The sequence below is a fragment of the Streptomyces albipurpureus genome (assembly GCF_023701525.1).
Taxonomy (GTDB): domain Bacteria; phylum Actinomycetota; class Actinomycetes; order Streptomycetales; family Streptomycetaceae; genus Streptomyces; species Streptomyces albipurpureus.
The window spans coordinates 1-57,671 of the sequence record NZ_JAMQAW010000026.1; the positions used below are offsets into that span (position 1 = coordinate 1).

The 57,671-nt window shown below is 69.2% G+C and carries 42 protein-coding genes and 1 tRNA gene (1 of these 43 running past the window's edge); 21 read left to right on the forward strand and 22 right to left on the reverse strand.

The window, feature by feature from the left end:
• Positions 1 to 78: 78 nt before the first annotated feature.
• The 7 genes from NBG84_RS21085 to NBG84_RS21115 all read right to left on the reverse strand — a co-directional run bounded on the left by NBG84_RS21085 (position 79) and on the right by NBG84_RS21115 (position 9,116).
• Positions 79 to 942: an HpcH/HpaI aldolase/citrate lyase family protein gene (locus NBG84_RS21085; protein WP_250921108.1), complete on the reverse strand. Its 864-nt coding sequence runs from the start codon at positions 940 to 942 to the stop codon at positions 79 to 81.
• Positions 939 to 2,174, reverse strand: a complete 1,236-nt coding sequence (locus NBG84_RS21090; protein ID WP_250921109.1) for a CaiB/BaiF CoA transferase family protein — start codon at positions 2,172 to 2,174, stop codon at positions 939 to 941. Before NBG84_RS21090 ends, NBG84_RS21085 begins: the two co-directional genes overlap by 4 nt.
• Positions 2,171 to 3,058: a ribokinase gene (rbsK, locus tag NBG84_RS21095; RefSeq protein WP_250921110.1), complete on the reverse strand. Its 888-nt coding sequence runs from the start codon at positions 3,056 to 3,058 to the stop codon at positions 2,171 to 2,173. Before rbsK ends, NBG84_RS21090 begins: the two co-directional genes overlap by 4 nt.
• A complete protein-coding gene (locus NBG84_RS21100) occupies positions 3,055 to 4,557 on the reverse strand; it encodes an ADP-ribosylglycohydrolase family protein (RefSeq protein ID WP_250921226.1) in 1,503 nt (500 codons plus the stop codon). The genes rbsK and NBG84_RS21100 overlap by 4 nt, the downstream gene beginning before the upstream one ends.
• A gap of 665 nt (positions 4,558 to 5,222) precedes the next feature.
• Complete coding sequence (locus NBG84_RS21105; RefSeq protein WP_250921111.1) at positions 5,223 to 6,404, reverse strand: ADP-ribosylglycohydrolase family protein; 1,182 nt, start codon at positions 6,402 to 6,404, stop codon at positions 5,223 to 5,225.
• The gene (locus NBG84_RS21110; protein ID WP_250921227.1) at positions 6,355 to 7,581 is read right to left on the reverse strand and encodes an ADP-ribosylglycohydrolase family protein; all 1,227 of its coding nucleotides are present in this window, start codon (positions 7,579 to 7,581) and stop codon (positions 6,355 to 6,357) included. Before NBG84_RS21110 ends, NBG84_RS21105 begins: the two co-directional genes overlap by 50 nt.
• A 464-nt stretch (positions 7,582 to 8,045) precedes the next feature.
• Complete coding sequence (locus tag NBG84_RS21115; RefSeq protein ID WP_250921112.1) at positions 8,046 to 9,116, reverse strand: ADP-ribosylglycohydrolase family protein; 1,071 nt, start codon at positions 9,114 to 9,116, stop codon at positions 8,046 to 8,048.
• Positions 9,117 to 9,335: 219 nt separating this feature from the next.
• On the opposite strand from NBG84_RS21115, the gene NBG84_RS21120 reads away from it, so the two are divergent.
• Positions 9,336 to 10,064, forward strand: a complete 729-nt coding sequence (locus tag NBG84_RS21120; protein ID WP_250921113.1) for a VIT1/CCC1 transporter family protein — start codon at positions 9,336 to 9,338, stop codon at positions 10,062 to 10,064.
• A 259-nt stretch (positions 10,065 to 10,323) separates the two neighbouring features.
• Here NBG84_RS21120 and NBG84_RS21125 read toward each other — a convergent pair whose 3' ends face one another.
• The gene (locus NBG84_RS21125) at positions 10,324 to 13,452 is read right to left on the reverse strand and encodes an AfsR/SARP family transcriptional regulator (protein WP_250921114.1); all 3,129 of its coding nucleotides are present in this window, start codon (positions 13,450 to 13,452) and stop codon (positions 10,324 to 10,326) included.
• Between the two features lie 172 nt (positions 13,453 to 13,624).
• On the opposite strand from NBG84_RS21125, the gene NBG84_RS21130 reads away from it, so the two are divergent.
• The 4 genes from NBG84_RS21130 to NBG84_RS21145 all read left to right on the forward strand — a co-directional run bounded on the left by NBG84_RS21130 (position 13,625) and on the right by NBG84_RS21145 (position 22,443).
• Entirely contained in the window at positions 13,625 to 14,539 is a 915-nt protein-coding gene (locus tag NBG84_RS21130) for an NAD(P)-dependent oxidoreductase (protein WP_250921115.1), read from the forward strand.
• The gene (locus NBG84_RS21135) at positions 14,532 to 15,425 is read left to right on the forward strand and encodes an NAD(P)-dependent oxidoreductase (RefSeq protein WP_250921116.1); all 894 of its coding nucleotides are present in this window, start codon (positions 14,532 to 14,534) and stop codon (positions 15,423 to 15,425) included. Before NBG84_RS21130 ends, NBG84_RS21135 begins: the two co-directional genes overlap by 8 nt.
• Before the next feature lie 996 nt (positions 15,426 to 16,421).
• Entirely contained in the window at positions 16,422 to 20,990 is a 4,569-nt protein-coding gene (gene gltB, locus NBG84_RS21140; RefSeq protein ID WP_250921117.1) for a glutamate synthase large subunit, read from the forward strand.
• Positions 20,983 to 22,443, forward strand: a complete 1,461-nt coding sequence (locus NBG84_RS21145) for a glutamate synthase subunit beta (protein ID WP_250921118.1) — start codon at positions 20,983 to 20,985, stop codon at positions 22,441 to 22,443. Before gltB ends, NBG84_RS21145 begins: the two co-directional genes overlap by 8 nt.
• A gap of 386 nt (positions 22,444 to 22,829) precedes the next feature.
• Here NBG84_RS21145 and NBG84_RS21150 read toward each other — a convergent pair whose 3' ends face one another.
• Complete coding sequence (locus NBG84_RS21150; RefSeq protein WP_250921119.1) at positions 22,830 to 24,398, reverse strand: MFS transporter; 1,569 nt, start codon at positions 24,396 to 24,398, stop codon at positions 22,830 to 22,832.
• Positions 24,399 to 24,543: 145 nt separating this feature from the next.
• Between NBG84_RS21150 and NBG84_RS21155 the strand changes: the two genes are divergently transcribed.
• Positions 24,544 to 25,293: a vWA domain-containing protein gene (locus tag NBG84_RS21155; RefSeq protein WP_250921120.1), complete on the forward strand. Its 750-nt coding sequence runs from the start codon at positions 24,544 to 24,546 to the stop codon at positions 25,291 to 25,293.
• A 96-nt stretch (positions 25,294 to 25,389) separates the two neighbouring features.
• Here the strand turns inward: NBG84_RS21155 and NBG84_RS21160 are convergent, their stop codons facing one another.
• Positions 25,390 to 25,677, reverse strand: coding sequence for a hypothetical protein (locus NBG84_RS21160; RefSeq protein ID WP_250921121.1), 288 nt, complete (start codon positions 25,675 to 25,677; stop codon positions 25,390 to 25,392).
• A 188-nt stretch (positions 25,678 to 25,865) separates the two neighbouring features.
• Here NBG84_RS21160 and NBG84_RS21165 point away from each other — a divergent pair, with 188 nt between their 5' ends.
• On the forward strand, positions 25,866 to 26,357 hold the full coding sequence (locus tag NBG84_RS21165; protein ID WP_250921122.1) for a pyridoxamine 5'-phosphate oxidase family protein: 492 nt from the start codon (positions 25,866 to 25,868) through the stop codon (positions 26,355 to 26,357).
• A gap of 127 nt (positions 26,358 to 26,484) precedes the next feature.
• Here NBG84_RS21165 and NBG84_RS21170 read toward each other — a convergent pair whose 3' ends face one another.
• Positions 26,485 to 27,345: an SCO6745 family protein gene (locus NBG84_RS21170; protein WP_250921123.1), complete on the reverse strand. Its 861-nt coding sequence runs from the start codon at positions 27,343 to 27,345 to the stop codon at positions 26,485 to 26,487.
• 114 nt (positions 27,346 to 27,459) lie between these two features.
• Between NBG84_RS21170 and NBG84_RS21175 the strand changes: the two genes are divergently transcribed.
• Complete coding sequence (locus NBG84_RS21175) at positions 27,460 to 27,822, forward strand: hypothetical protein (protein ID WP_250921124.1); 363 nt, start codon at positions 27,460 to 27,462, stop codon at positions 27,820 to 27,822.
• A 276-nt stretch (positions 27,823 to 28,098) separates the two neighbouring features.
• Here the strand turns inward: NBG84_RS21175 and NBG84_RS21180 are convergent, their stop codons facing one another.
• Positions 28,099 to 28,863: an ankyrin repeat domain-containing protein gene (locus tag NBG84_RS21180; RefSeq protein ID WP_250921125.1), complete on the reverse strand. Its 765-nt coding sequence runs from the start codon at positions 28,861 to 28,863 to the stop codon at positions 28,099 to 28,101.
• A gap of 22 nt (positions 28,864 to 28,885) precedes the next feature.
• Entirely contained in the window at positions 28,886 to 29,782 is an 897-nt protein-coding gene (locus tag NBG84_RS21185) for a hypothetical protein (protein WP_250921126.1), read from the reverse strand.
• Positions 29,783 to 30,009: 227 nt separating this feature from the next.
• Here NBG84_RS21185 and NBG84_RS21190 point away from each other — a divergent pair, with 227 nt between their 5' ends.
• Together NBG84_RS21190 and NBG84_RS21195 are read left to right on the forward strand one after the other, a co-directional pair.
• Positions 30,010 to 30,777 (forward strand): S1 family peptidase, encoded by a 768-nt coding sequence (locus NBG84_RS21190; protein WP_250921127.1) that lies wholly within the window; start codon positions 30,010 to 30,012, stop codon positions 30,775 to 30,777.
• Positions 30,778 to 31,022: 245 nt separating this feature from the next.
• Positions 31,023 to 34,088, forward strand: a complete 3,066-nt coding sequence (locus NBG84_RS21195; protein WP_250921128.1) for an endo-alpha-N-acetylgalactosaminidase family protein — start codon at positions 31,023 to 31,025, stop codon at positions 34,086 to 34,088.
• Positions 34,089 to 34,175: 87 nt separating this feature from the next.
• Here the strand turns inward: NBG84_RS21195 and NBG84_RS21200 are convergent, their stop codons facing one another.
• The 3 genes from NBG84_RS21200 to NBG84_RS21210 all read right to left on the reverse strand — a co-directional run bounded on the left by NBG84_RS21200 (position 34,176) and on the right by NBG84_RS21210 (position 40,037).
• The gene (locus tag NBG84_RS21200) at positions 34,176 to 34,715 is read right to left on the reverse strand and encodes an SMI1/KNR4 family protein (RefSeq protein ID WP_250921129.1); all 540 of its coding nucleotides are present in this window, start codon (positions 34,713 to 34,715) and stop codon (positions 34,176 to 34,178) included.
• A 30-nt stretch (positions 34,716 to 34,745) separates the two neighbouring features.
• Positions 34,746 to 39,503 carry a DUF6531 domain-containing protein gene (locus NBG84_RS21205; RefSeq protein WP_250921130.1) on the reverse strand — a complete coding sequence of 1,586 codons (4,758 nt, stop codon included), beginning with the start codon at positions 39,501 to 39,503 and terminating at the stop codon, positions 34,746 to 34,748.
• A gap of 354 nt (positions 39,504 to 39,857) precedes the next feature.
• Positions 39,858 to 40,037, reverse strand: a complete 180-nt coding sequence (locus NBG84_RS21210; RefSeq protein WP_250921131.1) for an ATP-binding protein — start codon at positions 40,035 to 40,037, stop codon at positions 39,858 to 39,860.
• Here NBG84_RS21210 and NBG84_RS41175 point away from each other — a divergent pair.
• Together NBG84_RS41175 and NBG84_RS21220 are read left to right on the forward strand one after the other, a co-directional pair.
• On the forward strand, positions 39,970 to 40,308 hold the full coding sequence (locus tag NBG84_RS41175) for a DUF397 domain-containing protein (protein ID WP_308312095.1): 339 nt from the start codon (positions 39,970 to 39,972) through the stop codon (positions 40,306 to 40,308). The genes NBG84_RS21210 and NBG84_RS41175 overlap by 68 nt on opposite strands.
• Before the next feature lie 10 nt (positions 40,309 to 40,318).
• Positions 40,319 to 40,498, forward strand: coding sequence for a DUF397 domain-containing protein (locus NBG84_RS21220; RefSeq protein WP_308312098.1), 180 nt, complete (start codon positions 40,319 to 40,321; stop codon positions 40,496 to 40,498).
• A 221-nt stretch (positions 40,499 to 40,719) separates the two neighbouring features.
• Here NBG84_RS21220 and NBG84_RS40720 read toward each other — a convergent pair whose 3' ends face one another.
• Positions 40,720 to 40,854 carry a hypothetical protein gene (locus tag NBG84_RS40720; RefSeq protein WP_285367274.1) on the reverse strand — a complete coding sequence of 45 codons (135 nt, stop codon included), beginning with the start codon at positions 40,852 to 40,854 and terminating at the stop codon, positions 40,720 to 40,722.
• Positions 40,855 to 41,094: 240 nt separating this feature from the next.
• On the reverse strand, positions 41,095 to 42,834 hold the full coding sequence (locus NBG84_RS21225) for a glycoside hydrolase family 35 protein (protein WP_250921133.1): 1,740 nt from the start codon (positions 42,832 to 42,834) through the stop codon (positions 41,095 to 41,097).
• A gap of 126 nt (positions 42,835 to 42,960) precedes the next feature.
• Here NBG84_RS21225 and NBG84_RS21230 point away from each other — a divergent pair, with 126 nt between their 5' ends.
• The 8 genes from NBG84_RS21230 to pyk all read left to right on the forward strand — a co-directional run bounded on the left by NBG84_RS21230 (position 42,961) and on the right by pyk (position 54,050).
• Entirely contained in the window at positions 42,961 to 43,845 is an 885-nt protein-coding gene (locus NBG84_RS21230; protein WP_250921134.1) for a helix-turn-helix domain-containing protein, read from the forward strand.
• A gap of 11 nt (positions 43,846 to 43,856) precedes the next feature.
• Complete coding sequence (locus NBG84_RS21235) at positions 43,857 to 44,183, forward strand: chorismate mutase (protein ID WP_250921135.1); 327 nt, start codon at positions 43,857 to 43,859, stop codon at positions 44,181 to 44,183.
• Positions 44,184 to 44,488: 305 nt separating this feature from the next.
• Positions 44,489 to 45,325, forward strand: a complete 837-nt coding sequence (erm, locus tag NBG84_RS21240; protein ID WP_250921136.1) for a 23S ribosomal RNA methyltransferase Erm — start codon at positions 44,489 to 44,491, stop codon at positions 45,323 to 45,325.
• 340 nt (positions 45,326 to 45,665) lie between these two features.
• Positions 45,666 to 48,203 carry an aminopeptidase N gene (gene pepN, locus NBG84_RS21245; protein ID WP_250921137.1) on the forward strand — a complete coding sequence of 846 codons (2,538 nt, stop codon included), beginning with the start codon at positions 45,666 to 45,668 and terminating at the stop codon, positions 48,201 to 48,203.
• A 452-nt stretch (positions 48,204 to 48,655) separates the two neighbouring features.
• Positions 48,656 to 50,164 (forward strand): pyridoxal phosphate-dependent decarboxylase family protein, encoded by a 1,509-nt coding sequence (locus tag NBG84_RS21250; protein WP_250921138.1) that lies wholly within the window; start codon positions 48,656 to 48,658, stop codon positions 50,162 to 50,164.
• Entirely contained in the window at positions 50,161 to 51,573 is a 1,413-nt protein-coding gene (locus tag NBG84_RS21255) for a lysine N(6)-hydroxylase/L-ornithine N(5)-oxygenase family protein (protein ID WP_250921139.1), read from the forward strand. The genes NBG84_RS21250 and NBG84_RS21255 overlap by 4 nt, the downstream gene beginning before the upstream one ends.
• Positions 51,574 to 51,729: 156 nt before the next feature.
• The gene (locus NBG84_RS21260) at positions 51,730 to 52,446 is read left to right on the forward strand and encodes an SIMPL domain-containing protein (RefSeq protein WP_250921228.1); all 717 of its coding nucleotides are present in this window, start codon (positions 51,730 to 51,732) and stop codon (positions 52,444 to 52,446) included.
• A gap of 170 nt (positions 52,447 to 52,616) precedes the next feature.
• Positions 52,617 to 54,050 carry a pyruvate kinase gene (gene pyk, locus NBG84_RS21265; protein ID WP_250921140.1) on the forward strand — a complete coding sequence of 478 codons (1,434 nt, stop codon included), beginning with the start codon at positions 52,617 to 52,619 and terminating at the stop codon, positions 54,048 to 54,050.
• Positions 54,051 to 54,231: 181 nt separating this feature from the next.
• On the opposite strand, the gene NBG84_RS21270 is transcribed toward pyk, so the two are convergent.
• Positions 54,232 to 54,304, reverse strand: a tRNA-Leu gene (locus tag NBG84_RS21270).
• 118 nt (positions 54,305 to 54,422) lie between these two features.
• Between NBG84_RS21270 and NBG84_RS21275 the strand changes: the two genes are divergently transcribed.
• Positions 54,423 to 55,076, forward strand: coding sequence for an ANTAR domain-containing response regulator (locus NBG84_RS21275; RefSeq protein WP_250921141.1), 654 nt, complete (start codon positions 54,423 to 54,425; stop codon positions 55,074 to 55,076).
• Positions 55,077 to 55,209: 133 nt separating this feature from the next.
• Here NBG84_RS21275 and NBG84_RS21280 read toward each other — a convergent pair whose 3' ends face one another.
• The 3 genes in view from NBG84_RS21280 to NBG84_RS21290 are tightly spaced (at most 5 nt apart) and all read right to left on the reverse strand, a layout consistent with a single transcriptional unit that may run on beyond the window.
• Positions 55,210 to 55,926 (reverse strand): ABC transporter ATP-binding protein, encoded by a 717-nt coding sequence (locus tag NBG84_RS21280; RefSeq protein WP_250921142.1) that lies wholly within the window; start codon positions 55,924 to 55,926, stop codon positions 55,210 to 55,212.
• Positions 55,923 to 56,915: an ABC transporter ATP-binding protein gene (locus NBG84_RS21285; protein ID WP_250921143.1), complete on the reverse strand. Its 993-nt coding sequence runs from the start codon at positions 56,913 to 56,915 to the stop codon at positions 55,923 to 55,925. Before NBG84_RS21285 ends, NBG84_RS21280 begins: the two co-directional genes overlap by 4 nt.
• Before the next feature lie 5 nt (positions 56,916 to 56,920).
• Positions 56,921 to 57,671, reverse strand: the 3' end of a protein-coding gene (locus NBG84_RS21290; RefSeq protein WP_250921229.1) for a branched-chain amino acid ABC transporter permease. The gene runs 983 nt beyond the window's last position; the window shows 751 of its 1,734 coding nt (coding positions 984–1,734); its start codon lies beyond the right edge, outside the window — the gene reads right to left on this strand; the stop codon is at positions 56,921 to 56,923.

Sequence of the window (57,671 nt, forward strand, 5' to 3'; positions counted from 1 at the left end):
GCCGGGGGACCGAGAGGTCCCCCGGCGGCCTCGTGTCATGTGCCGCGTCGGCTGTCCGGTGTCGGCCGTTCGACGCTGCTAGGGCGGACCCTCGCGGCGGGCGATGGACAGGGTGCGCTGTGCGGCGGCCACGATCGCGGCATCGACGAAACGGCCATCCGGCAGGGCGAGTGCGCCCCCGTCCGTCGCCGCGGCCTTGACGATCTCCTCCGCCGCGTCGATCTCCCCCCGGGTGGGTCGGAAGGCCCGTTCGATGACGGGGAGCTGACGGGGGTGGATCGCCGCCCGCCCGAGGAAGCCGAGCGCCCGGCCGTGGGCGCAGGAGGCGTACAGCGCGTCCAGGTCGCGAATGTCGGGGAAGACGGACTGCGGTGGGGGCGGTAGACCGGCGGCCCGGGCGGCGACGACGATACGGGTGCGCGGCCAGTCCAGGCCTGCCCCGTCGCGGATGCCCAGGTCGGCGCGGAGGTCGGCCTCACCGAGTGAGATGCCGTGCACCGAGGGGTCCGCGGTGGCGATGGTGTACGCGTGCTCGATCGCGAGTGCCGTTTCCAGCAGCGGATAGAGCGGTACGCCGGGGGCGAGCCGGGCGATCCGGCGGATGTCAGTGGCGTGTGCGACCTTGGGAACACGTAGGGCAGTGAGGCCGGGGAGTTCGGTCAGGGCCTCGATGGCCTCATGGGTCTGCCGCGATCGGGGGGAGTTGACACGCACATGGACGGGAAGCGACTGGGGGGTCGCGAGCAGTTCAGCCGTCGCGGTGAGGGCGTAGTCCTTGCGGTCCGCGGACACCGCGTCTTCAAGATCGATGATCACGGCGTCCGCGCCGGACGCCAGCGCCTTCGCGACGACTTGGGGGCGGTCGCCGGGGGCGTAGAGATAGGTCAGGGGAGTCAGCGAAGCCGGGGCGAGGGGCGGCGGTGGGCTCTGCGGAGGCGTCATACGGCCCCCTGGGTGCGCAGTGCGGCGATATCGCCGGGGGTGAGGCCCAGTTCGGTGAGTACCGCCTCGGTGTCCGCGCCATGGGGACGCCCCGACCAGCGGATACCGCCGGGGGTCTCGGAGAGTCGGAAGAGCACGTTCTGCATACGCAGGGGGCCGAGTTCGGGGTCCCGGACTTCGGTGATGGTCTCCAGCGCGCGGAACTGGGGGTCGTCCATGACATCGCGGACGTCGTAGATCGGCGCGATCGCGGCTTCAGCCTTCTCAAACGCGTCCAGGGCCTCGGCCCGGGTGCGGCGGGCGATCCAACCGCCGACGGCTTCATCGAGCTCCTGTGCGTGGTCGGCGCGCCCGGTGCCGGTGGTGAACCACGGCTCATCGATCAGCTCGGGGCGGCCGACCAGCCGCATCACCCGCTCCGCGATGGACTGCGCGGAGGTGGAGACGGCGACCCAGTGCCCGTCGGCCGTGCGGTAGGTGTTGCGCGGGGCGTTGTTGCGCGAGCGGTTTCCGGTACGGGGTTGGACATAGCCGAGCTGGTCGTACCAGAGCGGCTGTGGTCCAAGGACGGTCAGGATCGGTTCGATGATGGCCATGTCGACCACCTGCCCGCGCTGGGTGGCGTTACGGGCGGTGAGCGCGGTCATCACGGCATAGGCGGTGGCGAGGGCGGCGATCGAGTCCGCGAGACCGAAGGGGGGCAGAGTCGGCGGTCCGTCAGGTTCGCCGGTGATGGCGGCGAAGCCGCTCATCGCCTCGGCGAGGGTTCCGAAGCCGGGGCGGTGCGAGTAGGGGCCGAACTGTCCGAAGGCGGTGACCCGGGCCAGGACCAGTTCGGGATTGGCCGCGCTCAGCGCTGGCCAACCGAGGCCCCATCGCTCCAGGGTGCCCGGGCGGAAGTTCTCGATGATCACATCGGAGGTGGCTGCGAGGGCAAGGAGGGTGTCACGGCCGCCGGGGGCCGATAGGTCAAGGGTGATGGTGCGTTTGTTGCGTCCCAGCAGCTTCCACCAGAGGCCGTGGCCGTCCTTGGCCGGACCATGGCCACGGGAGGGGTCGGGGCGGCGCGGGTGCTCGACCTTGATGACCTCCGCGCCGAAGTCCCCCAGCATCGTCGCGGCGAGGGGACCGGCGAAGAGGGTCGCCAGATCGAGTACGCGGAGGCCCTCCAGTGGAGCGGGAGGGGCGGGGTGCTCCGGCCCGGAGGCGGTGGTGGCGGGCGGCTGGTTCATGAGGCGGTGTCGATTTCCGAGCGGTACGGCATGGAGGTCGACGCGCCGGGCCGCTGGACGCAGAGGGCGGCCGCGGTGGATGCCCAGCGCAGGGCCTCTTCGACGGGCCGCCCTTCGCCGAGGGCGACGGCGAGGGTGCCGACGAAGGTGTCACCTGCCCCGGTGGTGTCCACGGCGTCGATCGGCCGGGCGGGGACGGTGAAGGGGCCGGTGTCCCGGCTGGCGTAGAGGCTGCCGGCCGCACCCAGAGTGATCACTACCTCAGGTACATGGCTCAGTAGTTCGACGGCCGCCTTGTGGGGGTCGGTCACTCCGGTCAGGGTCGCGGCCTCGTGCTCGTTGGGGATCAGCAGATCGATGGCGGAGAGGAGTTCGGGAGGCAGTGGTCGGGCGGGTGCTGGAGTGAGGACGGTTCGCACACCGTGACGGCGGGCGGCCTCGGCCCCGTCGAGTACGGCGGTGAGGGGGAGTTCAAGTTGCAGCAGGAGCAGATCCGCGGTGGCGATCAGGGCCTCGTCACCCGGAGCGAGTGAGGTGACCGTGCCGTTGGCGCCGGGGATGACGACGATCGCGTTCCCGCCCTCGTCGTCGACGACGATATGGGCCGTGCCGGATGGGCCGTCCGCCGTGCGCAGTAGGTCGGTGTCGACACCGGAGGCGATCAAGGTCGCGCGCAGTTGATCGCCGAAGGCGTCCGAGCCGACCGCACCCATCATCGCGACATAGCCGCCGGCCCGGGCGGCGGCCACGGCTTGGTTGGCGCCCTTGCCGCCGGGGATGGTGCGAAACTCCCGCCCGGTGACGGTCTCACCACGCTTCGGGGCATGGGCGACATAGGCGACGAGATCCATATTGGTGCTGCCGAGCACCGCGATACCGGTCATGGGCGAAGCGCCTCCTGATGGGTGAGCTGGGCGAGGGTGTCAAAGCCAATGCCGTCGAAGGCGGCGACGGATGTGCTCAGTCGGTTCTTGAGCGGCGCCGTCCACCGGTCGGGGAGGGCGTCGGGGCGTCGGGCGAGCAGACCTGCGAGGGAGCCGGCGGTGGCCCCGTTGGAGTCGGTGTCCCAACCGCCCGAAACGGCGCGACAGATGGAGCCGGTGAAGTCGCCATCGGCATGGGTGAGGGCCGCGGCGAGCAGAGCGGCGTTGGGAACCGCGTGGACCCAGTGGTAATGGGCGTGAGCGGTGTGAAGCCGGTCTACGACCTTGTCGAAGTCCGCCTCCGCCGCGGCCAGGGAGATCGCGGCCCGGACCGCGCGGGCCAGCCGGGAGGTGGGCGGGACAACGCTGAGCCCCACGGCGAGGGCGCGGTGGACATCGCCGTCAGGCTCGGCGGCCGCAGCGATGGCGGCGGCGATGAACATGGCGCTGTGGACTCCGCTCGCCGTGTGGGTGAGCGATGCGTCCCGCTGTGCTTGGGCCGCGGCTGCCCCGGGGGCGCCGGGATTGGTCCAGCCGTGGACATCGGCGCGGATGGCCGCGCCGATCCACTCGCGGAAGGGGTTGTGGTACTGGGCGGTGGCCGGGGGCTCGATCCCGGAGAGGAGGTTGCGATAGGCGATGCGTTCGGCGGTGAAGGTGCGGCCGGCTGGGAGTTCATCGAGCCAGAGCCGGGCCACGTCGCCGGCCTGGAAGTCCCGCCCGTAGCGCTGGAGCAGCAGGAGGTTGAGGAGGGGGAAGTTGAGGTCGTCGTCTTCTGGCATTCCGTCGATGTTCTCGGCGAGCGAGGTCCCTGCGGAACGCCGGTTCCAGGGGTGGGCGCGGCTGAGCTCGGCAGGGAGGCCCTGGGCGGTGAACCAGCTGGTGAGGGGCCAGTTGCCGGTGGCCTTGGCGATGGCGCGGATGGCATGGAGGGGCAGCTTCTCCACGGGTTTTCCCAGCAGGCAACCGGCGGCGCGGCCCAGCCAGGCGGCATGGAGGGCGTCGATGTCGCTGAGGCTGCCGCGCCGGGAGTGGCCTTCAGCGAGGCCCCCCACCGATCGGCTTGCGTCGGGTGACCGCGGCTGGACGGATGGGCCTTCCCCCGCGCTGGCGGATCGCGGATCGGAGTCGGCGGGCCAATCGGGGCAGAGCGCCTTGATCGTGGGGAGGTCAGTTGGTTCCTGAGCGGCGAAGGGGGTGGGGACCGCCGCCAGTTCATCGAGCAGCAGGAGGGCCAGGGCGCGCAGTTCGGCCGAGGCCGGCGCGGGGGACGCCCCTGCCATGGAGGGGGGCGGAGGGCCACCCGCTGCCTCCCATCGGGCGGCGATCACCCGTACATCGCGGCCGTCCTCGGCGGCTTGGCGTAGCTCATGGCCGATCAGATCCTCGGCTTGTACCCAGGTGACGCGAAGCCCGTTGCCCGGCTGTGAGGGTGTTCCCCCGGCGGTCGACGGCGGCATCGCGCTGACCGGGCCGCCGTGGTCGGAGACCGTTCCCTGGCCGACGGGCCCATGGGGACGGGGATGGTCGAGCGCTGGCTCCGATGCCAGATCGGCGCTCCGCGCGTGGACCTCGTGAGCCGCGGTGGGAGAGGGGCCGCGCCGGGCCCGAGCAGCGATTCCCGCGGTGCCGTCCCCCTCTCCCTTTGCTCCCCCTCCTCGCTCTGTTCCCCCTTCCCTCCCTGCTCCGGCTTCCGCTCCCGCCGGGCGGCGGGTGGAGAAGGAAGGGCCGCCCGCGATGCGTTCCATGCGGTCGCCGGTGCCTGCGGTGCTGTCTTGTGGAGCCGAAGCCGAAGCCGAAGCCGAAGCCGGAGCCGGAGCCGGAGCCGGAGCCGGAGCCGGAGCCGGAGCCGGAGCGGTGGTGGTGGTGGCGGGCTGTTGGGCCTTCGGCTCACCGCGGTTGATCCCGGGCCCCTGAGTCACCTCCCCGGTCGATGGAGCTCGGGAGGGGGCTTGGGACGGGCCCGCTGATGGGGACGTCAGGGTCGGCGGAGGCAGTGGGGCGAGGTCGTCTGGGCGGCAGGGGTGGTGCGCCCGCTGGGGGTCGGGTGCCGGGTCTCGACCGGGAGGCGGCTCGGGAGCCTCGTACTGCCCGGGCAGCGCCGAAGCCTGTGAGGGTGATGGACTCATTGGGCATCTGCCGTGAGCAGGGCGAACGCCGATTCATGGGTACGCCGGCGCTGCTGGTCCAGCAGAAAGACCTCCCGGGTGACCAGGGCGAGTTCCCGTGCCGGGGCATGCAGATCGAGGCGGCTGGCCTCGGCGACCGGCTTGGCCCAGTCATGGGGAATGGCCGACTCGCCCTGGAGGGCGCCGGCGACAGCGCCGGCCATGGTGGCGATGGAGTCACAGTCACGCCCGTAGTTGACCGACCCCAGCACCGTATGGCGGTAGTCGCCACCGGCGACCAGCAGCATGCCGAGGGCGATCGGGAGTTCCTCGATGGAGTGCAGTCGGGAGGGGCGGCGGGCGGCCAGCGAGGGGGCGCGATAGTCGGGTCCGACCATGTCGAACGGCGCCACCGCGGCCCGTAGCGGGGCGAGCGCCGACTCGAAGTCCGAGTAGCCGGACGCGACTTCGGCCACCGCCTCAATCGCCGTACGCGTACCGTCCTTGGCCAGTGCCAGTACCGCGTCGATGACCGAAGTCGGTGTGGCGCCGGGGTGGCAGGCCGCGGCGACCGCTGCCGCGAAGACACCCGCCGCCTCCCGGCCGTACGAGGACTGGTGGGCGCCCGCGATGTCCAGGGCCTCGGCATAAGCGGCCTCAGGGTGGGTCGCGTTGACCAGCCCGACCGGAGCCATGTACATCGCGGCCCCGCAGTTCACGATGTTTCCGGTACCTGCTTCGCGCGGGTCATGGTGACCGTAGTGGAGCCTTGCCACCAGCCACTTCTCGGCGAGGAAGACCCGTTGCAGCAGCAGCGCTTCGGTTTCCAGTTCGGGAATCCACCGGGGAGTGGAGATCAGGTCGGGGACCAGGTGGTCGGCCACCGCATAGGCGTCGAGATGGTCCCGAACGGTGGCGTACACCCTGATCAGCGCATGGGTCATCAGGGTGTCGTCGGTGATGTGCCCATCTCCCTTGTGGTACGGCGCGATGGGGCGGGCGGTGCCCCAGCGGTCACCGTTCCACGGGCCGACGATGCCATGGACCCTGCCTCCGTGCCGCTCGGCGATCTGCTCGGGGGCGTAGCCCTCGACGGGACCGCCGAGCGCGTCACCCACGGCCGCGCCGATGAGGCTGCCGGTGATCCGGTCATCGAGGGTGGGGGTCGCGAGCGTGAACCTCTCGGTTTTCAGCGTCATGCCGGAATTGTCCACCCGGGGCGGTCAGTTCCGTGTGTGTGAGCAACCCGGCGAGTTCGACGAGATCGGTGCCCGCGAAGCGGGGAAGCGCACAGCCCGCGAGGGTGCGACAGGCGCCGCGCCAACTCTCGGGGATGGCATCTGAGCCGCCGAGTGCGCCGGTCAGCGCCCCGGCGAGCGCCGGGGCGGAGTCGGCGACCCTGGAGAGACAGGCCGCCGCAGGCACGGCCTCGGCGACCCTGCCACGGGCCGCGGTGGCGACGGCGAGTGCGACCGGCACGGTCTCCGCCGCCGCGATCCCATAGCTGTAGACATGGTCGACGATCTGGTGTTCCAGCAGGGGTACGAGATCGAAGGCCGCCTTGGCGTCGCGGGCGAGCTTCACCGCGTGCCGGGCATTGCGGCCGATCTCGGTGGCGTCCGGGAGTTGGGCGAGTGCCGCGTCCACGGCGTCATCGACGTGATCGCCCCCGAGCGCGGCGGCGATCGCCGCGGCCATCGCCCGTGCCCCGTGCACACCGTCCCCGTCCTGGGTGTAGCGGGCGTCGAACTCGGCGAGCGTCGCGGCCGAACAGGGGTCACCCGGGTGTACGACGGCCAGCACCGCGGCCCGGACGCAAGCGGCGTCGTCGAAGTAGTGCGGGTTGTCGTGGCCGGTGGCCGGGGGGCGCAGCCCGGTGGCGAGATTGCCGAGCCCGGCGCGTACCGAGATCCGGGCGCGTAGGGGGAGCACGGCCGATTCGACCTCGGGCGCGCGCTCGGCGGCGGCGGCGATCTCGCTGGCGAGGGAGTTCCACGCCAGGTCGATCGCCGCGCGCATCCGTTGGCCGGGTCCGAGGGAGGCGAACAGCGGGCCCGCCGCGGTGAGCACGGTCTCGGCGGTGAACGCGGCCCACTCCGCGTCATCGGATGGCCCCAGCCGCAGTGGCTCGGGTGGTTGGTTGAGCGCGATCGGCACGGGGAGTGTGGTGGTGGCGTTCTGCTCCGCGAAGGTGTCGAGTTCACGGGTGAGACGTCGGGTCCACTCGGGCATCCTGGCTGCCCGATGTCGTGCCGCGGGCCATCCTGCGGCATCCCCCGCCGCGAGCCCCAGGAGCATTCCCTCAATGGGACGGGCCGGCGCACCACCTCGGCGTGGAGCTGGGCGACTGCCCGGGCCCGGGGTGCGTTGGCCCAGGGCAGCCGTGTCGGGAGCGTCCGTGTGATCCGCACGACAGGCGGCCGCCCGGGCCGTGGAGTACGACGCGGACCGCTGGCCGTCCGCGCCCGGAGTGGCCTGCTCGGGCGGGTTGCCGGGGGTCGGTTGCCGAGTGGACCCCGGTACGGGCCATGTCCCGGCGGTGAGGGAGGCGGCAGGCGCGGTGAACCGTCTCGACGCACCGGAACCACCCGGGCCGGGTTCTCCCACCTCCGGTCCGCCGAGTTCGGTGCTCAGGTCCCTGTCCACCTCGTCGTAGGGGTCCCGGTTCGGGGCCTTGGGGAGATCACCGCCGGGGTCTTCGCAGGTCAGCGCGTCCGGATGTGGCCCCCCGCGGGTGGTTTCGTACGGCTCGTCGAGGACACCCCCGGGGAGGCTTCCACAGAGGTCCCCGTGGAGGTCCTCGTACCGACCGCGTTCCTTCCGTTCGATCCGTCCGCCCCTCATGAAGCCGGCTTGGGGTCGTCGTCCGGCATCAGCAGGTCCGCGATATCCAGAATGTGATGTCCCCTCATCGACGGCAGACAGCTGCCCCGCACCGGGCCGATCGCCGATGACCACTCCGTGGGGATCGACGAGGCGCCGAAGACCGCCCCGGCCAGTGCGCCCGCCACCGCCGCCGTCGTATCCGCGTCCCGCCCCATGTTGACCGCGGTCAGTACGGATCGACGGAAGTCGCCGCGGGCGGCGGCGAATGCGCCGAATGCCAGGCCCACCGCTTCGGGGGCCAGGTCAGTCCAGGGATAGCCGCCGATGACGACCGATGAGCGCAACGCCCGTTCCATGGTCAGGGTGTCCGCGTAGACCCTTTGGGCGGCCACCACCCCGCGGCGCAGCGACCGGGAGGTCCAGGAGTCCATGGGGATCACCGACAGCGCCGCGCCGATCACTCCGGCCGGACCCGCGCCCGCCATGGCGGCGGCCACCCCGGCCGCCACGGCTTGCCCGCCGTAGATGCCCTCGCCGTCATGGCTGACCGTGCCGTCGATGGCCACCAGCCGTGCCGCCTCCAGCGGGCGTCCAGCCGCGAACACCCCGAAGGGAGCAGCCCGCATGGCGAGCCCATCACTCCAGGCGTGGCGGTGCTGGGCGGAGATGGGTGCGGCGAGACCGCGTCGCAGATTCTCCAGCGTGCCCCGTTCACTGAACCCGGCTCCCCGGAAGGGCCCTTCGTCCAGATCGGCGATCCAGTGGTGCCACGCCTTCTCGACATGGGACACGGTCAGCGCGGAGCCATGTCGGGCCAGCAGCAGCCCTGAGAAGATCGCGTACTCCGTGTCATCCGTACCGGCCGGATCGTCGTTCACGAATCCCTCGATACGACCCCATCGGCGACGGATCTCCGAGGGGCGCAGATTCTCTGCCGGGGCGCCGAGCGCATCGCCCACCGCCAACCCCAGCAGAGCGCCACAGGCGCGGTCTCGGGGTCCTGGATCTGTCACCACGGCGGGTGGAGGCGAGGAGACCGGCCCGTTCCCCAGGGGATCTGGGGGATCGCAGACGACCAACTCCATGGGGCAGGCCCCTTTCGCGCGTGAGTCAGGTTGTCACCATCTGTGCCCCATGGAGTGCGCCACAAGTCTGTGAACCCGCTCTATCACCCTAAATATCCCCCACTCACCGTGAGGTAAGTACGGCCTGCCTTCCTAGCGCGCCCCTTACATCGCGCGTATTTTCGAAGTGTTCGAAGGGATGGCGGGCGAGGCGTCCCGTCATCGGAGAAGAGGAGAGTCGTGTCCATCATCGAAACCGCGGCACCACTGCATGAGGCGCACCGGGACAACCACACACACCGCGATGTCAACGGTGGCTGGCTGCGTCCGGCGGTCTTCGGCGCGATGGACGGGCTGGTTTCGAATCTGGCGTTGATGACCGGAGTCGCGGGGGGCGCTGCCGCTCCGGGGACCATCGTGATCACCGGCCTGGCGGGGCTGGCGGCTGGTGCGTTCTCCATGGCCGCCGGCGAGTACACCTCCGTAGCCTCCCAGCGGGAACTGGTGCAGGCCGAACTATCGGTGGAGCGACGGGAGTTGCGTAGGCATCCGGTCGATGAGATGGAGGAACTCGCCGGGCTCTATGTGTCGCGGGGGGTCGAGCCCGCGCTCGCCCGTGAGGTCGCGACGCAGCTGTCCAAGGACCCCGAGCAGGCCCTGGAGATCCATGCCCGGGAGGAGTTGGGCATCGACCCGGACGATCTGCCGTCACCCCTGGTGGCCGCGGTCTCCTCCTTCGGCGCGTTCGCTTTGGGAGCGCTGCTCCCGGTGCTGCCGTACCTACTGGGCGCGACCGAGCTATGGCCCGCGGTGCTGCTGGCGCTGGTGGGGCTCTTCGCCTGTGGGGCGCTGGTGGCCCGGGTCACGGCGCGCAGCTGGTGGTTCAGCGGGCTGCGGCAGTTGGTGCTCGGTGGGGTGGCAGCGGCTCTGACGTACGGGTTGGGTGCGCTCTTGGGGGCGGCGCTCTAGTCATACCGCTTGGAGGTCGTTCCCAGTGACCACGGCATCCGTCCGCCCCATCCCATCCATACCGTCCGTCCCATCCGTCCGTCCCATCCTTCCATCCGTCCATCCGTCCGTCTGGGCCGTGGGCGTCGGGTGCCTCAAGGCCGGCCCGGGGGTACTGCTCAACACTCTCAGCGCGGGGAACACCCCGAGCAGCAGGCGGGCTTGCCGTCCGTGGTCCCGCATCGGCGCGCTGGGTCTTGGGCTTGACCACGGTGACGTGTCAGTCTCTGGGTCCCTCACCCCTCCCACCCGTCGCCCCGCCATCGTCTCCCGCGCCCGCGCCCGCGCCCGCGCCGGCGTCGACGCCGAGGGCGAACTCAGCGGTGAACAGCTCGGTGCCCAGCGTCGTGAGGACCCTGGCGGTGATCCGCGCGACATCGCCGCGCTCGGCCTCCGGGAGCGGGGCGCCGCAGGATTCCCGGGCCCTGGTGGCCGCGCCCAGGAGGCGGGCGGCCCGTACGGGCTCACCCAGCAGCGCGGATGCCCCGGCCAGGCCCTCGTGGGCGAGGGCGATGGCCCTGGGGTCGCCGCTGTCGCGGGCGACGGCGAGGCCCTGGCGGTGCAGGGACAGGGCGGTGGGGGCGTCGCCGCGCTGCTCGGCGAGGAAGCCGAGTTCGGCGAGCAGGAGTGCGGGGCCGGGGCCGAAGTCGACTTCGCGGTGCCAGCCGAGGGCTCTGCGCAGGTGTTCCTCGGCGAGGTCGAAGTCACCCGCGCGCCGGGCTCCGAGCGCAAGACCGATCTCGGCGTGGATCTCGCCCGCCGCGTAGCCGTGCTCGGCGGCCAGGGCCATCGCTTTCCGGTGGAGCTCGGTGGCCAGCGGGAAGTCACCCGTCAGAAGGGCGACCCTGCCGAGCCCGGTGAGCCGGTCTGCGGCGTCCGTCCAGAAGCCCAGTTCCTCGGCCAGCTGGAGACCCTCCCGGTGCAGTCGCGCGGCATGGGGGTAGTCGCCGGTGATCGCGGCCAGCGCCGCCAGTGGATAGGTGGTTTGCAACTGCCCCCAGCGATCACCGATGTCCACGAAGAGCGCGTGACCCTCCCCGGCGCTCCGCCGCATTGCGGCGAGGTCGCCCCGCAGCAGCGTCTGGATGGCCCGGGTGCTCTGTGCCGCGGCGATTCCCCAGCGGTCGCCGACCGCGCGGAAATCGGCCAGAGCACGGTCCACCAGGGTCTCGCTGCGAGCCAGGTCCTCGCCCGCGGTCAGCCAGGCGTAGCCGAGGAACCACACGGCACGGGCGCCACCCGCTCCGCCATCGCTGGTCTCCGCGGGCGAGGGGACCGGGCCGTTGCGGTCCGCTCCGGTCAGCACGCGGAATCCCGCGTACCAGACCGTGGCCTCGAAACGGAGGTCGGCCTCCGCGTCCCCGGTGATACGCAGGGTTTCGTCCAGCGATCGCCGGGCCTGGCTCAGTCGGCCGCGCAGAAACCAGTACCAGGTCGAGGCGAGCGCCATCCGCAGGGCCCCGATGGCGTCCCCGCGTCGCACGGCACGCTCCAGGGCAGTGCGCAGATTGCCGCTTTCGCTGTCCAGACGGGACAGCCAGAGCTGCTGCTCAGATCCGTGGAGTCGGGCTGCGGCCTGCTCGGCGAGCTCGGTGTAGAAGGCATGGTGCCGCAACTGGAGGGTGCTGGACTCGTCCGCCTCCACCAGGCGTTCCAGCGCGTACGCCGCTATCGACTCCGGCAGCCGGTAGCGGGGGCCGTCGGCCACCGTGATCAGTGAGCGGTCCACCAGCCGGATCAGCGGATCGAGGACATCCCGATCACCGCCGCACACCGCCTCGGCCGCATCAAGGGTGCAGCCGTCGGCGAAGACCGCCAGTCGGCGCAGCACCACCCGCTCGTCCTCACTGAGTAGTTCCCAGCTCCAGTCGATCACCGCCCGAAGGGTTCGCTGGCGTGGTGGCACACCGCGATGGCCGCCGGCCAGCAGCCGGAACCTGTCGTCAAGACGCAGGGACAACTCCCGTACACCCAGCGCGCGGACCCGAGTGGCGGCCAGTTCCAGTGCGAGGGGTATGCGGTCGAGGCGGCGGCAGATCGTCGCCACGGCCTCCGCGTTCTCCTCGGTGACGACGAAGCCGGGCCCGGCGCGCAGGGCGAACAAGCGCTCGGCGTCGGTCTGCTGGAGCGGCGGTACGGTCCACACGGCCTCCCCGGCAAGGCCGAGGGGTTCCCTGCTGGTGGCCAGCACACTCAGCCCCGGTGCGGCGGCCAGAATCCCCCGCACCACGTCAGCAGCCGAGTCAATGAGGTGCTCGCAGTTGTCAAGGAGCAGCAGGAGCCGCCGTGAACGCAGTGCGTCCTCCAGTCCCACCGCCCCTTCCTCACGTACGCCCAAGGCGGCGCTGAGCTGCTCGGCCACCACCGTCGCCCCGGCGAGGCCAACCATCCGTACGCCATCGGGGTAGGCGCCGGCCGCCCGGCCCGCCGCCTCCTGCGCCAGCCGGGTCTTACCGACTCCACCGGGGCCGGTCAGCGTCACCAGCCGGTGGGCGGTGAGCAGTTCACCTATCGCGGACACCGCTTCCTTCCTACCGATCAGATCGGTGAGCGGAGCGGCCAGCTCGCCGTACCGCCGGGTGGGGGAGGCGGGGGCCGCGTCAAGGGCCGCGTCGTGTTCGAGGATGGCCTGGTGGAGTGAGCTCAGTTCCGGGCCGGGGTCCACCCCCAGCTCATCGGCGAGCTGCCTGCGCAACTCGGCGTAGACCGACAGTGCCTCGGACTGCCGTCCAGCCCGGTACAGCGCCCGGAGTTGGATGGCGCGCAACCGCTCCCGCAGCGGGTGGCGAAGCGCCAACTCACCCAGCTCACCGGTGAGCGCATGGTGTTCGCCCAGTTCAAGACGGGACTCGGCGAGCGCTTCCAGAGCGGCCAGCCGCTGCTCCTCAAGACGTCCGGCCGCGGTTCGCGCGGACTCCAGATCGCCCAGGTCCGCGAAGGCCTCGCCCTTCCACAGCGCCAGGGCCTCCCGCAGCAGCTCCGCCCTGGTACGCGGGTCCTCGGCGGCGTACGCGCTGGCGGTCAGGTCGGTGAACCGGCGGGAGTCCATGTCCTCGGGGCTGATGCGCAGCAGATATCCGGGAGCCTTCGACTCCACCAAGGTCTCGGCCCCTGGTTCGGCCCGAGCCAGGGCACGGCGCAGTCGCGAGACCTTCGTCTGCAAGGCACCGGCCGGGTTTCCGGGCAGCCGCTCGCCCCACAGATCGTCCACCAGGCGATCCACCGAGACCGGCTGACCCGCGTGGACCAGCAGCGAGGCGAGCAGCGCGCGCACCTTCGCCTCGGGGACGTCGACCGGGTGTCCGGCAGTCGTCCAGGCGGTGAGCGGGCCGAGCACGGAGAAGTACATGGCTGCACGGTAACCGGCGGACCGACAGCGGCCGTTCGGCGACCGACAGCGGTTCGACAGAGGTCCGCCAGCGCCGCTCGCCACAGTGAGGGCACACCGAACGAACCGGACGGTGCAGCCGGCCGGCGAAATCCCGGCCGGTGGGGCAACCAGCGGAATCAAGGAGTCAACGATGTCGAAGAATCAGCGGGGGTCGGAGAACGAGAACCTCCAGCGCTCCACGGTGGCGGTGATCGGCCTCGGACAGATGGGAACCCGGCTCGCCCAGGCATTCCTCAGCGCCGGCCATGTCACCACCGTATGGAACCGCAGCGGCGCGAAGGCGGACGCACTCGCCGCCCAGGGCGCCGTCCGTGCGGCGACCCCGGAAGCGGCGGTCATCGGGAGCCCACTGATCGTGGTCAGCCTGCCGGACTACCGGACCGTACAGGACCTGCTCCAACCGCTGGCGGGGAGCCTGGACGGCCGGACCCTGGTGAACCTGGCCTCCGGCACTCCGGAGGAAGCCGCCCGGATGGCCGACTGGGCGGCCGGGCACGGCGCCGACTACCTCGACGGCGCAGCCATGAGCGGCACCCGGCTGGTCGGGCGCCCCGAGGCGCTGTTCGTCTTCAGCGGCTCCCAGGAGGCCTTCTCCACCCACCGGTCGGTACTGACCAGCCTGGGGAACTCCGTGCACCTCGGCTCCGATCCGGCACTGGCATCGGTGTACGACACGGCCCTGCTCGGACTGGCCTGGGGCGCACTGGCCGGCTTCTACCACGCGGTCGCTCTGGTGGGCGCGTCCGGCGTCGACCCGGCCGACTTCGCTGCGGTGGCGACGGGGCACATGCCGTTCGTCACCTCGCTGATGGCCGACCACGCCCGGCAGATCGAGGGGGGACGCTTCCCCGACGACGACGGCACCGTGGAAGTGCACGCGGCAGCCATCGAGCACCTCGTACGGACCAGCAGGACCCAAGGCATCGGCACCGATGTTCCGGAGCTGATCGGAAACCTGCTGGACCGGGCAACGGCCAGCGGACACGGCTCAAGCGGCATCGCCAGCGTCATTGAGACGATCAAGAAGGGCCCCCGCAATGTCTGAGCGGCCAAAGCCCCGGGTCACGGTCATCGGACTGGGCCGGATGGGCATCCCGATCGCCTCGGCGTTCCTCGACGCCGGATACCCGACCACTGTATGGAACCGCACGGCGGCCAAAGCCGATGCGCTGATCGCCCAGGGCGCCAGCCGCGCGGCGACCGCCACCGAGGCGGTCGCGGCCAGCCAACTGGTGATCGTCCCGCTCCTCGATCACCACACGGTACGGGAGGCCCTGGCATCCGCCGCTCCCGCACTGCGCGGCCGCACCCTGGTCAACCTCGCCAACAGCACTCCCGACCACGCCCGTGAGCTGGCCGCCTGGGCCGAGGAACACGGTGCCGACTACCTCGACGGCGCCATGATGGCCCTCCCGGAGACCGTCGCCACCCCCGAGGGCTTCTTCCTCTACAGCGGTTCCCAACCCGCCTTCACCGCCTATCGGCGCGAACTGGAGGTGATGGCGCCGGCACACTACTTCGGCACCGACCCCGGCGCCGCGGAGGTTCATGACCTGGCCCTACTGGGCGCCGGATACGCGGCGCTCACCGGTTTCCTGCATGCCGCGGCGCTACTCGACTCGATGGGCACCACCCCTGAGGTCTTCGCCCCGCTGGCGGCCCGCTGGCTGCACGGCATGGCCGAGTTCCTGCCCGAACTGGCACGTGAGGCAGGATCGGCGACCTACCGGGACGGGGTCTCCACCGTCGATCTGAACCGGGCCGCGGTCGACAGCCTGATCCAACTCAGCAGAGCCAGCGGTATCGCCACCGACGTCCATGAGCCGCTGAAGGCCCTGCTCGACAGCCGGTCATCCGATGGCCACGGCCAGGACAGCTTCTCCAGCGTGTTCGAGCTGCTGAGATCGTCGCCGGGCAGCCATGAGGGGTAGCCGCGGAGCGCGGGGTGGGCCGGGCGGCGGTGTGTATGGCGTCGACGGACCCGACACGGTGCGGGAGGACGGGCACGACGGACGGGACGGTCGGGGCGCGGTATGGGACCCGGGCACCACGGACGGTTGATGAGCACGACACGGTGCGGGAGGACGGGCACGACGGATGAGGAGGGAGACGGGATGGGAACGTCAGAGCAGATGGATGAGGAGGGAGACGGGATGGGAACGTCAGAGCAGATGGATGAGGAGACGGGACGGGAACGACAGACAGGGGAAGAGCAGGACAGGCGCGGGCGGGTAGACGGCGCCCACCGCGGTGAGCCAGCGTGACCCCCGCCGACTACTCGGCACGGCCACTCGGTGCCGCCCGTCCGGCCCGATGGTGCGGTGGCCCGACCCGGACACCGCGTCCCGCCGCCCGGAACCGGGCCCCGGTTCCGCATCGGTGCCGTGTTGTCAGCGCCGCCTTCCCCTTCGGATCGTTGGGGGACGCGGGGGACTGCGGGGGCCAGATCGTTGGGGACCCGGGATCCGCGGGCAGATCGGCGGGCACCCGGGATGCGCGGGCGGTGAGCCGACGTACCCGGCCGATTTCCCTACGCCGCACGGTGTAACCCCGCGTACGCTCCGCGTTCGGGGTGGGCTTTTCGCAGGCCAGCAGGGGTGTGACAGACGTCCCCGAGCCGGATTCCCCGTCGGGTGACACAATATGCGTGGCGCTGCAAAAACAGTCAGGTAACCCAACGGTTTCGAGTCCGTCACCACAGGGCATGAGCCGTAGGCGCCGCCGGCAATGAAGCCTGCTCCGCACAGAGGGCCTGCGGATATCGATCTGTCCCACGGCGACCTATCCCACCCCCAGCGGTGTCCGCATGTTGGAATGAAGAATCCACTTTTCGAGAATCGCTCCATCATGTAACCTGCACGAAATTTCGCAGAGGGCCAACGTCGTCCCTCGGCACTGAACATGCCACGACGACGACGGGAGAGCCGATGCGTTCCGACGCCTGGTCGCCCATGGACGGTCGCCCCGCTGCTCAGGGGATGTACGACCCTCGCAATGAACACGACGCCTGTGGTGTCGGGTTTGTGGCCACCCTCACTGGTGTGGCCAGCCATGAGCTGGTGGAACAGGCGCTGACCGTACTCCGCAACCTTGAGCACCGGGGTGCCACCGGCTCCGAGCCCGACTCGGGTGACGGCGCCGGCATCCTGCTCCAGGTTCCGGACGCGTTTCTACGCGAGGTCAGCGGATGTGAGCTGCCCGAGGCCGGGGCGTACGCCGTCGGAATCGCCTTCCTGCCGGAGCAGGGCACCGACGACGCGGTCTCACGTATCGAGACGATTGCCGCTGACGAAGGACTCACCGTCCTCGGCTGGCGCGAGGTCCCGGTGGCTCCTCAGCTGCTCGGCGCCACCGCCCGAGCCACCATGCCCGTCTTCCGCCAGCTCTTCGTCGGTGACGGCGCGAGCCAGGGCATCGCCCTGGACCGCAAGGCGTTCGTCCTGCGCAAGCGCGCCGAGCGCGAGGCAGGCGTCTACTTCCCTTCGCTCTCCGCGCGCACCATCGTCTACAAGGGAATGCTGACCACCGGCCAGCTGGAGCCCTTCTTCCCGGATCTCTCCGACCGGCGCATCGCCACCGCCGTCGCACTCGTCCACTCGCGGTTCTCGACCAACACCTTCCCGAGTTGGCCGCTGGCCCACCCGTACCGCTTCGTCGCCCACAACGGTGAGATCAACACCGTCAAGGGCAACCGCAACTGGATGCGGGCCCGCGAGTCCCAGCTGCTCTCGGACCTCTTCGGCGGCGAGGACGCCCAGAGCCTGGAGCGGATCTTCCCGGTCTGCACCCCCGACGCCTCCGACTCGGCGTCCTTCGACGAGGTGCTGGAACTGCTCCACCTCGGTGGGCGCTCGCTACCGCACTCCGTCCTGATGATGGTTCCCGAGGCATGGGAGAACCATGACTCGATGGACCCGGCCAGGCGGGCCTTCTACCAGTACCACGCGACGATGATGGAGCCCTGGGACGGCCCCGCCTGCGTCACCTTCACCGACGGCGTCCAGGTCGGCGCGGTACTCGACCGCAACGGTCTGCGCCCCGGCCGCTACTGGGTCACCGATGACGGCCTGGTCGTCCTCTCGTCCGAGGTCGGCGTCCTCGACATCGACCCCGCCAAGGTCGTCCGCAAGGGCCGGCTCCAGCCGGGCAAGATGTTCCTCGTCGACACCGCGGAACACCGCATCATCGAGGACGACGAGATCAAGTCCACCCTCGCCGCCGAGCAGCCGTACGCGGAGTGGCTGGACGCGGGCATCATCGAGCTCAGCGATCTGCCCGAGCGTGAGCACATCGTCCACACCCACGCCTCGGTCACCCGCCGTCAGCAGACCTTCGGTTACACGGAGGAGGAGCTGCGCATCATCCTCGCGCCGATGGCGAGGACTGCCGGCGAGCCCCTCGGCTCCATGGGAACCGACTCTCCGATCGCCGCCCTCTCAGCGCGCCCGCGGCTGCTGTTCGACTACTTCACCCAGCTCTTCGCACAGGTCACCAACCCGCCGCTGGACGCCATCCGCGAGGAACTGGTCACCTCGCTGCGCTCGTCGCTGGGCCCCGCCGGCAACATCCTGGAGCCCACCGCGGCCTCCTGCCGTAGCGTCACCCTGCCCTTCCCGGTGATCGACAACGATGAGCTGGCCAAGCTCATCCACATCAACGCCGACGGCGACATGCCGGGGATGAAGGCCGCCACGCTCTCCGGCCTCTACCGCGTCAGCGGCGGGGGCGAGGCGCTCGCCGCCCGTATCGACGACATCTGCGCCGAGGTCGACGCCGCCATAGAGAGCGGCGCCCGGCTGGTCGTGCTCTCCGACCGCCACTCGGACGCCGAGCACGCCCCGATCCCCTCCCTGCTGCTCACCTCGGCGGTCCATCACCACCTCATCCGCACCAAGCAGCGCACCCAGGTGGGTCTGCTCGTCGAGGCGGGCGATGTGCGCGAGGTCCACCATGTGGCCCTGCTGATCGGGTTCGGCGCCGCCGCGGTCAACCCCTACCTCGCCATGGAGACGGTCGAGGACCTGGTCCGCGCGGGCACCTTCATCGAGGGCATCGAGTCCGAGCAGGCCATCCGCAACCTGATCTACGCCCTCGGCAAGGGCGTCCTCAAGGTCATGTCCAAGATGGGCATCTCCACCGTCGCCTCCTACCGTGGCGCACAGGTCTTCGAGGCCATCGGTCTGGACTCGGCCTTCGTGGAGAAGTACTTCAACGGCACCGCCAGCAAGATCGGCGGCGCGGGCCTCGCCATCATCGCCGACGAGGTCGCGGCCCGGCACACCAAGGCGTACCCCACATCGGGCATCGCCCCGGCGCACCGCGCGCTGGACATCGGCGGCGAGTACCAGTGGCGCCGCGAGGGTGAGCCGCACCTCTTCGACCCGGACACCGTCTTCCGCCTCCAGCACTCCACCCGCAACCGTCGTTACGACATCTTCAAGCAGTACACGGACCGGGTGAACGAGCAGTCCGAGCGGCTGATGACCCTCCGCGGGCTCTTCGGCTTCAAGAGCGGGCGCGAGTCCATCCCCCTCGATGAGGTCGAGCCGGTCAGCGAGATCGTCAAGCGGTTCTCCACCGGCGCCATGTCCTACGGGTCCATCTCGCAGGAGGCCCATGAGACCCTCGCGATCGCCATGAACCAGCTCGGTGGCAAGTCCAACACCGGTGAGGGCGGCGAGGACTCGGACCGGTTGTACGACCCGGTCCGCCGCTCCAGCATCAAGCAGGTCGCCTCCGGTCGTTTCGGTGTCACCAGCGAGTACCTGGTCAACGCCGATGACATCCAGATCAAGATGGCCCAGGGCGCCAAGCCGGGCGAGGGCGGCCAGCTGCCAGGGCACAAGGTCTACCCCTGGGTCGCCAAGACCCGGCACTCCACCCCCGGCGTGGGTCTGATCTCCCCGCCGCCGCACCACGACATCTACTCCATCGAGGATCTCGCCCAGCTGATCCACGACCTGAAGAACGCCAACCCGCGGGCGCGCATCCACGTCAAGCTGGTCTCCGAGGTCGGAGTCGGCACGGTCGCCGCGGGTGTCTCCAAGGCCCACGCCGACGTGGTCCTGATCTCCGGACACGACGGCGGTACGGGAGCCTCCCCGCTGACCTCGCTGAAGCACGCGGGCGGCCCCTGGGAGCTGGGACTCGCCGAGACCCAGCAGACCCTGCTGCTCAACGGGTTGCGGGACCGGATCGTCGTCCAGACCGACGGTCAGCTCAAGACCGGTCGCGATGTGGTCATCGCCACGCTGCTGGGCGCCGAGGAGTTCTGCTTCGCCACCGCTCCGCTGGTGGTCTCCGGCTGCATCATGATGCGTGTCTGTCATCTGGACACCTGCCCGGTCGGTATCGCCACCCAGAACCCGGTGCTGCGTGACCGCTTCTCCGGCAAGGCCGAGTACGTCGTCAACTACTTCCAGTTCATCGCCGAAGAAGTGCGCGAACTCCTCGCCGAGCTGGGCTTCCGCTCCGTCGAAGAGGCCGTCGGCCACGCCGAACTCCTGGAGACCGAGCGGGCCGTCAGCCACTTCAAGGCCCAGGGCCTCGATCTGGCGCCCCTCTTCCACGTCCCCCACCTCGCCGATGGCGCGGTCCGTCACGCGATCATCGAGCAGGACCACGGACTGGCGAAGGCGCTCGACAACGAGCTGATCAAGCTCGCGGCCGACGCGCTGAAGGCGGAGAGCCCCGAGGCCGCCCAGCCGGTGCGCGCCCAGGTCGCCATCCGCAACATCAACCGCACCGTGGGCACCATGCTCGGGTATGAGGTGACCAAGGCGTTCGGCGGTGCCGGACTGCCCGACGACACCATCGACATCACCTTCACGGGCTCCGCGGGTCAGTCCTTCGGCGCCTTCGTACCGCGCGGTGTCACCCTCCGGCTGGAGGGCGACGCCAACGACTACGTCGGCAAGGGCCTCTCCGGTGGCCGGGTCATCGTCCGGCCCGACCGCGGCGCCGACCACCTCGCCGAGTTCTCCACCATCGCGGGCAACACCATCGCGTACGGGGCCACGGGCGGTGAGCTGTTCCTACGGGGTCGGACCGGCGAACGCTTCTGTGTCCGCAACTCCGGTGCGACCGTGGTCTCCGAAGGCGTGGGTGACCATGGCTGCGAGTACATGACCGGTGGTTACGCGGTCGTCCTCGGCGAGACCGGACGTAACTTCGCGGCCGGTATGTCGGGCGGCGTCGCCTTTGTCATCGACCTTGACCGGGACAACGTCAACTCCGGCAATCTGACGGCGATCGAGCCGCTCACCGACACCGATCGGCAGTGGCTGCACGATGTCGTGCGCCGGCACCAGGAGGAGACCGGCTCCACCGTCGCCGAGAAGCTGCTGGCCGACTGGTCGGTGAGCGTCGAACGGTTCGGCAAGATCATTCCCACTACTTACAAGGCAGTGCTCGCCGCCAAGGACGCCGCTGAGCTCGCCGGTCTCTCCGAGCAGGAGACCACCGAGAAGATGATGGAGGCGGCGATCAATGGCTGACCCCAAGGGCTTCCTGACCACCGGGCGCCAAGGCGCCACATCCCGTCCCGTGGGCGAGCGCCTCAAGGACTGGGACGAGGTCTACGTTCCCGGCTCCCTGCTGCCGATCATCAGCAAGCAGGCCGGTCGCTGCATGGACTGCGGCATCCCGTTCTGCCACAACGGCTGTCCTCTCGGAAACCTCATCCCCGAGTGGAACGACTTCGCCTACCGTGAGGACTGGGCGGCGGCCAGCGAGCGGCTGCACGCCACCAACAACTTCCCGGAGTTCACCGGGCGGCTGTGCCCCGCGCCCTGTGAGTCGGCCTGTGTCCTCAGCATCAACCAGCCCGCGGTGACCATCAAGAACGTCGAAGTCTCCATCATCGACAAGGCCTGGGACTCCGGCGATGTCACTCCGCAGCCCCCGGAGCGCCTCTCGGGCAAGACGGTCGCCGTCATCGGCTCGGGCCCGGCCGGTCTGGCCGCCGCCCAGCAGCTGACCCGGGCCGGCCACACCGTCGTCGTCTATGAGCGCGCCGACCGGATCGGCGGACTGCTGCGGTACGGCATCCCCGAGTTCAAGATGGAGAAGGTGCACATCAACCGCCGTATCGAGCAGATGCGCGCGGAGGGCACCAAGTTCCGTACCGAGGTCGAGGTCGGCCGGGACATCGAGGCCGCCCAGCTGCGGCGCCGCTATGACTCGGTGGTCATCGCCGCCGGAGCGACCGTCTCCCGTGATCTGCCCGTTCCGGGCCGTGAGCTGAGCGGCATCCACTTCGCGATGGAGTATCTGCCGCTCGCCAACAAGGTGCAGGAGGGCGACTTCATCGCCCCGCCGATCACCGCCGAAGGCAAGCACGTCGTCGTCATCGGCGGCGGCGACACCGGCGCCGACTGTGTGGGCACCGCCCATCGCCAGGGCGCTGCCTCCGTCACCCAGCTGGAGATCATGCCCCGCCCGGGCGATGACCGCAGCCCCGGCCAGCCCTGGCCCACCTTCCCCATGCTCTACAAGGTCACCTCCGCCCACGAGGAGGGCGGTGAACGGGTCTACTCCGTCTCCACCACCCACTTCGAAGGCGATGCGGACGGCCATGTCCAGGCGCTGCACCTGGTCGAGGTCGAGTTCAAGGACGGCAAGCTGGAGCAGAAGCCCGGCACCGAGCGGAGCATTCCGGCCCAGCTGGTCACCCTGGCGATGGGCTTCACCGGCACTGACCAGGCGAACGGCCTGGTCCAGCAGTTCGGACTGGAACTCGACGGCCGCGGAAACATCGTTCGCGACGCCGACTACGCGACCAATGTCGATGGCGTCTACGTCGCCGGTGACGCGGGCCGCGGCCAGTCGCTGATCGTCTGGGCCATCGCGGAGGGCCGCTCGGCCGCCCGTGGTGTGGACCGCTTTCTGACCGGGACGAGCGAGCTGCCCGCACCGGTTCGACCGACGGATCGCTCACTGACCGTCTGATTCCCCGGAAACACTCGCGGAACAGGTGTAGAAACAGACCCAGCACACCAGGCCACGGTCTCGGGCACAACCGAGGCCGGCTGCCGAAACGGGGCCCAGCAGCCCCGGTGATCGTCCCGTACAACGGTGTACGGAACTAGCGCGGCGCCTGCCCCGTCCCCGACCGGACCTGGGCAGGCGTCGCATCGCTGTTCGGGGCGGTTGCGTCTCCATGGCTGCTGGACGCTGAGCACCTCGGGGCGGCTTCCGCACGACCCCGGGAATCCGCTGTCTCCCGTCCGAGTCCTGGCTGTTGGTCGGTCCGTTCGGTCGATCCAGTCGGTTGGCACGCCGGTGCGGTCCGCGTTGGGCGGGGTGGCTCGGGCGGGACTGGGGATACGCACTCCTCACCTGGTCTGGATCGGCTCCGTCAGCGGTTGACCGGGGTCGGGCTGCCAGTTCGCCCCGGTCCGCGACTCACTCGCCGCGGCCGTTCCCGACGGGTTCCCGATCCCTGGTGACGGCTCCTTCGCCGGCTGGGCTGATCGCACAGCGGCCGAACGCAACAGGCGGTGGACCACGATCGCCGACGCGATCAGTGTCACTCCCACCCCTGCCACCACCAACTGCCAGGCCGCGGTGAACTCGCCCGCCCGTTCGGGGCGTTGACCCGCGGTCACCCGAGCCGCGTGGCCGCGGTCACCGGTCTGCGCCTGTACCAGCGTCACCAGCAAGGAGCCGAACCCCGCCATGACCAGGGCGCCCGCCCCACCGCGTGCCGTGCCCAACAGCCCCGATGCCATGCCCACCCGCTCCGGTGCGACTGCTCCCAACGCCTGCACCTCCAACTGGCCCAGCGCGAGTCCACTGCCGGTCCCGATCAGTAGCAGCGGGCCAGCGAGCACGGCGGGCCCCGCGTCCGGTGCGAGGGCGAAGGCCAGCCAGAGATTGCCCACCGCGGTCAGCAGCAGCGCGCCCAGAATCAGATGGCGCGCGGCCAGCCCCAGTGAGACAAGTCGTCCACCGACCGAGGGGAAGACAAAGACCGGAGCGGTCGTCATCACCATGATCAACCCGGTGTCCCCCGCCGAAAGCCCGCCCGTGCCCTGGAGATAGGTCGGCAGGAAGACCAGCACCCCCACCGAGCCCGCGGTGATGAACACCGCGCTGACCAGCCAGGCGGAGAAGGAACGATCCCGGACCAGGGTGAGGTCGAGTACCGGGTGGTCGCTGCGCCGCTCGATGCGGACGAAGGCCACCATCAGGACCACCCCGGCGGTGAGGGGGGCGAGTACCGCCGCACTGAGCCACCCCGACTGGGAACCCTGGGTGACGGCGAACATCAACAGCGCCAGGCTCGCGATGAAGGCGGCCACCCCCGGCCGGTCGACGCGCGGCCGTACCGCCGCTCGGGACTCGGGTATCAACCGGGTGGCGAACACGATCAGCACCCCGGCGACTCCGAACACCACGAAGGACGACCGCCAGCCCAGTGACCCCACCAACCAGCCGGACAGGGTCGGGCCAAGAGCCAGCCCCACCCCGGCGGTGGTGCCCACGGCAGCGAACGCCCGGGCCCGCGCGGGGCCTTCGAAGACGGTGGCGGTGATGGCTCCGCCGCCCGCCATCACCGCCGCACCTCCCACACCCGCCACCGTGCGGGCGGCATCGAGCAGCAGAACGTTCGGCGCTGCGGCAGACCCGAGGATGCCCACCGCGTAGAGCAGCGCCCCGAGGGTGTACACCTTCCGCCGCCCGAAGAGGTCGCCGAGCGAGCCCGCGACCAGCATCATGGACGAGGCGGCGAGCATGTACCCGGTGACCACCCACTGGAGGGCCGCACCGGAGGCGTTGAGGTCCCGGCCGATCTCGGGGAGGGCGACGGAGGTGCCGGTCATCCCCATCGGCAACGAGAGATAGCCGAAGAGGACGACGAGCAGGGTGAGCAGGGGCCGTGACAGCCGTGGCGAGGTCATACGCCCATCGTTGAACCTCAATGTTGCTTGAGGTCAAGCCCTTCTGTCGGTCGCCGGCCTGATGTCGTACCTATGACGTAATCTCAGCAGGACTGTTGATCTATCGGGATGTCAGCCGCCCGCTGGCGGATGAAGGGGGAGCCTCATGGTGGCCATACTGCGGCGCGACACCGGGGGGCCGGCGATCAGTCTTCAGAAGGTCGAGCAGCGAGCGCCCGCCCTGGTCAGCCTCTACAAGTCGGCTGGTGTCTCACTTCGCAAGCACAGCCTCGACGGATATCGCGCGTCGGTCTACCTGGTGTTGGACTACTCCGGTTCCATGCGCGACTACTACAAGGACGGCAGCGTCCAGGCGCTCGCGGACCGGGTGCTGGGCCTGTCCGCCAATCTCGATGACGATGGAGTCGTCCCGGTCGTCTTCTTCTCCACCGATGTCGACGCGGTCACCGATATCGCCCTGGAGAACCACCACGGCCGCGTCGCACAGATAGTCGCCGGTCTGGGGCACATGGGCAAGACCAGCTACCACCTGGCGATGGACGCCGTCATCGACCACTACCTCGACAGCGGATCGACCGCGCCCGCGCTGGTGATCTTCCAGACCGACGGTGGACCGATCAACAAGCTCGCCGCCGAGCGCTATGTCTGCAAGGCGGCGAAGCTACCGCTGTTCTGGCAGTTCGTCGGCTTCGGCAATACGCGCAGTACGCAGTTCGACTTTCTGCGCAAGCTCGATGAGCTCGCCGTCCCGGCCAAGCGCCTGGTGGACAACGCCGGCTATTTCCACGCCGGGCTCGATCCGCGGCAGGTGCCGGACGACCAGCTCTATGACCGGCTCGTGGGTGAGTTCCCCAACTGGCTGGCCGCGGCCAGAGCGCAAGGCATCATCGGCTGAGGTCGGGGGCCTCTCGCCGCGTTGGAGCGTTTCGCGGTCCCCCGGTGGTAGTGCCCCGGTGGGTCCCCTCTCCGTGCGGATGGTTCTGGGCCGGCTCTACCGCTTCGCCACCCAGTAGTTGTAGACCTCGGACTGGTCTGGGGCCTGCGGCGGGCCGGTCATGCCGAGCCGTTCGGTGACCGGCATCATCACCGTGAAGAACTTCTCCATCGCTTCCTGCGATTCCCAGAGGTCATACACCTCGATGCCCGATGATCCGGCTACACACACATGGGTGAGGCAGCCTGCGAAGGTGTCACCGGGAAGCGCCTGGAGTTCGGTGTTCAGGGTGTCGTACTGCTCCGTGGTGACACCGGGAAGAGTGGCGTGCATCAGGATCGCCATCGGGTCCTCCTTGGTGTGCGGATGTGCAGATGTGTAGATGTACGGGGATCGGCGCCCTCCCCACCGCCGCTCCGACGGTCTTCTCCACCACCGGTTCGGCGGACTTCCCCACTACCCAGGACAACACGTTTCGCCGGCGGATGTGAATCCTGACAGAAGGTGTCGGGTTTCCATGGTGGGGTGGCCCCATGACTGCCGAGAACTCCGTTACAGGCTCCTCCTGGGCCGACTTCCAGCGGGCCGAGCCGGCCTTCGCCGCCACTGTGCAGGCCCGCTTCGCAAAGTACTTGCACCATGTGCTCGCCACCCTGCGCAAGGACGGCTCACCACGAGTGACCGGACTTGAGGTGATCTTCCGCGAGGATCAGCTCTGGCTGGGGATGATGCCCGACTCCCTCAAGGCGCGCGACCTGCTGCGCGACCCTCGATTCGCCCTGCACGCCAACCCCGGGACGGACGGCTCCATGGACGGCGGTGACGTCAGGCTCTCCGGGCGCGCGGTGGAGATCACCGACCAGGAGGAGCTGGCCCGGTTCGCGGCGGCGATCGAGCACCCGCTGCCCTTTCACCTGTTCCGGGTGGAGCTGTCGGATGTGGTGCGGAGCTCAGTGGACGGCGATGAGATGGTGCTCCAGTCCTGGCACCCGGCGGCGGGGCTGGTCACCCGTCGCCGCCGCTGAAGGGGACCCTGGACGGCGACCGTGCGCGCGAAGGCCCCTACCGCGGGGTTGTCCGCGCGGCCGCGTCTGCTCGGGTCGCTGAGGTGCCGGGCGGGAGGTCCCGCCCGGCCTGGTTCGGGGGGAAGCGCTATCGTCCCGGGCGGTCCGGCAGCCCCACCGGGTTCGGGAATCGCAGCACCTTCGCCACCGCGTCCGCCAGCGGAGTCAAGGTCTCCGCGAGCAGGGGGAGATTGGCGTCGGCCCAGGGGCGGGCAGCCACTCGGTCCGTGGTGTCCTCGATCGCCGCGTGAAGACGCCGCCCGTCCTCCGTGGCTCGCCCGTCCGACGCCAGTAGCCTCCGCTGCTGGAGGCGTTGACCCGCGGCTTCCCATTCCTTGTCGGTCCAGCCCCGGTAGGGCTGGAGTTCACTGCGCGGCAGATCGATGCCCGTACGCAGTAGCAGGACCTCGCAGCCGTCGAGGTCCGCCGCGGTCTGTGCGGCCACATACCCGTCGCCGCGGTGCTCGCGCAGGATCGTCGCCGCCTGCCACAGCCGATCCAGCGGGTCCTTGGGCCAGGGGAGTGCGGCGTTCGCGGCGGCGAGCGTACGGCCCGCGCAGTCGGGTGCGGTGGCGACCTCGGCCAGCAGTTCGGCTGCCCGCTCGACTCGTTCCTCCTGTTCGGCCAGCAGCCGGGCCAACGCCGCTCGGGCCCCTTCCCGCCGTACGTCGAGTGCCTCGGCCGGAGTGATCTGCGTCCAGACCGAGGGCAGCGCCTCGGCCACCATCGCCGGGGCGTACGAGCAGAACGCGCCCGTCGCCGCTCCCGCGCCTACCGTTCCCAGCGGTGCGGACCGGCCGGCGAAGTAGCCGCGCCAGAAGCCGTGCAGGCCCGCCTCCTCGAAAACGGAGGTGCCTTCGGGGGTGAAGTAGGTGACGGAGTGGATCGGTTCGAAGAGAAGCCAGAGATCACGGGATGTGACGGCCTTGGTGCTCACGGTAGTGGTCATGAAGGCATTGTGCCGGGACTCTTCGCCCCTAAGTACCGCTTGCCCGAATATGGTTGGGCTGGTGCGATCATCTGAACCATGAGTTGACACAGGGAACAGCAGGACCAGAGAAAAGTGTGCGGGCTCCTCGGGGGAGTGCCCCTCGCCATCGCCCTGCTGCCGGGCATCACCATGGAGGGTGGCTTCTCCATTGCGGCGCGGATGATCCCCATCGCCCTGTTCCTCATCGTCAACCGAGTCATCAGTGTTTGGCCGGAGAACACCAGAACCGCACATCCGCTCATGGTGCTGATGCCCGCCGTGATAGGCATCGTCGAGGACTCTCTCATCTGGCTGCCGGCGTCCTGGGTCGCCGGCCTGATGGATCTCGCCCTGGAGATCGACGGCATTCTCCCGATGGTGTTGGGTGCCCTCATCGTCAGATTGACGGCACTGGCGCTTCTCGCCCTGCCGTCCCGTGTGGCGCGGGCCGACTAGCCGGGCCTCCTGGTCACCCGGCCTCCGGCGGTAGTCACCGGCGTTGTCCACCGCGATCGCGACCCCGCACCCATGGCGCGGCCTTCGCCCCTTCGTCGTCACCGCCCTCACCGTCCCCGGGCGCGGAAGGCGCGGCCTGTATGCCCCCTTGGTGGGGATGTGCACCTCGTCCTGAGCATCAGCTCCATCGGAGCGCAGATTGACCCCGAAGGGTGCCGGGGTTCGAGACACCACCTCCCGTACGGCTGAACGGCCGCGCCTTCCCGCGCCCCGCTCTCATTCCGCCCGCTGGCCCAACTCCCCTTCCAGCAGGGCGACGATCGCCCGATGCCCCGTCTCTCGCTCATGGCCCGCGAACGGCTCCCCGTCCCGCAGCAACTCCACCATCACGATCCCCGTCCCGTCCTGCTGTGCGAGTCGGCGGGTCCGGGACTCATGCCCATCACCATGGGTGCGGAGCAGCCCTGTCTCCAGTTCTTCCGCGATATCTACGTCCAGCCACTTCCGTGACTCGTCCAGCGCCGCCCGTCGTTGTGTCTCGTCCGTGCCGTGCTCCAGCAGCACCCGTACGGTCGCGGGGGAGCCCCGGCGCGCGGCGAGGACCAGCGGGCACTCCTGCCGCGCATCGGCGAGGGTGATGTCCGCGCCCTGCTTGAGCAGTGCGTCCACGGTGTCGGCGTGGCCGTTCCCCGCCGCCCAGAGGAGTGCGGTGCCACCGAACTCCTCGCGCGCGTCCGGTCGCGCGCCCGCGGCGAGCAGGGCCCGTACCGCCTCCGTATGGCCCCAGACGGCTGCCGCGCACAGCGGTAGCTCTCCCTGGTCCGGGCCGCTGCCCCGGTTGGGGTCCGCCCCCGCGGCGAGAAGCAGCCGAACGATCCCGGGCAGATCCTGCACCGCCGCCAGATGCAGTGTGGTCTCCTCCTCCTCGTCGACCGCATGGGCACTCACCCCGGCCCTCAACAGCCGTACGACGCTGTCGTCCTCGCCCTCGTAGATCGCGGTGAACAACTCGTCAGTTCCTTGCGCCACTGCATCCTTCATGGGCGGAGCTTATGAGGATCGCTCAGGTGTCGCATTCGAGAATCGTGCGGCACAGTCCGCAGCGCGCCCGGGTGTGCCCTCGTACCGGAAGTCGGATGCGCTGATGGCAGGTGGGGCAGGGGAAGGAGACCCGCAGCCCCTGCGGCCCCGGCTCGAACACATAGGAGGAGGGGCCGCTCACCGGGCCACGGCCCGCGTGCTCCAGCGCGTACCGTCGATCCTTCGCATAGCGGTGCCGGGCGGCCCAGCCGGAAGTGGTCAGCGGCGGCTGTCGGGCCTCCCGCAGGGCCTGGGCGCGCCCCTTGGTGTACGCGGTGTACCCCTGCGGGCTGGTGAACCACGGCGAGGGGTCCTCGTTGAACAACAAGGCCCGCTTGGCCATGACGTAACCGAACTCCTCGGGGGTGAGATAGCCCAGCTTCTGGCTGGAGAGCTGGTCCTCCCGGAACGCGTCCAGCAGCAGCCACCCGGCACCCAGATAGGTGGTCACGGTGTCGGTGAGGATCTCGTTGTCGTACGTGGCGGGAAACGATAGGTCCAGCCGGTGCAACCACACATGGGTGATCTCATGTGCGAGGGCCGCGCCGATGTCCCGCCGATGTCTGCGGAAGCGGTCATTGAGCTCGATGAAGTACTCCGGCCCGGCGGTGAGTTCGACGCCCGCCGCATGGTGCATCTCGCGGAAGCTGACGATCATCCGTGCGTCGGGCAGCCGCAGATGGGCCACGAGCGCGCGGGCGACGGCCTGTGCCCCGAGATGAAGATCGTCCTGGTCGGAGAAGGCCACATCGACGGGGAGCACGCTCGACGCGTAGGAGAGCAGGCCGTCGGGGGAGAGCCTGCGATACAGCGCGGTGATGGCCGCCTGCACGGTGTCGAGGTGCGGAAAACCATGGACGACCTCATTGCCCTTCGCCACCACGTCGCGTCCCCCTGCCCCCGCGTCTGCGCCGCACAGGACTCCAACTGTACGGAGCCGCCCGCCCGAAACGTTGGGTTGACCTGGCCGAAAACTGCTCCTTGTGGCACAGCTGATCGACTCTCCATAATCCCAGACACCGTCTTGTCGGGCACATGACAGCAATGCCTTTTGCGGTCCTGGCCCGATGGGAGCGCAATTCTCAACCCCCCACGAAGGGTAGTCCGTTGAAGCTTCTCCGTACCCTCAAGAGATGCGCTGCGGCCGGCGCGGTGCTCCTCGCCGCCGTAAGCCTCCAGCCCAGCACCGCGTCCGCCGCCGCCCCACCCGTCGTCGGTGGCACCCGAGCCGCCCAGGGCGAGTTCCCCTTCATGGTGCGACTCTCCATGGGCTGTGGTGGCTCCCTGATCAGTCCGCAGGTCGTGCTGACCGCAGCGCACTGTGTCAGTGGCTCCGGCAGCACCACCTCCATCACCGCCACCGCGGGCGTCGTCGACCTGCAGAGCAGTGCGGCCACCAAGGTCCGCTCCACCAAGGTCCTCCAGGCCCCCGGCTACAACGGCACCGGCAAGGACTGGGCGCTGATCAAGCTCGCCCAGCCCATCAATCTGCCGACCCTCAAGCTCGCCGACACCGCCGCCTTCAACAGCGGCACCTTCACGGTCGCCGGCTGGGGCGCGGCACGCGAGGGCGGCGCCCAGCAGCGCTATCTGCTCAAGGCCCAGGTGCCGTTCGTCTCCGACGCCAGCTGCCAGCGGTCCTACCCGAGCCTGGTGGCCCGCGAGGAGATATGCGCCGGATTCCCCCAGGGGGGCACCGACACCTGCCAGGGTGACTCCGGCGGTCCCATGTTCCGTCGGGACAACGCCAACGCCTGGGTCCAGGTCGGCATAGTCAGCTGGGGCCAGGGCTGCGCCCAGCCCAACTACCCCGGTGTCTACACCGAGGTGTCCCACTTCGCCGCCACCATCAAGTCAGCGGCAGCCACCCTCTAGAACGGCCACCCTCTAGAACACACCGGAACGGCCACTCTCCAGGGCGGTGTCCCCGCGGAGGACCGTCCGACTGCTCCGGAGAGCAGTTCCGCGGCACAGCACCGTCGAGAGCAACCCCTTGGGCCGTCTGACAGGCGGGGCAGGTGTGGTTAGTCCAACACCTGCCCCCGCTTTGTCCATGGGCCCTGCTCGCCGTCACGGCGCAGATTGACGTGAACCGAATCACCGTGGCGAGGAGGACGAGCGTGTACGCAGAAGAACGCGGCCCCAGTCGGAGAACGGTGGTGGCCGCCACCGCCCTGGCCGGTGCCGGAGCGGCCATCGGCACCGCGGGCACCGCGTTCGCGGCCCCCATGGGACCGGCCGAGAACGTGCTGCGCTCATCCGAACTCGATGTCAGGGTCGACAGCGGCTTCCCGCGGATCATCTCGTACACCGATCGCGACACCGGTGCGCAGCTGTACGGGCAGCAGGACCCGATCACCTCCGTACTGATCGACTCGGTCGCCCGTACGCCGGAGCGGGTGACCGCACGCGCCCGCCGTGACCGTGTCGCGTACACCCTTGTCTTCGGCCCCACCGAGATCGATGTGGAGATCCGGGTGGAGGGCTGGCGGGTTCACTGGCGGGTGACCCGGATAGCGGACAGCGGCGCCCTGCGCGTGGGCACGCTCCAGATCCCGGCGCTCGCCCTGCTCTCCCTCCGCAGTGACCAGCCGGGCGCCGTGCTCCACGCGGCCCGTATCCAACTGGACAAGGCGACCAGCGGCGACACCCTCATCCGGCTCACACCCGCCACCCCGGTGGAGGCCAGACCCACCGGCTGTGCCTATGCCGTCGTCGCCCATGACCGGCTCGGGGGTGCGATCGAAACCAACACCGTCTGGGACAAGCCCACCAGCGCGGCCGGAAACACCTGGGACAACGGCAGGCTCTGGCGGCAGACCCTGGCCAAGGACGGCCAGGTACTGGCCCAACTGGTGCCCGGCCAGTGGACCCATCGCGCGGCCACCGCGCCCATCGACGCCACCGAACCACTGCCCTACGCCACCGTCGTCATCACCCGCGACCGCAACGGCGATTCCGTCGTCGACTGGCAGGACGCGGCCATCGCCTTCCGGGACATCATGGTCACCCCGCTCGGTGCCGACGAGCAGCATCTACGGGTGGTCCCGCATATCCCCTTCAACTTCGCGTCGCAGGCGACCAACCCCTTTCTCGCCACGCTTGACCAGGTCAAACGGATCTCGCTAGCGACCGATGGGCTACGGCAGTACACCCTGCTCAAGGGCTATCAGTCGGAGGGCCATGACTCGGCCCACCCCGACTACGCCGGCCATCACAACAAACGCGCCGGCGGGCTCAGTGACCTCAACACCCTGCTGCGAGAAGGCGCCGAGTGGGGCAGTGACTTCGGCGTCCATGTCAACGCCACCGAGTCCTACCCGGTCGCCAACGCCTTCTCCGAGACACTCGTCGACAAGGCGAACGAACAGTGGGACTGGCTGGACCAGTCGTACCGCATCGATCAGCGACGCGATCTGGTCAGCGGTGACATCATCCGGCGCTTCGCCGATCTGCGCGCCGAGACCCATCCCGCGCTGAACATGCTCTACATCGATGTCTTCCGCGAATCCGGCTGGACATCGGACCGCCTCCAGCGTGCCCTACGCGAACAGGGCTGGGAGATCACCACGGAGTGGGGCCACGGTCTGGAGCGTTCGGCGCTGTGGGCCCACTGGGCGACCGAGACCGACTACGGACCCGACACCTCCCGAGGCATCAACTCCCAGCTGATCCGCTTCATCCGCAACCATCAGAAGGACGTGTTCGCGGACAAGTGGCCCACCCTGCTGGGCATCCCCCGTACCAGCAACTTCGAGGGCTGGGTGGGAAAGACCGACTGGCACGCGTTCTACGAGCTGATCTGGACGGAGTCCCTGCCGGCGAAGTACCTCCAGGCCCATCCCATCAAGCGCTGGACCGATCATGAGATCACCTTCTTCGGTCCCACCTCGGTCTCCGACGCCGAGGGCATCCGTCAGATCACCACCGACGGGCGTCTGGTGTACGACGGCGGGAAGTACCTCCTGCCCTGGGAGCCGCGCCGGGCCACCGACCCCGTGAAGCTCTACCACTACAACCCGGCCGGTGGCACGAGCGAGTGGCGCCTTCCGCGCGGCTGGGGCGGCCGGTCCACGGTGGCGCTGTACCGCCTCACCGACCAGGGCCGCGAACACATCGACGAGCTGCGGGTCAATTCCGGTGGCCGGATCACCATCGACGCCGAACCGGGCCAGCCCTATGTCATCCACCGCACCCGGGTCCGTCCCCGGTCCGACCCCGACTGGGGCCAGGCCACCCCCTTGCATGACCCCGGCTTCACCTCGGGCTCCCTCGACGGCTGGGCGGTCACCGGTCCCGCGTCGGTCGCGCCGAGTTCGATCGGTGACTACGAACTGGTGATCGCCGCCGGCGCCACGGCGGCCGTGAGCCAGCGGCTGACCCGGTTGAAGCCGGGCCCCTACGCCGCGTCGGTCCAGGTCGAGGTCGGTGAGCGGGCCGGTCAGCGCCGCCGCGCCAGTCTGGAGGTCCGTACCGCGGACGGTGTGACGGCGGGCAACTGGACCGATGTCTCCACGGCGGTCAACTATGTGGCGGCCGACCGGAAGCACGGCACCCGCTTCCAGCGGATGTTCACCTATTTCACCGTCCCCGAGGGCGGCGGCCCGGTGTACCTCAGCCTGCGGGCCGCGGCCGGTGACGCCCGTATCCGCTTCGACAATGTCCGGATCGTCGCCGCTCGACCCACCCGCAAGCCGGGCACGGTGGCCTACGAGGACTTCGAGAACATCCCCCAGGGCTGGGGAGTCTTCGTCAAGGGTGACGCGGGCGGCGCCACCGACCCCCGCACCCATATCGCCCAACGCCACGCGCCCTTCACCCAGCGCGGCTGGCACGGCAAGGCCATCGACGATGTGATCGACGGCGGGGAGTCCCTGAAGTCCCGCGGCGAGAACGAAGGGCTGGTCTACCGCACGGTCCAGCACCTGGTGCGCTTCGAACCGGGGAAGCGCTATCGGGTGATGTTCCGCTACGAGAACGAGAAGGCGGGGGAGTACGCCTGGATCACCGGCGTCGACACCCGCGAACTGGACCGTGCCCCGATCCCGGTGGCCACCGAACCGACCCTCTGGAGCCATGAGTTCACCGCACCCGAAGCGGGCGAGGCCTGGGTCGGTCTGCGGAAGACCGGGGGAGCGTGGAAGTCGGAGTTCGTGCTGGACGCCTTCGAGGTACGGGAGGTCTGAGTGTGCGGCGGCCATCGTCCGACGACGGTGGCCGCCCGGCTCGGACACACCATCCGAGCCGGCTGAGATGGACGTCGCAGAACGGCGTCAGAGAAAGCTGGCGCTGGACTGGAACTCATGGGTATCGGCCGGGAGGTCGAAGAAGATGTCGGACTCCACCTCACCCGTGAGCAGGATGGACTCAAGGAACTGGGCAGCGGGCATCGGATACCGCTCCCACTCCGGACCGCGCCCTTCACCGATCATGACGGTCCACTCGTCGGGCTTCTGCCCGGGCCGGACGAGCCAGTACAGATTGTCACCGTTCTCCGTCAGCGCCCAGGTGATGACCCGGCTGCCCGCCTCCTCCAACTCCGGCGGCCTGGGGGCACTGCGTTCCCAGAGCCGTCGCAGCATCTCCATCCGGCCTTCGTTCTCCGTCGACAAGTCGTAGTACTTGTTCGCGCAGCCCGGCTCCAGAAGCCAGATGGCGTCGTCGAACAGTCCGCCGCCGTAGGTGTCGACGAGCTCCTTGTAGTCCTGTGGGAGCGCGGTTCCCAACCGGGTCTCGACCGGCCCCCAGTCCTTGGGCTCAGAAGCAGCGGGCGGGGGGATGCGCTCAGCGAGGCGCGCGACATGGGGATTCACTGGAAGGCTCCTTCTAAGGCGTCGTCCTGGCTATGGTTTGGGCACATTGAGGACCGTAACGTGATTGACCCCCGCGGCCGTGGAATCGGACTCGTAGGGCTTGAAGGTGAACCCTCGATTTCCGTGTGCCTCCAGAGTCATGGCGACGGGAATGACATCGCTCGGATCGTCGGTGCGATAGATGGGGGTGACCGTGTACTGGATGATCTCCCCCTTGTCGACGGCTTCCCTGATCTGGTTCTCGACGGCCACCATGACCGGGGAGTTCGCGTTGCGGTGCATGGTGACGAAGTTTCGGGGGTCCCTGTTCGATCCACCGATCTGCGCACCCAGCAGATGGGTCCTGTTGTAGTTCCGGCCGGTGACCCAGCCCGCGACATTGACCCGGGGCCGGGTCTTGCCGCCCGTCATATCCCCACCGATCGTGGCATGCATGGAGGTGGCACGGCCGCCGGGCCCCGGCGCGCCGTACTGGACCCGCCGTCCCCAGGTGACATCACTCTCGTCGCAGGGCGCCAGCCCGAGCGGATCGGAGAGGGTGTACGGATTGCCCACATAGGCCATCGGGTTCGGTGCCGCGTCGAGGCCCAGCGGATCGGAGGTCAGATAGCGGGCCGTCCCCGGATCGTAGTGACGGAAGTAGTTGTGATGGAGTTCCGTCTCCGGGTCGAAGTACTGTCCGGGAAAACGCAGCGGTGTGTACGCGGTGGCATCGCGGTTCCAGGTGGTGGTGCCCCAGAGCGTTGTCTTGGTGCGCCAGGCGATCTCGCCATCCGTGTCGACGAGCTCGGTGGGAGTGCCGATCTGGTCGGTGACGATGGCGAAGAACCGCTGGTCGACGACGTCCTGAGGGAGCTCGGACCGCGACTTGGTCTCCGTCTGCGCCAGTGGGGTGAACCCCTGGTGTTCCCAGGTGAGGGTCAGCGCCTCGGCCGCCCCCGCGAGCCGGGTGGTCTGCTCGGTGAGGGTGCTGCCGTCCCAGGTGAAGAGGGTCTCCTCGACGACGCTCGTACGGTCCCCGCCCATTCGCTGCTTGGCGATACGGCGGCCCAGCGGGTCATGGAGATAGCGCCACTCGGTGCCGTCGGGGGTGATGACAGCGGTGAGGCGGTCCTCCGCGTCCCAGGTGTACCGCCAGGTGTCGGGCTTGCGGGACAGCCGGGCCTTCTGGCGAAGGATGACCCGGCCCTCGGCGTCGTACTCATAGCGGACCCTGCCCGCCTGAGTGAGCCGAGTGCCCGAGTACAGACGCTCGCCCCGGTCCTCCGGGCGGGCGTGCCGATCCGGCCAGGCCGCCCGTGTCTGGTTGCCGACGAGGTCATAGGCGTAGCTCTCGGCCCAGTCGTCCGCCTGGACGGCCGTGACCCGTCCCACCTGGTCGAGGGTCAACTCACGCCGACCAGTGTGGAGGTCGGTGACGGCGGTGGGAAAGCCGTCGGCGCGGTAGCGGAAGCTTCGCCGCCCCCATGGTTCCGGTGACCTGGGGGTGCTCAGCGTCTGGTCGAGGAGGCGCCCGGCCGGGTCCCAGGTGTTGTGCAGCGCGAACACCTGGCCCAACCGGCGCTCGGTCTCCCGCCCCACGGCGTCATGGTCGAAGGCGAGGGTCCGCCCCGCCGCGGTCAGCGCGTCGCGGTGCCCCGCCCGGTCGTAGGAGTAGCTGGTGAGCGCCCCGGACGGAGTGGTGCGCCCGGTACGGCGACCGACGGCGTCGCACCGGGTGGTGAGCGACCGTCCATTCACCGTCTCGCCGAGCAGCCGCCCCAGTCGGTCGTAGTGGAAGCTGAGTACTCCATCAAGCCCGGCAGCACGGAGCAAACGACCGCAGGGATCGTTCTCGAAGGTGATCCGCCTGCCGTCGACGCTCTTCTCGACCACCGCACCGGCGCTGTCATAGGTGTAGCTGACCCGCTGTCCTACCGCATTGGTCTGGGTGACGGTCCTGCCGAGCGCGTCATGGGTGAAGCGCCTGGTCCGCCCGTCGAAGTCACTCTCCTCGATGAGACGACCCGCCGCGTCATAGCCATAAGTCCACTTCCAACCCTGGGGGTTGGAGACCTCGGTGAGCCTCAGTTCCCGGTCATAGGCGAAGGCATAGCGTGCTCCGTCAGGTCCGATCCGCTCCGAGACCAGATCGAAGTGGGTGTAGGAGAACCGGGTGAGCTGCCCCAACCCGTCGGTGTGACTGGTGCAGTTCCCTTCGCCGTCATAGGTCCATCGCTCGGTGACACCGTTGGGGTCGGTGCGTGCCGCGAGATGCCCCTCTACGGTCCACTCCAGTCGGCTGCGCCCGCCGAGCGGATTGGTCACCAGCGCCAGCCGCCCGAACCCGTCGTACTCGTACCCGGTCGTCTGACCTGCCGGGTCCGTGACCGTACGCGGCAGGCCCGTATCGGTGCAGGTGTAGTGGACGCTCTGGCCGAGCGCGTCGGTGACCGAGGTGAGCCGCCCGCCCGGACCATAGGACCAGCGGGTGGTGTCACCCGCCGGGTTGGTGACCGCGGTCCTGTTCCCGTGTTCATCGTAGAAGTGCTGCCAGACGGCCCCATCGGGCTCGGTCAGGAGATGGGGCAGCCCGAGCGCGTTGTAGCTGACGCTGGTGCGCATTCCATCGGCGCGGATCAGAGCGGTGGGGCGGCCGGCGGAGTCATAGCGGACATGGACCGTCTCCCCCAGCGCGTTGGTCGAGGACAGCAGCCGGTCGTAGGCGTCGTACTCGGTGCGGGTGGTATTGCCCTCGGGGTCGATCTCGGCGACCACCTGATGGAGCTCATTGAGCTGGAAGGTGGTGGTCGCGCCCGTCGCGTCCGTGTAGCGGGTGACCAGATCCTCGGTGTCGTAGCTGATGGTCGAGGACAGAAAGCCGTCCGGGCCGACCGTTTCCACCACCCGTCCCAAGCCGTCGTAGACATAGCGGAAGGCGGAGTCGTTGCGGTCGGTCCAGGAGGTGATCCGGTCGTCGTGGTCGTAGCCGAAGGCCAGTGCGTGTCCCGAGGAGTTGGTGACCGCCGACAGATTGCCGCGGTGGTCGTAGCCGTAGCTCAGGACGGGGACCCCGGTGCCCTGTGAGCGCAGCGCGAGCGAGGTGACGCGCTGGTCCTCGACCGTGATCTGGACGGAGTACCCACCCGAGTGGGTGACCGCGGAGGGGGAGCCGTCCAGGCCGCGCCCGAAGGTGATCCGATGGCCCTGGGAGTCTTCGAGCCTCGCCAGCCAGAAGGCGGTGGAGACACGGTAGGGGCTGCCGCTGAAGGAACGGGTGACGCCGCTGTGCGGATCGGTGATCTGGTACCAGGTCTCGTCCTCCACCTGACCGCCGTGGGTGAGCGGCAGCCGGGCGCCCTCCAGCGGGAGCACTGGCGGCCCATCGGGCCGTGGAAGGGTGGGATAGACCAGGAGGGAACCATCCTCACGGGCCCACACCGCGCCCATGCCCAGTGGATCGAGTTCGATCCGCTCATCGAGTGTGGACGCCCAACTCCGCCCGAACCACTGGCCGAAGTGGTATTCGGAGAGATGGGTACGACGGAGGACGAGTGGGAGCAGGCCAGGAAGGGAGAGGTCGGTTTGCGGAAGGGTCATCTCCCCCGTGGCGATGTCGATCGGGTCGCCCTTGCAGACCTTCTTGTCCAGGGAGATCGCGTTGCGTCGAGGCTCGTTCCCGGCCTCGCGAAGTGAGTTCGGCCGGGTGTGGTTGGGACCGCCGTCCCCCTTGCGCTGGGCCGGGACGTCCTTGCCCCCACCCCCGCGACCTCTGTCCTCGCCCTTGCGCTGCTGGGCGAGCCGCGCCTTGATGTCGGCGTCATTGGTCTTGTGGTCCTTGGAGATCTGCTTGACCGCCTGGGGAAGCGTCTGGCCGACGTGGTCCCCCATGGTCTTGACGGCCTTGTCCAGCGTCCCCATCGCCTTGTCCACGATCGGATCGATCGCGGACGCGATGTCATCCCGACCCCGGTTACGTCCGTGGTGGGACTTGGCGTTGTTCAGTTTGGTGCGGGTCTTGCCGTGGATCTGGGTGGAGACCGCGTTCAGTTTGGTGGAGGCGTTGTCATGTTCCTCATGCTCGATGTGGAAGCCCTTGCCGCCGCCCTTGGGAGCCGCCCCGCCGCCACCGGCCGACGCCAGGTTCAGCGACTCCTTGCCGGACTGCACACCTTGCTGGAAACCCTCCTTGCCCGCCTGCTTGGTCTGGTTCAGGTCCACACCGTCCTGGAGACCCATGGCGGTGGCACCCACCTGGACGACCAGATCGGCGGCCAGATTCTCCAGGGCGGCCACGGCGGGTTCGGTGGCGGCGGCGAGAAGGTAGCTGATCGCCTCTTCGCTGGCCTCCTTGATCAGCCGCCTGATCGCCTCCTGCGCGAGGCGGATCGCACCCGCGCCGATCAGCGCGGACAGTCCACCCGTGACGGGGATCAGGGCCATCGCGATTCCGGCCTTACCGGCGAGCCAGGTGAGTTGCGCCAGCGCCGCTACCTTCATTCCCTCGATCACGGTCGCGGTGGAGTCCAGGGCACCGGCGATCGTTCGCCCCGCGGAGGCGATGTCCTTGATGTGTTTGCCCTTGACCTTGTCCCAATGGCCACTGAACGCCTCGATCGCTTCCCCGTGACCGGACGAAATCAGCCGTTGGACATGGTTGTTGGCAAGCTGGCCATCGTCCTCGATGTCCTCCGCGAACTCCCGCAGGGCCTTCGCCATATCGCGATAGGCGTCCTCATCGACGTTGGGCCAATTGACACCGATGACATCCAGCAGAGTGTCTGCCCAATCGGGCACAGTGACGGACATAAACCCATTCCCCCGTTCGGGTAAGCCAGTTCAGCGCTCCCGTCCGATGATAGGGACGTACCAGTGAGTGGTTCGAGTTCTACAGCGCGTGGTAGACGGTGTGAACCCTTGCCATGGGATACGCCAGCACGGTGTCTGGTCAGGTGGTTCGCCACCGCCTGACCGTGTCGGCCGTGGCTGCGGGCGGGCTTGCGTCACCCAAAGGGACCGTGCCACTCGGGGGCTTGACGGCGGTGGCCCATCCCGTCGTTCGAACAAGCGGCGCGATGGCCGCCAAGGTCCCTGGCCGTACGCCGGGTAGGGCGGACGGCCAGGGTGCTGTGTCACCTGCCGGGCAGCTCCGGGAGGGGCAACTCAGCCCAGACGACCTTTCCCGGGCCCGTTGCGCGAGGAGACTCCCCAGGCGTCGCAGAGCGCCGCGACCAGCGGAAGCCCTCGGCCTCCGTCCGCGTCCGCCGTCGGGACGGTGAGCCGTGGCCGTACGTCGGAGGCGTCGTGCACTTCGATCCGCACCCGCGCCAGAGCGGGAGACAACGCGTCTCGATATCCCGCCCGGGCGCTCGGGCATGCCGCACGGCAACTCATTTCGGAACGCAGGGTCTGTTGGTTGAGTTACTGGAGCTGGCCCGGGACTCGACCATTCCTCAGCAATGGTGAAGGGGCTGAGTATGTCGAGATGGCGGACGGTGTCACTGGTCTGTCGCCGGTGAGGGACAGTAGGAATCCGCATGGCCCCGCCTTGGCCACTGGCTTGGGGACGTGGGCCGCCTTCGTCGACGAGGTGAAGCGTGGCGACGATTTCTGACTCTTCCGCTGTGATCGGCTGGCGTAAGTCCAGCTATGGCAATGGCAATGGCAATGGCGATGGCGATGGCGCAGCTTGCGTGGAGGTCGCGGATGGCGCTGGCGGTTTGCTGCCCGTCCGGGACAGCAGGAACCCCCCAAGGCCCCGCCCTTCTCATCCCGCTCGGCGCATGGACCGACTTCATAGCTGAGGTCAAGGCCCATCCCGGAGTGTGAACGAACCTCGCCCCCCGGTGCGGAGCACCAGTCACCGGGGGGCGAGGCGTGCGGGGGACGGGGAGGAGTCCCGGGGCCGCGGGGCCCAGCTACTTCGCGGGTGGGGAAGTGGCGCGGTACCTGAGCGGGGCCGTTCTGCTGGTCGTCAGGGGTTCCAGGTGAGTGAGCCCATCACACGACCCCTCGCGGCACATGCCTAAGGCGGGGAGGCCCAGGAAGGCTTGGTGCGGAGCGTGGGGCCGGGTGTCTTCGCGGTCGTTGCGCTGATCGACGCTGTGATCGAGGTGGTGAAGGCGCGCCTCTTGAGGTGGCTCATGTAGTCAGCTCTCACGGAAGCTCCTCCCGTTGGGTCCGGAAGACCGGACAAGGAGATGAGTGAACCGTGCGCCGCACCGCGTAGAGATGAGCCTAGGAGCGGCTGACCAGCCGGTCAACGATTATGGGTGGATTGTCATGTGATGAGAAGGATCTTCATCTAGGACGTAGGGACAGGGCGTCGGGCCCTGTCGGCGCAACGCCCCCAGCGGGGAGTGCCCGTCGCACCGCAGCCCCGGGCGCTCCCCGCTCGTCGTCAGCGCAGTGTGACCCCCGCGCCCGCCTCCTCCAACTCCAGCACCCAGATCTCATTGCTGCCCGAGTGAAGTACCGGCCCCGGGACATAGAGCGCGGACTGGGAGCCCACCCACCAGTAGCGGCCGAGGCAGAAACCGTTGACCCAGACGAAGCCCCGGGTCCAGCCCGGCAGTTCCACCCAGGCATCCCCCGGGGCCCCGATCTCCACCGAGCTTCGGTAGAGACCCGGTGCGCCCGCGATCACCGCACGGGCGGGGACCTCCGACACCGCCGCCGGGGTGAAGGAGGACAGGCGCAGCCCTCGGGCGCGTACGCCGTGCAGATACTGGCGTTCATGGAGTATCCCGCCGGTGATGCCCTTCGGTTCGCCCAGGCGGGGGCCGTAGTTGACCCGGCCCAGGGACTCCACCCACAAGTCCACTTCGGCGGGGCCCGGGATCAGGTCGGGGAGGGTGGCATGGTCCTCGCTCAGTACTCCCGCCCGGATGCCGTCGACGTACACCACCGCACGGTCCCGTAGCCCCGAGGCACGCAGGGCGTAGGGCTGGCGCGGTCCAGGCACCCGGACCCGGTAGCGGACCAGGCCGCGGTCCACGCCCAGCTCCTCGAACGTCGCCGGCGTCGGGGCCTCGGTCTCCGGGTCGCCGAGGGCATCCAGTACATCGCCGAGCGACGACCAGGTGCCGGGGCGGACATCGAGGAGGGCGTTCAGGGCTGGGGGAGCGGGCGGTAGGTCCGGCGGTGGCTCCGGCGCGTACTCCGCCAGCACTTCACGGAAGGCCCAGAACTTCTCGGTGGGCCGCCCCGACTCATCGATCGGAGCGTCGTAGTCGTAGGAGGTCACGGTGGGCTCCAGCACCCCGTCGTGCAGTGTGCCCGCCCGATTGGCGCCGGCCCACCCCCCGAAGTTGGTTCCCCCATGGGCCATATACACATTCACCGAGGCCCCCAACTCCAGGATCTCCCGGAGTCCCTTCGCCGCCGACTGCGCGTCCCGGCTCGCCGGCTCATCGCCCCAGTGGGCGAACCAGCCGCACCAGAACTCCATGCACATCAGCGGACCGGTCGACCGGTGGCGGCGCAGGGCGGCGAAGGCGTCCAGCGCGCCCGAGCCGAAGTTGACCGTGGTGAGCACACCGGGGATGGAGCCGCCGGTGAGCATATGGTCCTCGGGGCCGTCCGAGGTGAACAGCGGTACGGTCACCCCACAGTCGCGCAGCACCCCCACCACGTGCTGGAGATAGCCCGGGTCGCTGCCGTAGCTCCCGTACTCGTTCTCCGCCTGCACCATGATCACCGGGCCGCCGCGGTCGATCTGCCGATCCACCACCTGAGGCAGCAGCCGAGTGAACCAGCGGTCCACATGGGCCAGATACTCCGCGTCATCGGTGCGTACCCGCCGTCCGACCAGACCGGTCAGCCAGGCCGGGAATCCGCCGTTCTCCCACTCGGCGCAGATATAGGGACCCGGGCGCACGATCGCCCACAGCCCGGCCGCTCGCGCCGCGTCCAGGAACCGTCCGAGGGCTTCCACATCGGTGTACTCCCCGGGCGCGGGCTCATGCAGATTCCAGGGGACGTATGTCTCCACACAGTTCAGCCCCATGGAACGGAGCATCGCCAGCCGATGGTCCCACTGCTCCTCGTGCGCACGGAAGTAGTGCAGCGCCCCCGACAGCAGCCGCACCGGCCGCCCGTCGATCAGAAAGTCCGTCTCACCCACGCCGAATTCAGCCACCTCCCCACCTTTGACCCCTGGCGGCTCACCGGTCCATGGACAAAGATCGGCACTGTTTGGACACAAGCGAGCACATAGAAGCACAGACGATCGCAGGATTGATCAGCCAGGAAGGGGCAAAGGCGGATGTATCACACCTGGATGCGTTACTTCACCCCAGGTTCGATCCACCGTCGACTGGGCCTGGTCTGCCTCGGTGTCGGCCTCCAGCACGGAGTTCTGCCCGCCGTGGGGCCTCGCACACTGGACCACCATGTGGCCGTGGTGATCAGTGCGGGCAGTGGCTGGTTCCGTACGCCGGATGGCCAGCACATCGCCCTCACCGCACCCGCCTTGATCTGGATCACCCCCGGCGTACCCCATCACTACGGCCCCGATCCCGGCGGCTGGGACGAGAGCTTCGTCGACTTCGACGGGCCTGCCACCGACACCTACACCGAGCTCGGCTATATCGACCCCGATCAACCCGTCATTCCGCTTTCGGACGCGGTCGGACCCCGGGCCGCCATCGGCCGGATCGCCAGAGCCGCCCGCCGGGGCAATCCGCTGCTGGAGGTCGAGACGGCGGCGGCCGTCCATGAACTGCTCGTAGCCCTGCGCCGGGCCCGTGCCGACACCAGCCCTGCGGGCGACCCCGTGCTGACCGCACTCGCCCGGGACGCCTTCCAGCCGTTCTCCGTCGCCGAACACGCGGCCCGCCATGGGATGACCCCCGCCGAACTGCGTACGGCCGTGCGCCGGGGCGCGGGATGCAGCCCCAAGGACTATCTGCTCTCCATCAGGCTCCGCAGGGCCAAGGAACTCCTCGCGGCGACCGAACTGCCCGTCGCCGCCGTCGCCCGCAGAGTCGGCTACGAGGACCCCGCCTACTTCTCCCGCCTGTTCACCCGACGGGTGGGCACCGCACCCGTGCGCTTCCGTGAGCAGCAAGGACGCACCGTGCCCGGCGGCTGGAGCGACCGCGTCCCAGACCCTGAACACCCGCCCACCATCACCACCCCGTCCACGTAAGCTCGACGACCATGACGACCAGGAACATCGACGAAGGCGTACGGGCCGAGCTGGACAGGCTGCGCGGAAGCATCGACAACATCGACGCCGCCCTCGTCTATATGCTCGCTGAGCGCTTCAAGTGCACCCAGCAGGTCGGTCACCTCAAGGCGCACCACCAACTACCGGCGGCGGACCTGGCGCGGGAGTCCCGCCAGATCGAGCGCCTGCGTGACCTCGCGGAAGACGCCCGGCTCGACCCGGCCTTCGCTGAGAAGCTGCTCAACTTCATCATCGCCGAGGTCATTCGCCACCATGAGACGATCGCGGCCAACCCGGACGCGGTCCGTAAGCCCTGAGCCCACGTGCCCGCCTACCGGGACGAAATCCTGCCGGCACGGACATCCATCGGCACGGACATCCATCGGCACGAGATCGAGCCGGCACGGAAACCTGTCGGCTCGGAAAACCGGTTGCCGACCGGCCCCACCAGCCGCGTAGGCTCGTTCGCATGTGTGGAATCTCCTGTGGGATCGCAGTGATGAGGCTTCGCCGCGCCTAGCGGCGGACCGTTCTCCTCCCTTGAATCGCTCCGCCGCTTCTGTGAGCCATCGCCGAGCGGCACCCAGTGCTGCCCGGATCACCACGAAGCCGCGGAGATCCTGTGCCCACGCACCACCGTCATGGCCGCCATGAGTACGGCCAGAACTTCCTCACCGACCGTCCCACCATCAACACCCTCGTCGACCGCGTCGCCCGCACCGAAGGCCCGATCATCGAGATCGGTACGGGCGACGGCGCGCTGACCCTGCCCCTTCAGGAACTGGGCCGCCGCCTCACCGGCATCGAGATCGACGATCGACGAGCCGCCCGGCTGGCACGGCGTACCAACGCGTTGACCACCATCGTCCATGCCGACTTCCTCCACTACCGGCTTCCCGTCACGCCGTATGTGCTCGTCGGTAACCTGCCCTTCCATGAGACGACCCCGATGCTCCGCCGCATCCTGAGGTCCCCGGGGTGGACGGACGCCGTCCTGTTGGTGCAGTGGGAGGTCGCACGCCGTCGCGCTGGAGTGGGCGGGGCGACGCTGATGACCGCCCAGTGGTGGCCCTGGTTTGAGTTCGGGCTGGTCAGCCGGGTACCAGCCGCGGCGTTTCGCCCCCGTCCGAACGTCGACGGTGGAGTGCTCACCATCACCCGCCGCGAGCCCCCGCTCCTACCCCCTGCGGAACAGAAGCCCTACCAGGACTTCGCGCACCGCGTGTTCACCGGCAAGGGGCGGGGACTGCCCCGGATCATCGCGGCCGCAGCCCCCGAACTGCCCGGACAACGCGTCGCGCAGTGGGTCCGGCGCCAGGGCATCGGCCCCGGGCAACTGCCCAAGGACCTCATCGCCGAACAGTGGTCGGACCTCTTCTCGCTCGGCAACCGGGATGCTCACCCCGGCCAGCGATCAGCCCCACCGGTCCGACGGACACGGCGTACGGGCCGCCGCTGACCGCTGCGTCACCGTACGTAACACGGCCTGACACATCCAGGTCCCTGAGAACTGCCGCTGGGCACCCACGGACAGTTCTCAGGGACCATGGGGGTCGCCTTTCGCAAGTCACCGGCGTATGGCAGCAAAACCCGGCGCCAGGGCGGTGATCGCGCCCCCTGCGCGGGCGCTCACACCACGGGTGACCGGACTGCGGAGTCCGCCCGGAGGCTCCCGGGACACGCGGGGCACCAAGCGATCGAAATGAGGCGCACCAGCCCTTTATGCGAGGGTGCCGTGCGCTCAGAGCGCAACCGATACCCCGTGTGCTCGGCCGCCGCGATCAGGCAGCATGGCTCCCATGTCCGTACTCACGCGCGACGAAGCGCAGACCCGTGCACAGCTTCTCGACGTCCACCGCTACACCGTCGACCTTGACCTCACCGCCGGCGTCGAGGCAGGGGTCCCTCCCGGGACAGGCGAAGAGACCTTCGGTTCCACCACCGTCATACACTTCACCGCCCGTGCGGCGGGGGACACCTTCGTCGAGGTCAAGCCGGCCGCACTGCGCTCCGTGACACTGGACGGACATCTCCTCGACCCCGCAGCGCTCGACGGCAACCGCTTCCCGCTGATCGGGCTCGCCGAGGGCGACCATGAGTTGCGCGTCGAGGCGGATATGCACTATTCGCGCACCGGCGAGGGGATGCACCGCTTCCGCGACCCCAGCGACGGCGAGACCTACGTCTACACCCAGCTGTTCCTCGAAGACGTCCAGCGGGTCTTCTCCGCCTTCGACCAGCCGGATCTCAAGGCCGTCTTCGATGTCTCGGTGACCGCCCCCGACGGATGGAGCGTCCTTGGCAACGGTGTCGCCACCCACCAGGGCGACGGCAAATGGACCTGCGCCACCACCACCCCCCTCTCCACCTATCTCGTCGCCGTCGCCGCCGGGCCCTGGCACTCCGTCCGCACCGAACACGCGGGACTGCCCTTCGGCCTCCACTGCCGCCGCTCGCTCGCGCCCTACCTGGACGCGGACGCCGACGAGCTGTTCGAGATCACCCGCCAGTGCTACGACCGGTACCACGAGAAGTTCGAGGAGCCGTACCCCTTCGACTCCTACGACCAGGCCTTCGTGCCCGAGTTCAACGCGGGCGCGATGGAGAACCCCGGACTGGTCACCTTCCGCGATGAGCTCGTCTTCCGCTCCGCGGTCACCGACACCCAGCGCCAGACCCGGGCCATGGTCATCGCCCATGAGATGGCCCATATGTGGTTCGGTGACCTGGTCACCATGGTGTGGTGGGACGACCTCTGGCTGAACGAGTCGTTCGCCGAGTACATGGGCTTCCAGATCCTCACCGAGGCCACCCGGTTCACCGACACCTGGGTCGACTTCGCCGTCGCCCGCAAGGGCTGGGGGTACGACGCGGACCAGCGGCCGTCCACCCACCCCGTCTCCCCGGACCCGGACGCGGTTCCCGACACCGCGTCCGCGCTCCTCAACTTCGACGGCATCTCCTATGCCAAGGGAGCGTCCGCGCTGCGCCAACTGGTGACCTGGATGGGGGAGAAGGACTTCCTCGCCGGCATCAACATCCACTTCGCCCGCCACAAGTTCGGCAACGCCACCCTCGCCGACTTCATCGACTCCCTCTCCGGGGCCACCGACCGCGATGTCCACGCATGGGCCGAGGCCTGGCTGCGTACGACCGGGGTGGACACCCTCACCCCCGCGGTCGCCGAATCCAACGGCACCTGGTCGCTCGCCGTCGCCCACCAGGGAACGCGCCCGCACCGCATCGCCGTCGGCGCCTACGACATCGACCCCGTCGACCCCACCCGGGTGGTGCTGCGCGGCCGTTGGGAGCTGGACGTCCCGGGGGGTGCCAACGCCGTCGAGCCGCAGCCCGGCCGCCGTCCCGCCCTCGTCGTACTCAACGACATCGATACCACCTACGCCAAGATCCGCCTCGACCCCGGCTCCTGGGAGACCGCGGTACGCGTCCTGTCGTACGTCCCCGACGCGCTGACCCGCGCCGTCATCTGGAACGCGGCCCGCGACATGGTCCGCGACGGCGAGCTCGCCCCCCTCGCCTATCTGGAGGCCGCCCGGATCCAGCTGCCCCGTGAAACGGATCTGGCGATCGCCCAGGGCGTCCTCGCGTTCGCCACCACCCAGGTCGCCGCTCGCTACGTGCCCACCGCCCAGCGGTCCGCCGCCCTCGGGGTGATCAGGGACATCTGCCGTGGGCTGATGCGCCGCACCGAGGACGGCAGCGATCCGGGGCTGCGGCTGATCGCGGTACGCCACTTCATCGACGCGTCGGCCCAGCCGGAAGCGATCCAGGAATGGCTGGCCGAAGGGAGCGTCATCGGCGGGCCCGAACTCGACCCGGAGCTGCGCTGGCGGATTCAGTACCGTCTCGCCGTCCTCGGCGAGACCGACGAAGCCGCCATCGCGGCCGAACTGGTGCAGGACCCCAGCGCGACCGGCCAGGAAGGCGCGGCCCGATGTCGCTCCGCGCTACCGACCGAGGAGGCCAAGGCCGCGGCCTGGGCACAGATGTTCGCCTCCGACGACCTCTCCAACTACGTCTTCAGGGCCACCGCTCAGGGCTTCTGGCAGCCCGAACAGGCCGAACTGGTCGCGCCGTACCTCGCGCGCTACTACCCGGACACGGTCGCCCTGGCCGACCGCAGGGGCCCGGCCATAGCGGAGGCCGCCGGCGGGTACGCGTTTCCGCTGTACGCGGTCGACGACGAGGCGCTGGAAGTGGGGGAGACCGCTCTGCGAGAAACGGAGATGATCCCCGCCATGCGCCGCCGACTGGCTGACCAACTGGACGACCTACGCCGGGCCCTGTCCGTCCGGGCGACCCACTCCACCCCCTAGCGACCACGGGGGCTGACCAACCACCCGGTCAGCCCCTCGGCCACCTTTCCCGGGTCCCGCCCGCCGCACCTCCCGACCTGGCGCGGGGCGGTCCCGGGGCTGAGCGCCCGCCGTCCCTGGCTCGGTGCGGCCCGGGCGAACGATCCGGGCGACCTCCCGAGCACAGGGTGCGGGACACCTCGTCGGTCAGTCGCCCGACGGCGGCGATGCGGCCCGACCGCCGTAGTGGAGAGCGGCGGTGGGCGAGGTGGGACCAGCCGTGTACCCAGCCCGCCAGAGGCGCCGGTCCCACCCCTCAGGCCCCAGAGTCCGCCCATGACGCGGGCATATGATCCGGCGCCAGCCCCGGTCCCCCAGCAGAACCGAACCTCCTCCGCCCCCACTCGTTGAGCACTACGCGTGCCCCTCCCCATCGGGGGTCGCCCCGCCAACGCAGCCTGCGGAGGACCCATATGAGCACGTCGAGCCCCCCCGACCCCCGCGTTCCGCAGGCAGGGCCGCGGAGCGCCTCCCAGGCACCGGCCACCCCGATTCCCGCGACGGGCACCGCGCGCGACAGGGGCGCACCCCAAGCCCCCCTCGCGGGCGGCACCCACGGCCCCGACGCCCTGCGCCCCCTGCTCGGTCTGGTCCTCGAATCCCTCCGTGAAGGCGCCGCCGACCGTGGCGGCCCCTTTCCCCCGGGTGGGCCCGAGGCCATCGCCGCCCAGATCCGCCAGGCCGTGGAACCCGTACTGCCCGACCACGGAATCGGCGCGGGCAACGCCCTGCACCGGCTCGTACGGGCGGTGGCGTACGGGGCGGCCGATCCCGCCGACCCCCTGTGCGCCGCCCATCTCCACACCCCTCCGCTCGCGCTCGCCGTGGCCGCCGACCTCGCCGCATCCGTGCTCAACCAGTCCCTTGACTCCTGGGACCAGGCCCCGGCCGCATCCGAGGTGGAGCGTTCCGTCACCCGCGCCCTCGCGGCCGAGGTCTATCCGCACGCACCCCAGCCCGATGCCCTGGTCACCACCGGAGGCACCGAGTCCAATCAACTCGCCCTCCTCCTCGCCCGGGAACGCCACGGCGCCATCCAGGTGATCTGCGGCTCGGGCTCCCACCACTCCGTACAACGAGCGGCCTGGTTGCTGGGGCTGCCCGCACCGGTGACCGTGCCGGCCGCCGACGGCGCTCTGGACCCCGTAGCGCTCGACGACGCCCTCACCGAACTACCCGGGCCCCGCCTGGTCGTCGCCACCGCGGGCGCCACCGACACCGGACGGATCGACCCCCTTCCCGAGATCGCCGCGATCTGTGAGCGCCATGGCGTCGAACTCCACGTCGACGCCGCCTACGGCGGACCGCTGCTCTTCAGCGAGCGGCACCGCCCGCTGCTCGCAGGTCTTGAACGCGCCGACTCCGTCACCCTCGACCTCCACAAACTCGGCTGGCAGCCCATCGCCGCCGGCCTGTTCGCGGTACGCGACCACGCCCGGCTGAGCCCCCTGGCGATCACCGCCGACTACCTCAACCCCGACGACGACACCGAAGCCGGGCTGCCCGATCTGCTGGGCCGTTCGCTGCGCACCACCCGGCGCCCCGACGTCCTCAAGATCGCGGTCACCCTCCGGTCCCTCGGCCGGGACGGAATGGCCGCGCTGGTGGACCGCACGATGGACAGCGCCGCCCGCTTCGCCCAACTCATCGAGGCCGATGAGCGCTTGGAGCTGTGGCAGCGGCCCACCCTGAGCACCGTGCTCTTTCGACCCCGCGGCGCCGGTGACGCGCAGACCGCGGAGATCCGCCGCACCCTTCTGATGGAAGGCCGGGCGGTCCTCGGCCGCGCCCGGATCGACGGGCGGCTCTGGCTCAAGGCGACCCTGCTCAACCCCTACGCCAGCTCAGCCGACCTGCACCGACTGATTGACCTTGTGATCGACGTTGTGATCGAACTCGTGGAAGGCAGCACCCACCGATGAGCGCCACGCCCCCCACCGAACCCGACCGACCCCAAGACCTCGTGGGCATCGGCATCGGACCGTTCAACCTCTCGCTCGCCGCCCTCGCCCACGGCCTGCGCACCCCGCTGCGCACCGCCTTCTACGAGCAGGGCCACCACTTCGGTTGGCACTCCGGTCTGCTGATCGAGGGAGCCCGCGTCCAGGTTCCGTTCCTCGCCGATCTGGTCACCCTCGTCGACCCCGCGAGCCCCTGGAGCTTTCTGAACTACCTGCGCTCCCGGGAACGGCTCTTCCCCTTCTACTTCGCCGAGCGGTTCCACATCCACCGCGCCGAGTACGAGGCCTACTGCCGCTGGGTCAGCCACAGCCTGCCCGGTCTCCACTTCGGCCACCAGATCGACGCCGTGCGCTGGAACTCCGAGCGCGAGCTGTTCGAGGTCGACTACACCCAACTCGACATCGACGGGGAGGCCGAGGCCCTGGGCCGTACCCATGCCCGCAATGTCGTGCTCGGCGTGGGCACCGAGCCCTATGTCCCGGAGCCGCTGCGACCACTCGTCGACGCCTCGACCGCCCCGGTGATCCACTCGGCGGAGTACCTGGACAACCGGGACCGGCTGCTGGCCGCCGAGCACATCACCGTCATCGGCTCCGGCCAATCCGGCGCCGAGGTCTTTCTCGATCTGCTCCGCCAGCGGCCCGTGGGCCGTGAGGGGCTCCACTGGCTGGCCCGTACCGAGGCCTTCACACCCATGGAGTACTCCAAGCTCGGCCTTGAGCACTTCACCCCCGACTACACCCGCTACTTCCACGCCCTGCCCGAACAGACCCGGGACCAGGTCGCCTTCGGACAGTGGCACCTCCACCGGGGCATCGACGCGGGCACCATGGCGCAGATCCACGAGGAGCTCTACCGGCGGACCCTGCACGGTGGCTGGCCGGACGCCGTCCTCACCCCCGGGGTGCGCGTTCGCACCGCGGGCCGGGTCGCCACCACCAAGATCGAACTGCATCTGGAACACCTCCAGCAGGCAGCCCGATCCCGGCTGCTGACCGATGCCGTCGTCCTCGCCACGGGATACCGCCAGCGCCCGGTCGATCTGCTGCTGGCCGGACTCGACCCCTATCTCCGCCGTGACTCGGCGGGCCGACCCCGGATCGACGACGAGTACCGGCTGGTCACCGACCGATCCGTGACCGGCGCTGTGTACGTGCAGAACGCCGAGGCGCACACCCATGGCGTCGGCACCCCCGATCTGGGACTCGCGGCCTGGCGCAGCGCCAGCATCCTCAACTCCCTCACCGGCCAGGAGCCGTATCCGCTGCCCCGGCGCACCGCCTTCACCAGCTTCGGTCTGGAGCGGCCGGCACCGTCCCGGGTCCCTGCCCAGGGAATGCACTTCACCCCGCTCGCCCCCAGCTTCTAGGCCCGTGGCGCACCCATCGGGGGCGCGCTGCTGAGCGTCCTCGTATCCCGGCCCGGGATGCGAGAGTGTCCGTACGCCAGTCGGCAGTATGTTCACGCGTACCGCGCCACGTTGTGCGGTACGCGACGACGAGTACGAGGGAGCCGCCCCGTGACCATGGACGCAGCCAGCACCGACGCACCCACCCCCGCCGCTCCGTACGGCACTCCGGACACCCCCCGGGTCGCCGTCCGCGGCGAGGCCCGGTTGGAGGTGGATCCGGAGGTCGCCCGGATCGGGGTCACCGTCGGCGCCCGGGGCTCCGATCGCCGCGGTGCCCTGGAAGACCTCACCCACCGAAACTCCGCGGTCCTGGAGCTGATCAGGTCCTACGGGGACGCCGTGGAGAAGCTGGAAACCGGATCGTTCTCCATCACCCCCGAGCTCACCAAGCGGGGCAAGGGCGAGCGGGTCCGCACGTACCACGGCAAGGTCTACATCACCGCCGAGCTCGTCGACTTCACCTCCCTCGGGGAGCTGACCACCCGGCTCGCGGATCTGGAGATGACCCGGGTCGACGGCCCCTGGTGGAAGCTTCGCCCCCACTCGCCCGCCCATGGCGAGGCCCGGCGGCAGGCCGTGCTGGAGGCCGTTCAGCGGGCCCGTGAGTACGCCGAGGCGCTCGGGGCACGGCTATCCGCGCTGGTGGAGTTGGCGGATCTCGGCGCCGAGAACGGCGGCGGCTACGGCGCACCTCGCGGAGCCGCGACGATGGCCTTCGCCGGAGCGGCCGAATACGCGGGACCGGCCCCCGCCCTCGATCTCGAACCCCAGCGGCAGACCGTTTACGCCCAGGTGAATGCTCGTTTCACTATGACACCACCGGAGCTATGAGGAGTTCTCTGTCCGGAACCCCGCACAAAGGGCGCTCCGGACAGAGAAATTGCTCATCAGAGCGCACCTGTGCACACTTCGGCAGTTGTCAATAACCTTTCACGCAAAGGTTGTTGAGGAGAAACCTGGAATCAAACCCCTACCGGTGGGTAAGTCTTAGGGTCGATCCCATGCGCCGAGCGAAAATCGTCTGTACTTTGGGCCCAGCCACCGACTCATATGACCAGATCAAGGCACTGGTCGAGGCCGGAATGGATGTTGCCCGACTCAATCTCAGCCACGGCAGTTACACCGAGCATGACGAGCGCTATCAGCGCGTACGCAAGGCGTCCGAAGAGACGGGGCGCAGCGTCGGTGTACTGGCTGATCTCCAGGGCCCAAAGATCAGACTCGGGCGTTTTCGCGAAGGCCCCGTCCTGCTGGAGCGCGGCGATGAATTCACCATCACCGTGGAGCCGATGGAAGGCGACCGCAATATTTGCGGAACCACCTATCAGGGCCTCGCCGGCGATGTCACCGCGGGCGAGCGCATCCTGGTGGACGACGGCAAGGTCACCCTGGAGGTGACCGCCGTCGAAGGGCCCCTGGTCCACACCACGGTCATCGAAGGCGGCATGGTCTCCGACAACAAGGGGCTCAACCTCCCCGGGGTCGCGGTCTCCGTCCCGGCGCTCTCGGAGAAGGACATCGAGGACCTTCGCTGGGCGCTGCGTACCGGTGTCGATGTGATCGCCCTGTCCTTCGTCCGCAGTGGACGCGACATCGAGGACGTCCATCGCGTCATGGACGAAGAGGGGCGCAGGCTGCCCGTCATCGCCAAGGTCGAGAAGCCGCAGGCCGTCGAGAACATAGACGACATCGTGGCCGCTTTCGACGGCATCATGGTTGCCCGGGGCGACCTCGGCGTGGAGATGCCGCTGGAACTGGTGCCGATCGTCCAGAAGCGGGCGATCAAGCTGGCCCGGCGCAATGCCAAGCCGGTGATCGTGGCCACCCAGATGCTGGACTCGATGATCGAGAACTCCCGCCCGACCCGCGCCGAGGCCTCCGATGTGGCCAACGCCGTCATCGACGGCACCGACGCGGTGATGCTCTCGGGGGAGACGAGCGTCGGCAAGTACCCCATCGAGACCGTGCGCACGATGGGCAGGATCGTCGAGGCCGCGGAGGAGGATGTGCTCGCCAAGGGGCTACCGCCGCTGACCGAGCGCAGCAAGCCCCGCACTCAGGCCGGTGCGGTGGCCCGTGCGGCGGCGGAGATGGGCGATTTCCTCGGCGCCAAGTTCCTGGTCGCCTTCACTCAGTCGGGCGACACCGTCCGGCGGCTCTCGCGCTATCGCTCGCCGATCCCCCTGCTGGCCTTCACGCCCGACCCGGCCACCCGCGCCCAGCTCAATCTCACCTGGGGTGTGGAGGCCTTCCTCGGCCCGCATGTGGAGTCGACCGACGCCATGGTCGCCCAGGTCGATGAGGAGCTGCTGAGGATCGGCCGCTGTGAGCGCGGTGACATTGTGGTGATCACGGCGGGATCGCCTCCCGGAGTCCCCGGTTCGACGAATCTGGTGCGCATCCATCACATCGGAGTGGATGACACCACCAGCTGATGCGCCGGCGCCCGCTGGGGCCCCGATGGAAGGGGCCTCAACGGGCGCTCTCTCACGGCCTGCTGGGCGATCTTGCCGGCCGACTCCCACACGTCGACTCTGTCGATCGATCCCGCTGGTGATTTGCTGATCGATCCTGCCGGTCAACCCTCAAAGGGTGACCATGGAATTACAGGGAAAGTACCCCGGGTGGGATTCGAACCCACGCTGGATGGTGTTTGAGACCATTGCCTCTACCGCTGGGCTACCGGGGCGCCTTGGAAACGTAGGGTGGCGGGCACCCTTCGTGCCCCCACCATACAGGAGCTCGGTAGGCTCATGGGGAGCACCCTGCATTGGAACGCCTTGGAATGCCTTGGAATGAGGAGTCCCGTGACCGCCCCCGACTCGCCCCAGCCCGTCGCCGACGACGACAAGTCGCACATCCCCCCGTTGACCACCCGAGTGGTCATCGCGGAAGACGAGGCCCTCATCCGACTCGATCTCAAAGAGATGCTGGAAGAAGAGGGGTACGCGGTCGTCGGTGAGGCCGGAGACGGCCAGCGTGCCGTCGAGCTCGCCCGCGAGCACCGGCCCGATCTGGTCATCCTGGATGTGAAGATGCCGATCCTCGATGGAATCTCCGCGGCCGAGAAGATCACCGAGGAGTCCATCGCCCCGGTGCTGATGCTCACCGCATTCTCCCAGCGCGACCTAGTCGAGCGGGCCAGGGACGCCGGCGCGATGGCCTATCTGGTCAAGCCGTTCAGCAAGAGCGATGTGGTCCCCGCCATCGAAATGGCGGTCTCCCGCTTCACCGAGCTGAAGGCGCTGGAGAAGGAGGTCGCGGACCTCTCCCTGCGGCTGGAGACCCGCAAGCTGGTGGACCGGGCCAAGAGCATTCTCCAGACGGAGTACGGGCTGAACGAGCCCGCCGCCTTCCGCTGGATCCAGAAGACCTCGATGGACCGGCGCATGTCCATGCAGCAGGTCGCCGAGGCGGTCATCGAGGACGCGGAAGAGAAGAAGGCCGCCAAGGGCCAGTGAGCCGCCGTACGGGACAGCCCGCCACGCGAACGCCCCGCCCACGGTGAGGCGAATGCCCCGTACACGGCGAGGGGCCCGCGCTTCCTTGGAAAGCACGGGCCCCTCCCGTATCCGCTACCCGGTCCTGGCAGGCTCAGTCCTCGCCCAGATAGGCCTTGCGGACCGACTCGTCATGCAGCAGGTGTTCGCCCGTACCCGAGAGCACGATGCGTCCGACCTCCATCACATGCCCCTGATCGGCGAGGGAGAGCGCGGCCTGCGCGTTCTGCTCGACCAGCAGGATCGTCGTCCCCCGGGACTTGAGCTCGGTGATCGTCGACATGATCTTCTGCATCATGATCGGTGACAGACCCATCGAGGGCTCGTCCAGCATCAGCAGCTTCGGCTGGCACATCAGCGCCCGCCCCATCGCCAGCATCTGCTGCTCTCCGCCGGAGAGGGTGCCCGCCGCCTGCTTGCTCCGCTCCCGCAAGATCGGGAAGAGGTCGTAGGCGCGCTCGATGTCCTGCTCGATGCCCGCCTTGTCGGTCCGCAGGAACGCCCCGAGACGCAGGTTCTCGACGATGGACAGCCGAGGGAAGATATGGCGGCCCTCGGGGGAGTGGGCCAGACCCAGGGCGACGATCTTATGGGCGGGATAGCCCGCGAGCGGCTTGCCGTCGAAGGATATCCGGCCACCGGAGGGCCTGAGCAGCCCCGACAGGGTGCGCAGCGTTGTGGTCTTGCCCGCGCCGTTGGTACCGATGAGGGTCACCACCTGGCCGGCCTCGACGCTGAAGGAGATGCCCTTCACGGCCTCGATCTTGCCGTAGGCGACCCTGAGGTCCTCGACCTCCAGCAGTGCGGTCACTGGGTCTCCCCTTCCTGGCTGGTGGTGCCCTTGCCGCCCGGTGCGTCGGAAGCGGACTCCGATGTACCGGCGGCATCGGCCGCGTCGGTACGGGTGGTCGGGGCGCTGGCGGCGGGTTCATCGGTACGCGTGGCACCGCCTCCGCCGCTGTGCGCCTCCGCGGCCTCCACCTCGGCGACCTCCTCCGCACCCGGCGCACCCTCGAAGGGCGTACCGAGATAGGCGGCGACCACGCGCTCATCGCCCTGGACGACCTCGGGGGTGCCTTCGACGAGCTTCTCGCCCTGCACCAGACAGGCCACCCGGTCGCAGAGGTTGAAGATGAACCGCATGTCGTGCTCGATGACGAGTACGGCGATCCCCTGGTCCCGGATGGCGAAGATCAGTTCCTCGGCCGCCCGGGTCTCCTGCGGGTTCATACCGGCCGTCGGTTCGTCGAGCAGCAGCAGCCCGGGATCGCTCGCCATCGCCCGGGCGATCTCCAGCTTGCGCTGCTCACCGTAGGGGAGGTTGCGAGCGAGGTGATCGGCCTTGTGCTCAAGACCGATGAAGGTCAACAGCTCCATGGCACGCTCATGGGAAGCGGCTTCGGCCCGCTTGAATCCGGGCCCCCGCAGCAGCGCGGACCACAGCCCCTCCTTGGTGCGGGTGTGGCGGCCGACGAGCACGTTCTCCAGCACGGTCATATTGGCGAAGAGCCTGATGTTCTGGAAGGTACGGGCCACCCCCGCCATGGTGACGAGGTGGGGCTTGGCCGGAAGCACCGTGCCCTTGTAGCTGACCTTGCCCTCGGTGGGGACGTACAGCCCTGTCAGGCAGTTGAAGAAGGTGGTCTTGCCGGCACCGTTGGGGCCGATGAGACCGACGATCTCGCCCGCGTTGACGTTGAGGTCCACGTTCTGCACGGCGGTGAGTCCGCCGAACTTCATGGTGACTCCGCTCGCCTCCAGTACGGGGGAGGTCGCGATGTCGGTGGTGGTGGTCGTCATGGCCTTCACGCCCCCGCCTTGGTAATGCCGACGCCGGAGCCGGTCAGGCCCTTGTCAGGCACATCGAGCTGGTCGTTCTCGTGGTACTCGAGCTGTGCGCGGCGGTTGGCGATCAGGCCCTCGGGACGGAACCGCATCAGCAGGATCAGCGCGATGCCGAATCCGAGGAGCTGGTAGTCCTGGAGGAACTGGAGCTTGGCCGGGATCATGTACAGCAGGGTGGCGCCGAGCAGCGGTCCGGTGACCGTGCCCATGCCGCCGAGGATCACAGCCGCCAGGAGGAAGGCCGAGTTCGGTGGTACGGGACCGGCGAACTGGTACATCTCCGGGACCACGGTGTGCTGCACATGGGCCTGTACGGTGCCGGCGAGACCGGCCAGGGTGGCACCGAGGGCGAAGGCGATCAACTTGACCCGGAAGCCGTTGATGCCCATGGCGGTGGCCGCGGTCTCGTCCTCCCGGATGGCGACCCAGGCCCGACCGATACGGGAACTGCCCGCCCGGCTGAAGACGATGATGACCAGGGCCATCGCGACCAGCATCAGCAGGTAGTAATTGGCGTAGGCACCGAGCTCGATACCGAAGACGGTGTGCGATTCACCGAAGTTGTAGCCGAAGAACTCCAGGTCGGGAATGTTCGGAACACCGTTGGGACCGTTGGTGATCCGCGGGCCCGAGACTCCGTCGAGGTTGCCCATCGCGATGCGGAAGATCTCGCCGAAGCCCAGTGTGACGATGGCGAGGTAGTCACCGCGC

Coding starts and splice junctions, on each gene's coding strand:
- NBG84_RS21085 (WP_250921108.1), bottom strand. CDS start 942: ATGACGCCTCCGCAGAGCCCACCGCCGCCCCTCGCCCCGGCTTCGCTG.
- NBG84_RS21090 (WP_250921109.1), bottom strand. CDS start 2,174: ATGAACCAGCCGCCCGCCACCACCGCCTCCGGGCCGGAGCACCCCGCC.
- rbsK (WP_250921110.1), bottom strand. CDS start 3,058: ATGACCGGTATCGCGGTGCTCGGCAGCACCAATATGGATCTCGTCGCC.
- NBG84_RS21100 (WP_250921226.1), bottom strand. CDS start 4,557: ATGCCGCCGTCGACCGCCGGGGGAACACCCTCACAGCCGGGCAACGGG.
- NBG84_RS21105 (WP_250921111.1), bottom strand. CDS start 6,404: ATGACGCTGAAAACCGAGAGGTTCACGCTCGCGACCCCCACCCTCGAT.
- NBG84_RS21115 (WP_250921112.1), bottom strand. CDS start 9,116: ATGGAGTTGGTCGTCTGCGATCCCCCAGATCCCCTGGGGAACGGGCCG.
- NBG84_RS21125 (WP_250921114.1), bottom strand. CDS start 13,452: ATGTACTTCTCCGTGCTCGGCCCGCTCACCGCCTGGACGACTGCCGGA.
- NBG84_RS21130 (WP_250921115.1), top strand. CDS start 13,625: ATGTCGAAGAATCAGCGGGGGTCGGAGAACGAGAACCTCCAGCGCTCC.
- NBG84_RS21135 (WP_250921116.1), top strand. CDS start 14,532: ATGTCTGAGCGGCCAAAGCCCCGGGTCACGGTCATCGGACTGGGCCGG.
- gltB (WP_250921117.1), top strand. CDS start 16,422: ATGCGTTCCGACGCCTGGTCGCCCATGGACGGTCGCCCCGCTGCTCAG.
- NBG84_RS21145 (WP_250921118.1), top strand. CDS start 20,983: ATGGCTGACCCCAAGGGCTTCCTGACCACCGGGCGCCAAGGCGCCACA.
- NBG84_RS21150 (WP_250921119.1), bottom strand. CDS start 24,398: ATGACCTCGCCACGGCTGTCACGGCCCCTGCTCACCCTGCTCGTCGTC.
- NBG84_RS21155 (WP_250921120.1), top strand. CDS start 24,544: ATGGTGGCCATACTGCGGCGCGACACCGGGGGGCCGGCGATCAGTCTT.
- NBG84_RS21160 (WP_250921121.1), bottom strand. CDS start 25,677: ATGGCGATCCTGATGCACGCCACTCTTCCCGGTGTCACCACGGAGCAG.
- NBG84_RS21165 (WP_250921122.1), top strand. CDS start 25,866: ATGACTGCCGAGAACTCCGTTACAGGCTCCTCCTGGGCCGACTTCCAG.
- NBG84_RS21170 (WP_250921123.1), bottom strand. CDS start 27,345: ATGACCACTACCGTGAGCACCAAGGCCGTCACATCCCGTGATCTCTGG.
- NBG84_RS21180 (WP_250921125.1), bottom strand. CDS start 28,863: ATGAAGGATGCAGTGGCGCAAGGAACTGACGAGTTGTTCACCGCGATC.
- NBG84_RS21205 (WP_250921130.1), bottom strand. CDS start 39,503: ATGTCCGTCACTGTGCCCGATTGGGCAGACACTCTGCTGGATGTCATC.
- NBG84_RS21230 (WP_250921134.1), top strand. CDS start 42,961: ATGTATCACACCTGGATGCGTTACTTCACCCCAGGTTCGATCCACCGT.
- NBG84_RS21235 (WP_250921135.1), top strand. CDS start 43,857: ATGACGACCAGGAACATCGACGAAGGCGTACGGGCCGAGCTGGACAGG.
- pepN (WP_250921137.1), top strand. CDS start 45,666: ATGTCCGTACTCACGCGCGACGAAGCGCAGACCCGTGCACAGCTTCTC.
- NBG84_RS21250 (WP_250921138.1), top strand. CDS start 48,656: ATGAGCACGTCGAGCCCCCCCGACCCCCGCGTTCCGCAGGCAGGGCCG.
- NBG84_RS21255 (WP_250921139.1), top strand. CDS start 50,161: ATGAGCGCCACGCCCCCCACCGAACCCGACCGACCCCAAGACCTCGTG.
- NBG84_RS21260 (WP_250921228.1), top strand. CDS start 51,730: ATGGACGCAGCCAGCACCGACGCACCCACCCCCGCCGCTCCGTACGGC.
- pyk (WP_250921140.1), top strand. CDS start 52,617: ATGCGCCGAGCGAAAATCGTCTGTACTTTGGGCCCAGCCACCGACTCA.
- NBG84_RS21285 (WP_250921143.1), bottom strand. CDS start 56,915: ATGACGACCACCACCACCGACATCGCGACCTCCCCCGTACTGGAGGCG.